Origin of the sequence: Enterococcus mundtii (assembly GCF_002947535.1) — a bacterium.
Taxonomy (GTDB): domain Bacteria; phylum Bacillota; class Bacilli; order Lactobacillales; family Enterococcaceae; genus Enterococcus_B; species Enterococcus_B mundtii_B.
Map to the genome: position 1 here is coordinate 1 of NZ_PUAP01000030.1, position 57,671 is coordinate 57,671.

At 38.6% G+C, this 57,671-nt stretch carries 55 protein-coding genes, 1 pseudogene and 1 riboswitch (1 of these 57 running past the window's edge); of the genes and pseudogenes, 43 read left to right on the forward strand and 13 right to left on the reverse strand.

Going from position 1 to position 57,671, the window contains the following annotated elements:
* Nucleotides 1–696: 696 nt before the first annotated feature.
* The 10 genes from amaP (at nucleotide 697) to CUS89_RS10015 (ending at nucleotide 9,773) form a co-directional block, all read left to right on the forward strand.
* A complete protein-coding gene (gene amaP, locus CUS89_RS09970) occupies nucleotides 697–1,263 on the forward strand; it encodes an alkaline shock response membrane anchor protein AmaP (RefSeq protein WP_019724484.1) in 567 nt (188 codons plus the stop codon).
* A 12-nt stretch (nucleotides 1,264–1,275) separates the two neighbouring features.
* Complete coding sequence (locus CUS89_RS09975; RefSeq protein WP_065096371.1) at nucleotides 1,276–1,464, forward strand: DUF2273 domain-containing protein; 189 nt, start codon at nucleotides 1,276–1,278, stop codon at nucleotides 1,462–1,464.
* 12 nt (nucleotides 1,465–1,476) lie between these two features.
* Complete coding sequence (locus tag CUS89_RS09980; protein ID WP_019724584.1) at nucleotides 1,477–2,031, forward strand: Asp23/Gls24 family envelope stress response protein; 555 nt, start codon at nucleotides 1,477–1,479, stop codon at nucleotides 2,029–2,031.
* A 34-nt stretch (nucleotides 2,032–2,065) separates the two neighbouring features.
* Complete coding sequence (locus tag CUS89_RS09985; protein WP_010735387.1) at nucleotides 2,066–2,308, forward strand: GlsB/YeaQ/YmgE family stress response membrane protein; 243 nt, start codon at nucleotides 2,066–2,068, stop codon at nucleotides 2,306–2,308.
* A gap of 551 nt (nucleotides 2,309–2,859) precedes the next feature.
* On the forward strand, nucleotides 2,860–3,930 hold the full coding sequence (locus CUS89_RS09990) for an ABC transporter ATP-binding protein (RefSeq protein WP_104872008.1): 1,071 nt from the start codon (nucleotides 2,860–2,862) through the stop codon (nucleotides 3,928–3,930).
* Nucleotides 3,930–4,817 (forward strand): carbohydrate ABC transporter permease, encoded by an 888-nt coding sequence (locus CUS89_RS09995; protein WP_104872009.1) that lies wholly within the window; start codon nucleotides 3,930–3,932, stop codon nucleotides 4,815–4,817. Before CUS89_RS09990 ends, CUS89_RS09995 begins: the two co-directional genes overlap by 1 nt.
* A complete protein-coding gene (locus tag CUS89_RS10000; protein ID WP_065096374.1) occupies nucleotides 4,814–5,632 on the forward strand; it encodes a carbohydrate ABC transporter permease in 819 nt (272 codons plus the stop codon). The genes CUS89_RS09995 and CUS89_RS10000 overlap by 4 nt, the downstream gene beginning before the upstream one ends.
* The gene (locus CUS89_RS10005) at nucleotides 5,616–6,896 is read left to right on the forward strand and encodes an MBL fold metallo-hydrolase (protein ID WP_104872010.1); all 1,281 of its coding nucleotides are present in this window, start codon (nucleotides 5,616–5,618) and stop codon (nucleotides 6,894–6,896) included. Before CUS89_RS10000 ends, CUS89_RS10005 begins: the two co-directional genes overlap by 17 nt.
* A 17-nt stretch (nucleotides 6,897–6,913) precedes the next feature.
* Entirely contained in the window at nucleotides 6,914–8,197 is a 1,284-nt protein-coding gene (locus CUS89_RS10010) for an ABC transporter substrate-binding protein (protein WP_104872011.1), read from the forward strand.
* Between the two features lie 22 nt (nucleotides 8,198–8,219).
* On the forward strand, nucleotides 8,220–9,773 hold the full coding sequence (locus CUS89_RS10015; RefSeq protein WP_104872012.1) for a bifunctional metallophosphatase/5'-nucleotidase: 1,554 nt from the start codon (nucleotides 8,220–8,222) through the stop codon (nucleotides 9,771–9,773).
* A 79-nt stretch (nucleotides 9,774–9,852) separates the two neighbouring features.
* Here CUS89_RS10015 and CUS89_RS10020 read toward each other — a convergent pair whose 3' ends face one another.
* A complete protein-coding gene (locus CUS89_RS10020) occupies nucleotides 9,853–10,620 on the reverse strand; it encodes an ankyrin repeat domain-containing protein (RefSeq protein ID WP_019724575.1) in 768 nt (255 codons plus the stop codon).
* Nucleotides 10,621–11,057: 437 nt separating this feature from the next.
* Here CUS89_RS10020 and CUS89_RS10025 point away from each other — a divergent pair, with 437 nt between their 5' ends.
* The 6 genes from CUS89_RS10025 (at nucleotide 11,058) to CUS89_RS10045 (ending at nucleotide 17,293) form a co-directional block, all read left to right on the forward strand.
* Nucleotides 11,058–12,401, forward strand: a complete 1,344-nt coding sequence (locus tag CUS89_RS10025; protein WP_104872013.1) for a lytic polysaccharide monooxygenase — start codon at nucleotides 11,058–11,060, stop codon at nucleotides 12,399–12,401.
* 149 nt (nucleotides 12,402–12,550) lie between these two features.
* Entirely contained in the window at nucleotides 12,551–13,165 is a 615-nt protein-coding gene (locus CUS89_RS10030; protein ID WP_104872014.1) for a flavin reductase family protein, read from the forward strand.
* A 164-nt stretch (nucleotides 13,166–13,329) separates the two neighbouring features.
* Nucleotides 13,330–13,496, forward strand: a riboswitch (M-box (ykoK) riboswitch).
* A gap of 106 nt (nucleotides 13,497–13,602) precedes the next feature.
* On the forward strand, nucleotides 13,603–13,752 hold the full coding sequence (locus CUS89_RS16105) for a hypothetical protein (RefSeq protein WP_019724453.1): 150 nt from the start codon (nucleotides 13,603–13,605) through the stop codon (nucleotides 13,750–13,752).
* Nucleotides 13,753–13,815: 63 nt separating this feature from the next.
* Nucleotides 13,816–14,697, forward strand: a complete 882-nt coding sequence (locus CUS89_RS10035) for an LCP family protein (protein ID WP_104872015.1) — start codon at nucleotides 13,816–13,818, stop codon at nucleotides 14,695–14,697.
* Nucleotides 14,698–14,872: 175 nt separating this feature from the next.
* The gene (gene pbp4 / locus CUS89_RS10040; RefSeq protein WP_104872016.1) at nucleotides 14,873–16,906 is read left to right on the forward strand and encodes a penicillin-binding protein PBP4(5); all 2,034 of its coding nucleotides are present in this window, start codon (nucleotides 14,873–14,875) and stop codon (nucleotides 16,904–16,906) included.
* Between the two features lie 102 nt (nucleotides 16,907–17,008).
* Nucleotides 17,009–17,293, forward strand: coding sequence for a hypothetical protein (locus CUS89_RS10045; RefSeq protein WP_066025039.1), 285 nt, complete (start codon nucleotides 17,009–17,011; stop codon nucleotides 17,291–17,293).
* A gap of 68 nt (nucleotides 17,294–17,361) precedes the next feature.
* On the opposite strand, the gene CUS89_RS10050 is transcribed toward CUS89_RS10045, so the two are convergent.
* The 4 genes from CUS89_RS10050 to CUS89_RS10065 all read right to left on the reverse strand — a co-directional run bounded on the left by CUS89_RS10050 (nucleotide 17,362) and on the right by CUS89_RS10065 (nucleotide 21,311).
* Nucleotides 17,362–18,513, reverse strand: a complete 1,152-nt coding sequence (locus CUS89_RS10050; protein ID WP_104872017.1) for a cation:proton antiporter — start codon at nucleotides 18,511–18,513, stop codon at nucleotides 17,362–17,364.
* Nucleotides 18,514–18,687: 174 nt separating this feature from the next.
* Complete coding sequence (locus CUS89_RS10055) at nucleotides 18,688–19,215, reverse strand: DUF308 domain-containing protein (protein ID WP_104872018.1); 528 nt, start codon at nucleotides 19,213–19,215, stop codon at nucleotides 18,688–18,690.
* Between the two features lie 69 nt (nucleotides 19,216–19,284).
* Nucleotides 19,285–19,635 carry a DUF2200 domain-containing protein gene (locus tag CUS89_RS10060; RefSeq protein WP_019724039.1) on the reverse strand — a complete coding sequence of 117 codons (351 nt, stop codon included), beginning with the start codon at nucleotides 19,633–19,635 and terminating at the stop codon, nucleotides 19,285–19,287.
* 143 nt (nucleotides 19,636–19,778) lie between these two features.
* A complete protein-coding gene (locus CUS89_RS10065; protein ID WP_104872019.1) occupies nucleotides 19,779–21,311 on the reverse strand; it encodes a helix-turn-helix domain-containing protein in 1,533 nt (510 codons plus the stop codon).
* A gap of 129 nt (nucleotides 21,312–21,440) precedes the next feature.
* On the opposite strand from CUS89_RS10065, the gene CUS89_RS16530 reads away from it, so the two are divergent.
* Nucleotides 21,441–22,865 (forward strand): LPXTG cell wall anchor domain-containing protein, encoded by a 1,425-nt coding sequence (locus tag CUS89_RS16530; RefSeq protein WP_104872020.1) that lies wholly within the window; start codon nucleotides 21,441–21,443, stop codon nucleotides 22,863–22,865.
* Nucleotides 22,866–22,934: 69 nt separating this feature from the next.
* Here CUS89_RS16530 and bsh read toward each other — a convergent pair whose 3' ends face one another.
* The 5 genes from bsh to CUS89_RS10095 all read right to left on the reverse strand — a co-directional run bounded on the left by bsh (nucleotide 22,935) and on the right by CUS89_RS10095 (nucleotide 26,542).
* Complete coding sequence (bsh, locus tag CUS89_RS10075) at nucleotides 22,935–23,909, reverse strand: choloylglycine hydrolase (protein ID WP_104872021.1); 975 nt, start codon at nucleotides 23,907–23,909, stop codon at nucleotides 22,935–22,937.
* Nucleotides 23,910–24,026: 117 nt separating this feature from the next.
* A complete protein-coding gene (locus tag CUS89_RS10080) occupies nucleotides 24,027–24,467 on the reverse strand; it encodes a MarR family winged helix-turn-helix transcriptional regulator (protein WP_065095846.1) in 441 nt (146 codons plus the stop codon).
* A gap of 55 nt (nucleotides 24,468–24,522) precedes the next feature.
* Nucleotides 24,523–24,933 (reverse strand): organic hydroperoxide resistance protein, encoded by a 411-nt coding sequence (locus CUS89_RS10085; RefSeq protein ID WP_019723925.1) that lies wholly within the window; start codon nucleotides 24,931–24,933, stop codon nucleotides 24,523–24,525.
* A gap of 163 nt (nucleotides 24,934–25,096) precedes the next feature.
* Nucleotides 25,097–25,945, reverse strand: coding sequence for a YitT family protein (locus CUS89_RS10090; protein WP_019723924.1), 849 nt, complete (start codon nucleotides 25,943–25,945; stop codon nucleotides 25,097–25,099).
* A 237-nt stretch (nucleotides 25,946–26,182) separates the two neighbouring features.
* On the reverse strand, nucleotides 26,183–26,542 hold the full coding sequence (locus tag CUS89_RS10095) for a PaaI family thioesterase (protein ID WP_104872022.1): 360 nt from the start codon (nucleotides 26,540–26,542) through the stop codon (nucleotides 26,183–26,185).
* Nucleotides 26,543–26,663: 121 nt separating this feature from the next.
* On the opposite strand from CUS89_RS10095, the gene menB reads away from it, so the two are divergent.
* From menB to CUS89_RS10185, 18 genes are all read left to right on the forward strand, one after another.
* Complete coding sequence (menB, locus tag CUS89_RS10100) at nucleotides 26,664–27,479, forward strand: 1,4-dihydroxy-2-naphthoyl-CoA synthase (protein ID WP_019723922.1); 816 nt, start codon at nucleotides 26,664–26,666, stop codon at nucleotides 27,477–27,479.
* Nucleotides 27,480–27,513: 34 nt separating this feature from the next.
* The gene (menE, locus tag CUS89_RS10105) at nucleotides 27,514–28,938 is read left to right on the forward strand and encodes an o-succinylbenzoate--CoA ligase (protein WP_258082412.1); all 1,425 of its coding nucleotides are present in this window, start codon (nucleotides 27,514–27,516) and stop codon (nucleotides 28,936–28,938) included.
* A 202-nt stretch (nucleotides 28,939–29,140) separates the two neighbouring features.
* Nucleotides 29,141–30,277, forward strand: a complete 1,137-nt coding sequence (locus tag CUS89_RS10110; RefSeq protein WP_104872116.1) for an isochorismate synthase — start codon at nucleotides 29,141–29,143, stop codon at nucleotides 30,275–30,277.
* The gene (menD, locus tag CUS89_RS10115; protein ID WP_104872024.1) at nucleotides 30,274–31,983 is read left to right on the forward strand and encodes a 2-succinyl-5-enolpyruvyl-6-hydroxy-3-cyclohexene-1-carboxylic-acid synthase; all 1,710 of its coding nucleotides are present in this window, start codon (nucleotides 30,274–30,276) and stop codon (nucleotides 31,981–31,983) included. Before CUS89_RS10110 ends, menD begins: the two co-directional genes overlap by 4 nt.
* Nucleotides 31,983–32,819: a 2-succinyl-6-hydroxy-2,4-cyclohexadiene-1-carboxylate synthase gene (gene menH, locus CUS89_RS10120; RefSeq protein ID WP_104872025.1), complete on the forward strand. Its 837-nt coding sequence runs from the start codon at nucleotides 31,983–31,985 to the stop codon at nucleotides 32,817–32,819. The genes menD and menH overlap by 1 nt, the downstream gene beginning before the upstream one ends.
* Nucleotides 32,810–33,922 carry an o-succinylbenzoate synthase gene (gene menC / locus CUS89_RS10125; RefSeq protein ID WP_181055352.1) on the forward strand — a complete coding sequence of 371 codons (1,113 nt, stop codon included), beginning with the start codon at nucleotides 32,810–32,812 and terminating at the stop codon, nucleotides 33,920–33,922. The genes menH and menC overlap by 10 nt, the downstream gene beginning before the upstream one ends.
* A gap of 158 nt (nucleotides 33,923–34,080) precedes the next feature.
* The gene (locus CUS89_RS10130) at nucleotides 34,081–35,847 is read left to right on the forward strand and encodes a glycoside hydrolase family 13 protein (protein WP_104872027.1); all 1,767 of its coding nucleotides are present in this window, start codon (nucleotides 34,081–34,083) and stop codon (nucleotides 35,845–35,847) included.
* A 98-nt stretch (nucleotides 35,848–35,945) separates the two neighbouring features.
* Nucleotides 35,946–37,205, forward strand: a complete 1,260-nt coding sequence (locus tag CUS89_RS10135) for an extracellular solute-binding protein (protein WP_104872028.1) — start codon at nucleotides 35,946–35,948, stop codon at nucleotides 37,203–37,205.
* A 146-nt stretch (nucleotides 37,206–37,351) separates the two neighbouring features.
* On the forward strand, nucleotides 37,352–38,650 hold the full coding sequence (locus CUS89_RS10140; protein ID WP_104872029.1) for a carbohydrate ABC transporter permease: 1,299 nt from the start codon (nucleotides 37,352–37,354) through the stop codon (nucleotides 38,648–38,650).
* Nucleotides 38,651–38,652: 2 nt separating this feature from the next.
* Entirely contained in the window at nucleotides 38,653–39,504 is an 852-nt protein-coding gene (locus CUS89_RS10145; protein WP_104872030.1) for a sugar ABC transporter permease, read from the forward strand.
* A gap of 12 nt (nucleotides 39,505–39,516) precedes the next feature.
* On the forward strand, nucleotides 39,517–40,338 hold the full coding sequence (locus CUS89_RS10150; protein WP_104872031.1) for a maltodextrose utilization protein MalA: 822 nt from the start codon (nucleotides 39,517–39,519) through the stop codon (nucleotides 40,336–40,338).
* Between the two features lie 176 nt (nucleotides 40,339–40,514).
* The gene (locus CUS89_RS10155; protein ID WP_104872032.1) at nucleotides 40,515–41,681 is read left to right on the forward strand and encodes an SAM-dependent methyltransferase; all 1,167 of its coding nucleotides are present in this window, start codon (nucleotides 40,515–40,517) and stop codon (nucleotides 41,679–41,681) included.
* Nucleotides 41,682–41,864: 183 nt separating this feature from the next.
* Nucleotides 41,865–42,515 (forward strand): PepSY domain-containing protein, encoded by a 651-nt coding sequence (locus tag CUS89_RS10160; protein ID WP_104872033.1) that lies wholly within the window; start codon nucleotides 41,865–41,867, stop codon nucleotides 42,513–42,515.
* Between the two features lie 83 nt (nucleotides 42,516–42,598).
* Nucleotides 42,599–43,540, forward strand: coding sequence for a dihydroorotate oxidase (locus CUS89_RS10165; RefSeq protein WP_104872034.1), 942 nt, complete (start codon nucleotides 42,599–42,601; stop codon nucleotides 43,538–43,540).
* 145 nt (nucleotides 43,541–43,685) lie between these two features.
* Nucleotides 43,686–45,143: an amidase gene (locus tag CUS89_RS10170; RefSeq protein ID WP_104872035.1), complete on the forward strand. Its 1,458-nt coding sequence runs from the start codon at nucleotides 43,686–43,688 to the stop codon at nucleotides 45,141–45,143.
* Between the two features lie 262 nt (nucleotides 45,144–45,405).
* Nucleotides 45,406–46,095 carry a hypothetical protein gene (locus tag CUS89_RS10175; protein WP_104872036.1) on the forward strand — a complete coding sequence of 230 codons (690 nt, stop codon included), beginning with the start codon at nucleotides 45,406–45,408 and terminating at the stop codon, nucleotides 46,093–46,095.
* Between the two features lie 7 nt (nucleotides 46,096–46,102).
* Complete coding sequence (locus CUS89_RS10180; RefSeq protein WP_104872037.1) at nucleotides 46,103–47,065, forward strand: sce7725 family protein; 963 nt, start codon at nucleotides 46,103–46,105, stop codon at nucleotides 47,063–47,065.
* Between the two features lie 13 nt (nucleotides 47,066–47,078).
* The gene (locus tag CUS89_RS10185; protein ID WP_104872038.1) at nucleotides 47,079–47,585 is read left to right on the forward strand and encodes a GNAT family N-acetyltransferase; all 507 of its coding nucleotides are present in this window, start codon (nucleotides 47,079–47,081) and stop codon (nucleotides 47,583–47,585) included.
* A gap of 30 nt (nucleotides 47,586–47,615) precedes the next feature.
* On the opposite strand, the gene CUS89_RS10190 is transcribed toward CUS89_RS10185, so the two are convergent.
* The 3 genes from CUS89_RS10190 to CUS89_RS10200 all read right to left on the reverse strand — a co-directional run bounded on the left by CUS89_RS10190 (nucleotide 47,616) and on the right by CUS89_RS10200 (nucleotide 51,443).
* On the reverse strand, nucleotides 47,616–48,176 hold the full coding sequence (locus CUS89_RS10190; protein WP_104872039.1) for a guanylate kinase: 561 nt from the start codon (nucleotides 48,174–48,176) through the stop codon (nucleotides 47,616–47,618).
* A 169-nt stretch (nucleotides 48,177–48,345) separates the two neighbouring features.
* Entirely contained in the window at nucleotides 48,346–49,527 is a 1,182-nt protein-coding gene (locus tag CUS89_RS10195; RefSeq protein ID WP_104776668.1) for a NupC/NupG family nucleoside CNT transporter, read from the reverse strand.
* 413 nt (nucleotides 49,528–49,940) lie between these two features.
* On the reverse strand, nucleotides 49,941–51,443 hold the full coding sequence (locus CUS89_RS10200) for a DUF1846 domain-containing protein (protein ID WP_104776667.1): 1,503 nt from the start codon (nucleotides 51,441–51,443) through the stop codon (nucleotides 49,941–49,943).
* A 158-nt stretch (nucleotides 51,444–51,601) separates the two neighbouring features.
* Between CUS89_RS10200 and CUS89_RS10205 the strand changes: the two genes are divergently transcribed.
* The 8 genes and pseudogenes from CUS89_RS10205 to CUS89_RS10240 form a co-directional block, all read left to right on the forward strand.
* Nucleotides 51,602–51,793 (forward strand): hypothetical protein, encoded by a 192-nt coding sequence (locus CUS89_RS10205; protein ID WP_010735437.1) that lies wholly within the window; start codon nucleotides 51,602–51,604, stop codon nucleotides 51,791–51,793.
* Between the two features lie 192 nt (nucleotides 51,794–51,985).
* Complete coding sequence (locus CUS89_RS10210) at nucleotides 51,986–52,864, forward strand: viral A-type inclusion protein (protein WP_104872040.1); 879 nt, start codon at nucleotides 51,986–51,988, stop codon at nucleotides 52,862–52,864.
* Nucleotides 52,864–53,940, forward strand: coding sequence for a hypothetical protein (locus CUS89_RS10215; RefSeq protein ID WP_104872041.1), 1,077 nt, complete (start codon nucleotides 52,864–52,866; stop codon nucleotides 53,938–53,940). Before CUS89_RS10210 ends, CUS89_RS10215 begins: the two co-directional genes overlap by 1 nt.
* A gap of 115 nt (nucleotides 53,941–54,055) precedes the next feature.
* Nucleotides 54,056–54,448: a DUF4430 domain-containing protein gene (locus CUS89_RS10220; protein ID WP_104872042.1), complete on the forward strand. Its 393-nt coding sequence runs from the start codon at nucleotides 54,056–54,058 to the stop codon at nucleotides 54,446–54,448.
* Between the two features lie 29 nt (nucleotides 54,449–54,477).
* Nucleotides 54,478–55,452: a cation diffusion facilitator family transporter gene (locus CUS89_RS10225; RefSeq protein WP_104872043.1), complete on the forward strand. Its 975-nt coding sequence runs from the start codon at nucleotides 54,478–54,480 to the stop codon at nucleotides 55,450–55,452.
* A gap of 267 nt (nucleotides 55,453–55,719) precedes the next feature.
* A pseudogene (locus CUS89_RS10230) lies at nucleotides 55,720–56,506 on the forward strand (AzlC family ABC transporter permease).
* Nucleotides 56,499–56,816, forward strand: coding sequence for an AzlD domain-containing protein (locus CUS89_RS10235; protein ID WP_104872044.1), 318 nt, complete (start codon nucleotides 56,499–56,501; stop codon nucleotides 56,814–56,816). Before CUS89_RS10230 ends, CUS89_RS10235 begins: the two are co-directional and overlap by 8 nt.
* A gap of 128 nt (nucleotides 56,817–56,944) precedes the next feature.
* Nucleotides 56,945–57,671, forward strand: partial view of a polysaccharide biosynthesis protein gene (locus tag CUS89_RS10240; RefSeq protein ID WP_104872045.1) — the 5' portion only. It continues 866 nt past the right edge of the window; 727 of the gene's 1,593 nt are visible here — the first part of the coding sequence; it begins with the start codon at nucleotides 56,945–56,947; its stop codon lies beyond the right edge, outside the window.

Genomic DNA, 57,671 nt, shown 5'->3' on the forward strand with positions numbered 1-57,671 from the left:
AAATAAAACAGCGATTTAGAAAAAATCTAAATCGCTGTTTTATTTTTTTGATGTACATTCCAATTTATTTCTTTCGATAATTTTGTAGTAGGAGAACGAATAAAAAGAAAAACAACGATTCCCACAACGTAGTTGTCCAACTAAATTCTTTTGACACCCCAAAAAATAGATTGCCAGCATTGGAAACAATCAAGTAAATAATCGTTATTATAAATGCGTATATGGATTTTTTTAACATGTGACACCTCTTTCTAAGAATAATAGCTTAACTAAATCAAATGACTATTATTCTAACATTTTCCTTCAACTTATTATAAAATACTTTAATGCTTTTTGAAAAGGGTATCATCCTTTATAATAAAAGATTAAAACATTTAGTTCGAAAATGGAAAACTATAGTTGCTAGTTATGTTTTGTCATTTATATTTTTTATTTTGTAATATAAATGAGCATTATCTTTGCAATTTTTAATCTTGTATACTATTCTTGTAGTATAGCCAGCAAGAAACAATGGAAGTTATATAATAATTGTTTCTGTTATTTAAGATTTCTGTGAGGGAAGAAGTACCAAAGTTATTTTGAGCCTACACTTTTTGGTAGCGCTTACCAAGAAAAGGTATTTTGCAGTTTCCTCAAGGGATGGACTTGTTGGTCAAGTGTTTAAAACAGAAAAATAAGATAATTAGGAGGTGGAAAATGAATAAGGGGGTAAAGATCATCGGTGTAATTGTAAGCATAGTATTACTTTCAGTACTTTTGGTCATCGCTCTAGTTAATGCACCATATGTCTTACCTGAACAATTGGAACGTTTTCGCTTTTTTACGATAACAAATTATTATATGCAACAATATATTTTCTGGGCTGCTGTCGTATTTGCAATTGTTGTCGTTCTCATCTTATTATTTGTTCTTTTCTATCCAAAATCGAAAGGAACTTTCGTATTAAAGCACAAAGATGGAAAATTGACGTTGGATAAAAAAGCAATTGAAGGACTTACTCGTTCATATTTACATGAAGAAGAGTTCATTCAATCACCAAAAGTCAAAGTACGATCAACAAAACAGAAAATCAATATTCATGTAAAAGGCGATCTAAAACGTACTTCTTCTCTGATTGGCAAAACAGAAATGTTGATGCAAGAAGTCAGAGATCAAGTAGCCAATGTCCTTGGTTCAGAACAAGAGATCAAAGTAGCTGTCAATTACAGTAGTTATCAAGAAGAAAAAGAACATGAAGACAACCAGCACTCACGAGTAGAATAGGAGGGCACACAAATGAAAGAATTCTTTTCACTATATAAGCTCCCTATTATCTTTGGGGGTCTTGGCTTACTATTAGCCGTTTTATGGTTAACAGTTGGATTTTTCAAAACTCTTTTAATATTGATCATGACCGCTATTGGTGTGGGTATTGGTTTTTATTTAAAAGAAACAAGATTATTAGATGAATATTTCAAATCATAGGAGGAATTTAATATGGAAAACAAAGATTTCAAAAACGTGAACACTACTACAGGTACAAATCCAGTTGCTGATACTGCAGCAAAAGGTGAATTGACTTATGAAGACAAAGTCATTCAAAAAATCATTGGTTACGCATTGAAAGACGTTGACGGTTTGTTGACTCTTGACGGTGGATTTTTCTCAAACATTGCTGAAAAATTAGTTAACACAGATAACGTAACTGCTGGAATCAATGCAGAAGTTGGTAAAAAACAAGTAGCTGTTGATTTAGATGTAGTTGTTGAATATGGAAAAGATATCGAAAACATTTACGATCAAATCAAAGAATTGATCAGCACAGAAGTAAATGAAATGACTCATCTTGATGTTATCGAAGTAAATGTAAATGTTGTTGACATCAAAACTCAAGCAGAATACGAAAAAGATCAAGAAACAGTTCAAGATAAAGTAACTGATGCAGCAAAATCAACTGGTCAGTTTGCTTCAAAACAAACTGACAAAGCAAAATCAGCTGTTGGTAAAGGTGCGCAAAAAGTAAAAGAAAACAATGAACCACGCGTACAATAAACTTAATTTTTTAGAATTTTAGGAGGAAATAATCATGGGATTTATTTGGTCATTAATCGTTGGTGGTATTATCGGAGCAATTGCAGGAGCAATCACAAATAAAGGATCTTCAATGGGCATCATTGCGAATGTAATCGCAGGTCTAGTTGGATCAGCTATTGGTCAAGCACTATTAGGTACTTGGGGTCCAGTGATTGGTGGAATGGCAATCGTACCATCACTTATCGGAGCAATCATTTTAGTATTGATCGTTTCATTCTTTGCACGTAAACTTTAAGCAAAGTGTGCTTTCTCAAATCATAGTATTTGAGAGAAAGAAACAGATGGACTGAACAATTTAACCGACCACAGAGAGTAGTAATACATACTCTTTGTGATCGGTTTATTTTTTTACATATTTCCCAAGAACGATCATTCTTTTTTCATTATGTTTTCTAGCTGTCACCTAAGTAGTATACTATATAAATAATATGTAAACTAAAGTTTTTTTGATATTAAAAAAATAACTAAATGTTTTATTTATAGCAACTTTGAATGTTTAACTGATAGACAAGTGTTATTTCTAGTCTTGGTGTTGAATTTTGCTATAGATAAAGCTTTTTTTCTTTGTTATCCTTTTATTGAAATATTACATAAAATGGTTTCGCTTGCTCTATTTTATAACACTTATTCAATGTTCTATGGAACAAAAACAAATAAACAAGTAGTTAAGAATATTTTCAAGATATTTACAAATAATATATGTAATCTAAATATTCGAACGTTAAGATGAAGATATGAAAGAAAACAACTGTCATAAAAAATATAAGGAAGAGTGGAGGGTCACTTATGATTGAGGTGATCGGATTACAGAAAACTTTTGATAATGGCTTTGAAGCATTGAAAAAAGTTGATTTTTCGATAAAAAAAGGAGAACTTGTTTGTCTTTTAGGCCCTAGTGGCTGTGGTAAATCGACGATGTTGAACCTCATCGCAGGGCTGTTACAGCCTACAGATGGAGATATTCGTTTTAATGGAGAATCGATCATCAAAACGGAACCAAAAGACCGAAATATCGGATTTGTTTTTCAAAATTACGCTTTGTACCCACACATGACTGTCTTAGAGAATATTATGTTTCCTTTGTTAGTTGGAGATAACAAAAAGAAAAAAGCCGAGGCAAAAGTCATTGCTGAGAAATATATGGAATTAACGAATATCCAAGAGTTGCAGAATAAGAAACCTGGAACTTTATCTGGTGGGCAACAGCAACGTGTAGCGATTACAAGAGCATTAGTGCAAGAACCAGAAGTCTTATTATTGGATGAACCTTTAAGTAATCTAGATGCTCGACTACGCTTGAAGATTCGCGAAGAAATTCGAAGGTTAGTGAAGGAAGTCGGGATCACGACGATTTTTGTCACCCATGATCAAGAAGAAGCTCTATCGATCAGTGACAAAATCATCTTATTGGAAGATGGTAAGATACAACAAGAAGATGATCCTCAAAATCTCTATTTAGAGCCAGAAAATTTATTCGTTGCAAAATTCATCGGTAATCCGATCATTAATTTTTTACCAATCGAAGTCATCAATGATAGGGTCAAACATGCGTCGTTTGACTTACCGCTCAGTCGTTTTCTTGATCAGCGTTTCAAAGAATTGATGACAGATGGAAAATACTACTTAGGTATACGTCCGGAAGATATCTTACCAAGTGATAGGGGTCCTTTGAAAGGGAATATTCAAAGTGTTGAGTTGATTGGTCGAGAACGAATTTTACACTTTGAACTTGCTGGGGAACGAATAAAGTCGATCGTGCGTGTAGAAAATGAAATCAGTGAAGGAACTGTGATCACTTTTGACTTGGCCTATCATAAAGTGTTCATATTCCGCCTTGATGGAGAGAGGATCTATTGATGGGAAAGAAAAATTATAACTCTGAAAATCAACTAAAAGCTTGGTATTTTTTACTTCCAGCCTTACTTGCAATTTTCGTATTCAATATCTATCCGCTTTTTCGTGCTTTTTTTATGAGTTTTCAAAAAGGGACATTGATCAATCCTCGCTTTGCAGGATTTGAGAATTACCAACGTTTGTTTAGTGATCCAGTATTTTTTCGCGCGTTGAAAAATACTGCGTTCTACAGTTTCACCGTCGTACCGATTGCTTTGATCCTTTCACTAGGGATTGCGTGGGTGATTTTTGAAAAAGTAAAGTATAAATCATTTTTTGAAGCGATTTTTTTTATGCCTTATGTTACGAGTACGATTGCGATCGGTATTGTTTTTCGCTATTTTTTCAACGGGTCATACGGGCTCATCAATTATTTACTCGAGTTCGTTGGGCTTCCACGAGTGAACTGGTTAGATAGTGTTTCAATGAGTATGCCCACTTTGATCATCTTTGGTATTTGGACAAGTCTAGCTTTCAATATCATCATATTATTAGCGGGATTACGTAATATCGAGAAAGAGCATTACAAGATCGCGAAGATGTTTGGTGCAAATGAATGGGAGATTTTTGTGAAGATCACACTACCACAATTGCTGCCTACACTTACGTTTCTCCTAACAGTCAATCTGATTGGCGCGTTTAAAATCTATACGCAAGTCTACGCACTATTGGGGGGTCAAGCAGGGATTGCTAAAAGTGCGATGACCGCAGTGTTTTACATTTATGATAAGTTCCATGTTGCAGGTAGACCAGGTCTAGCTATGGCAGCGACGCTTGTTTTATTCTTACTTATTCTGAGTATTACTTTCTTCCAACAATTGATTTTGAAGAAGGTGGGGAGACCAAGATGAAAAAAATGGTTACGTTGCTCTCACTTTTATTTTTGACAATACTAGGAATCATTACTGTGTTTCCATTTATCTATATGATACTCGGTGGATTGATGACGTATCGAGAAGCAACAAGTATTCCACCAACTGTCTTACCTGAATCTTTTCAATGGGTGAATTATTTCTCAGTATTCGAAAAAGCGCCATTTGTCCAGTATTTCATCAACACGGCATTTGTATCATTAGTGACTACATTGGCAACAGTCATCACTTCACTGTTTGCAGCGTTTGCTTTAGCAACATTGGAATTTCGCTACAAGAAAATCGTGATGCTAGGATTGATTTCATTGTTGATGATTCCTTACGAGTCGATCATTTTTACGAACTATAATACGATTGCACGTTTAGGCTTGTTGAACTCTTATACTGCTTTGATCTTGCCGTTTTTGACGAGTATTTTTTATATTTATTATTTGACTAATTACTTGAAAAGTATTTCGCGTTCTTTTTATCAAGCAGCTAAGATCGATGGAGCTTCTGATATGGAATATATCAAAAAGATCCTTATTCCTATGTCCAAGCCAGCACTGGTAACAGTGGGGATTTTGACCTTCATTTCGAGTTGGAACTCCTTTTTATGGCCGTTATTGGTCACTAATGACAAAAGATTTCGATTATTGAACAATGGCTTGTCAGCATTTACCAGCGAAAGTGGCAGTGACGTTCACTTACAATTAGCAGCGGCCACCTTGACTGTATTACCAATCGTGCTTATTTACTTTATTTTTAGAAAAGAAATCATCCGAGGAGTGGCAAAAAATGGGATCAAAGGCTAATCAAAAAACCAGCATTACCTTTCACAGTGGGCTCTTGACGATTGGTGGAACAGTCATTGAAGTTGCTTACGGCGACGATAGAATCTTTTTTGACTTTGGGACAGAATATCATCCTGAGATCAAATTGCCAAACGAAGAACTGTCGACTTTACTAGATGTGGGATTTATTCCAGCAATCGACATTTATGACCCGCGATTGACCACGAACAAGAAGGAATCTAATTTTGTAAATACCGCAGTATTCTTATCGCATGTTCACTTGGACCATACAAAAATGATCAATTATCTTGATCCAGAGATCTCCTTATATACATTGGAGCCGACCAAAAATTTATTGGAGAGCTTAAATCGTAACGGGACATTCTTGTTGCCTTCACCTTATATAGAAGGAAATACACGAACGATCAAAACGATTGCCCCTTGTCAGGATCTTCGCATCGGCGAATTGATGATTCGTTTGTTTCCTGTGGATCATGATGCATATGGTGCAGCAGCCTTTCTTATCGAGACGCCAACTGCCTTGATTGCTTATTCTGGTGACCTTCGGCTACATGGATTTGATCGCCATTTAACAGAGGAATTCTGTGAAGCGGCACAGAAAGTCGATGTATTGATGCTGGAAGGAGTGAGTATTAGTTTCCCAGAGAACGAGAAGAAAAATGAGACATCACCAGACAGCGAACGAGCGTTAACGGAGCAACTGGTCAAGTTGATCCAAGAAAACGAGAATCGTCAATTGACTTTCAATTTTTATCCAGCGAACATCAAACGCTGGGAAGCTTTGATCGATGCTTCCCCACGACGAGTAGTTGTCGAAGCAGAAATGGCTTTGCTTTTACAAGAAGTCGCTAAACGAGAGGTTCCTTATTACTACGCTGAGAAGAAAGAGCGGATCGGTACATTAGACCCCCAACTTGAGTATTCTTACGAAACTTTATTAGCAGATTCAACGGATTATTTCTGGCAATTTGTTGGTGAAGTTGATTCATTACAAAAAGGAGGTCTGTATATACACAGTGATGCCCAACCATTAGGCGAGTTTGATCCACAGTACGCGATTTTTAGAGGAGCTTTTGAAAAACAACAAGTGGAATTTAAGCAGTTATCATTATCAGGTCATGCAAAACCAGCGGATCTAGCAGAAATCATCGATCGGATAAAACCTGCTACGTTGGTCCCCATCCATACATTAAAACCTGAAAGTATGCACAATCCATATGGAAGCAGAGTATTAGTAAAAAGAGGCGAAACCATTCAACTATAATTGGAGGAATATGTAAAATGAAATGGACAACTATTAGTAAGTTTTTGGTAGCATCAGCAGCTGTAATGACTTTAGGCGCTTGTGGGAACAATGGCTCGAATGCCTCTTCATCTGGTGAAGAAATCGTCACTGATCTAACAGAAGAGACGACGATCACTTTTTGGCACGCAATGAATGGTGCGCAAGAAACAGCGTTACAAAAAATGACCGATGATTTTGTCAAAGCAAACCCAAATATCAAAGTCGAATTACAAAATCAAGCCCAATATTCTGATCTACAAGCAAAGATCAATGCTACTCTTCCATCAGCAGGAGATCTTCCAACAATCACTCAGGCCTATCCTGGTTGGTTATATAACGCAGCTCAAGATGAGATGCTCGTCGATCTACAACCTTTGATCGATAATGACACGATTGGTTGGCAAGACCAAGAAGAGATTCGTAGCTCTTTGATGGATGGCGCCAAGATCGATGATGTCCAGTATGGTATTCCTTTTAATAAATCGACTGAAATGCTCTTTTATAACAAAGATATGTTGGAAAAATATGATGTCGCTGTGCCTACGACATTAGATGAACTAAAAGAAGCATCAAAAACGATTTATGAAGCAACGAATGGCGAAGTAGTAGGAGCCGGATTCGATTCTTTGAACAACTATTATACGATCGGTATGCAAAACAAAGGGGTCGAATTTGATAAAGAGACAGATTTGACAAGCGACAAATCAAAAGAATTGATCAACTACTACGCGGAGGGTGTCAAAGATGGCTACTTCCGGATCGCGGGATCGGACAACTATTTATCTGGTCCGTTTGCCAATCAAAAGGTAGCCATGTTTATTGGATCGATTGCAGGGGAAGGCTATGTGAAGAAAGATACGGAAGGTGTATTTACCTATGATGTTGCTCCACGCCCTGAAAAAATCAATCTACAACAAGGAACGGATCTCTACATGTTCAGTAGTGCCACACCAGAAGAACGGACAGCTGCATTTTTATATATGAAATTCTTATCTGAGCCAGAAAACCAATTGTATTGGGCAACCATGACTGGTTACATGCCGACGATCGAATCAGTATTAGAAAGTAATGACTACAAAAATTCATCAGAAACAAAAGTACCTCAACAGTTAGAAGAGGCAACGAAAGAATTGTTCTCGATACCAGTTGTGGAGAATAGTGACAATGCGTTCAACGAAATGCGTACGATCATGGAAAATGTATTAGCTAATACCGACAAAGATACGGATCAATTGATCACAGATTCAGTACCCCAGTTAGAAGATGCTTGGAATCAATAAAACCAACTGAGAGGACGAAATAATGGAAGTAACAATCCTTGCAACAAGTGATATGCACGGTTACGTTCTGCCAACAAATTATGCCAGTGACTTAGAACAACCATTTGGTGTAGCAAAAGTAGCCGGAAAACTGAATGAATTAAGAAAGGCAGCAACTGGTCCGGTATTCATGATTGAGAACGGTGACTTTATCCAAGGTTCGCCATTAAGTTATTTTGTTGCAAAACAACCGGAATATTCTGTCTCGACTTTAACCAAACTCCTAAATGTTATGAACTATGATGTTGGTGTGTTAGGGAACCATGAATTCAACTATGGCTGGTCATACTTGAATGAGGCAATCCAATCCTATAATTTCCCGATAGTCGTAGCCAATATGTTGAGGAAGAATCAACAGGAATCGGTTTTACCTCCGTATCAGATCATTGAGAAACAAGGGATCAAAGTGGCTGTTTTGGGACTAGTGACTCAGTATATCCCAAACTGGGAAAACCCTGAAACAATCAAGGATCTTCATTTTGTTTCGGCTGTTGAAACCGCCAAAAAATACGTGCCATTATTACGTGAGTTAGCAGACTTAGTGGTGGTCGCATACCATGGTGGCTTTGAAAAAGATTTAGCAACAAACGAACCGACTGAAGCATTGACTGGTGAAAATGAAGGCAGTCGATTGTTACAAGAAGTACCTGGGATCGATGCGTTAGTCACAGGGCACCAACATCGTGAGCTTGCTGAAGTCGTTAATGGTGTACCTGTGATCCAGCCAGGGTATCGTGGGGCTTTTGTAGGAGCAATCAAACTAACTGTCAAAAAACAAGATAACGAGTTTATCGTCTTAGATCATTCATGTAAACTTTGTCCAACGAAAGAGGCTTCTCCAGATCCTATCGTTCTTGAACAAGTTGCCCCGGTTTCAAAAGCATTAGATGTGTGGCTGGACCAACCAGTGGGAGAAGTACTGGGCGATTTAAGGATTATTGATCCTATGGCAGCTAGGGTCAATGAACATCCGTATATTGAATTGATCAATCGAATACAGATGGATGCGACTGGGGCAGAGATTTCAGGAACAGCTTTATTCAATAATGAAGTGACTGGATTCCCACAATCTGTCAGTATGCGTCATATTCTTACGAATTATATTTACCCGAATACACTGGCTGTTGTACGTGTGACTGGACAAGAGCTGAAAGCAGCGCTCGAACAAACGGCTGGTTACTTAACGGCAACCGATGAAGGAATTACGTTTGACCAAAAGTATATCCAGCCCAAACCTCAATATTATAATTATGATATGTATGAAGGAATCAATTACACGATCGATTTAAACCAACCAATCGGGCACCGCGTGACACGCTTTGAAAAAGAAGGGGAACCGATTCCCTTAGATAAGCCACTAGAAGTGGTGATCAATCAATATCGAGCAGTAGGCGGTGGAAATTATAAGATGTTTTCAGCGGAGAAGATCGTTAAAGAATGTCCGATCGATATGACAGAATTGATTGCCGAATATTTCAAACGAAAAAAAGTAATTGAAGCAAAAGTGGATCATAATTTCATTGTGATTGGAAAATAAAACGAATAATAGCATGAAATATCTCCTTCGAATGAGTGTACATCGCTTTCGGAGGAGATTTTCAGCATTTATATGCATGTTAAGATTTAGTCAGTTGTGCCAATAACTCAGTATAGCCTAGTTCTCTTGCGTAATCTTCCGCGGTTTTTCCTTGATTGTCACGTAACGTTTTGTCTGCCCCATGATTCAACAGTTCTTGAACGATTTGTTGATAGATTTCAGATCCATCTCGTAAGGCAACTGCTTCGATCAATGCGGTATAACCATAATTATTTTGATGATCGATGTCCACACGTGCGTCGGTTAATAGAAGTTTCACATTATCTAAATGGCCTTTTTCAGCTGCTGGAATCAAAGCATTACCACCAAAACGATTGACGATTTCTTGATTTGGTTCACGATGTTCCAACATATAAGATAGAATCTCTGTTTTCCCTTGTGCTCCAGCATAAAGGTAAGGGCTGTCTTGGATCATATCTTGGATGTCGATTGACGCACCGTGGTCAATCAGAAGTTTGGCGATCTCGACAAAATCATGATGTGTGGCAATTAGTAAAGGTGTTTCGCCTTTGTCATTTTGTTCATCGATTGAATACTCTGTTTGTAAAATATCCTCAACTTTCTTTCGATCGTTGGCTTCAACTGCGGCTAATAAACTGCCAGATGGGTAACTCACAAGCGATTCCTCCGTTTCTTCGATTAAATGATCGGTTTGTTCAGTGGTTGTTTGTTCGACAGTAGAACTATTACTTTTCGTTTGTTCAGGAATAGGCATCTGCTGTGGCTCTTCACAACCCGTTATTAAAAACAATGAAACTGCAAAGGGCACGATCAGCCAAGCTCTCATAAATACGACCCCCTTTCTATCATCATATGATGAAGCAATCAATACCGCAAATGAATGAGCTTACACTAGTAAAAGAATAAGGAATCGGTTGTTATTACACTTGAAGTTATAGTTTTTTTATAAAAAAGAAATAACGGTAATTAATTAATTCTAATCCTGCAAATTTATAATAAAAAAATTAAGAATAAAAAATGATATTTTTTTAAAAAAAGTTCAATACTAGGGTGCATCCATAAAATATTGTTTACACAACATTTTGTACGGTACTTTAACAAATTTTTCGTGTTTTTTTATTACCTTGCTTGCGGTAATTGCTGGTTAGATTTAATCTTATCTGTCTGTTATTCTTAATTTAAGATAACAAAAGCAAATACATAATATACATTTTTTCGAAAAGTTGATGTTATCTATATTAATCGTTAATTACGGAGGGAAACATGAAAAAACAAATTTTAGGAACCATTTTATGCTCAAGTATTTTATTTGGAGCAAGTCTAGCTATTGGTGGGAATGAAGCATCTGCACATGGATACGTGCAATCACCGATCAGTCGTGGATATCAAGGACATTTAGACAGAAATTCAAACTGGACTGCTGCTTTTCAAAAATATGGAGCGGTTATCAACGAACCTCAATCTTTAGAAGCATTAAAAGGATACCCACAAGCTGGACCAGCCGATGGACAAATCGCATCAGCAGGTGGTTCACTTGGTGATTTCAACCTTGATCAACAAACTTCATCACTTTGGACAAAACAATCGATCGATCAAGGAGCAAACTTATTTACATGGCGCTATACTGTCGGACACGCGACGACAAAATGGCATTATTATATGACGAAAGCAGATTGGAATCCAAACGATAAATTAGAACGTTCTGATTTTGAATTGATCGGTACGATCAACCATAATGGAACACCAGCATCAACGACACCACACGCAATCAACGTACCGAATGATCGTTTAGGCTACCATGTGATTTTAGCAGTATGGGATGTAGCAGACACGGCTAATGCCTTCTACAATGTGATCGATGTAGACGTGAAAGGTGATTCAGCTATTCCTGTGAAACCTCAAGCGCCTCAAAATGTACGTACTGAAAATGTAACTGCTTCTTCTGTAGAATTAGCATGGAATGGCCAAGCCAATACTGTATCCTATAACGTTTACCGTGACGGTGAATTAGTTGGCAATACAAATGATCCAGAATTTAAAGATGCAGGACTAAATGAAGAAACAACATACAATTATGAGATCGAAGCAGTTAGCCAAGCTGGACTGACATCTGATAAAACATCAATTTCAGTTACAACTAGAGCTTCAATTGCTGAAGAAAAACCAACTGCTCCTAAAAACTTACATTCAATGGGTGAAACGACTTCAAGCGTGTCATTGATGTGGGGAGCTTCAACCCATACACAAGGTATCAAACAATATGATATCTATCGCAATGGTCAGTTAGTTGCTTCAACGCCATCTACTAGTTACACAGATGAAAACTTAGCTTCTGGCACAACATACTCATACGTGGTACGTGCAATCAGTACAACAGACGAAGTTTCAGATGCAAGTAACACTTTATCAGTGACAACGAAACAAGATGAAACAATCGAAGGAATCCGTGAATGGAAAGTAGGTTCAATGGCTTCACCAGAACGTTATTCTATTAATGAAGAAGTAAGACACAATGGAAGAATCTATATCACTATTGTTCCACATTTCAACTTTGGAGATGTTACTTGGGCACCTGACCAAGCACCAACATTATTCCGCTTGAAGTAATCAAATTCACACTCAGTGCATTTAACTGCACTGGGTGTTTTTTTGTGAACAAAAATTGCAGTAAGAACGTTTAGTTGACAATGAAGGAGATTGTCCGATACCATGACTATCATCAGGAATGATCATTCAACCAGAAAGTAGGAAAGCAAATGTTCAAACGAGTACCTTCAGAGTTAACAGAAAGAGAAAATTATAAACTATTGATTGGCTCAGTTATCCCTCGCCCTGTGGCAGTGGTTGCGACAAGGTCTTCAAAAGGAGTGACCAATGTAGCACCATTTAGTTACTTTAATATCGTCAGTTCCAATCCGCCGATACTTTCTTTAGCTATCCAAAGAAAAAACGGGGAATGGAAAGATACGGCAAAAAATCTTCTCGAAACAAAAGAAGCCGTGATCCATGTTCTAGACGAAAGAATACTTGTAGATGCGAATCAGACAGCTGCTAGCCTATCCAGTGAGGAAAGTGAATTGACCTTGACTTCTTTCACCGTTTCCGAATCAGATACAATCGATGTTCCAAGGATCAATGAAGCTAGTATTGCTTTTGAGACCACACTCTATCAACATGTACCAATCAAAAAAGGCGAAGAAACAACAGCTGATTTATTTTTATTAGAAATAGCTGCTTATCAGATGAGTGAAAGTGTCTACGATGAACAAACAGGCTACATCGATCCTAAAAGTTTACAGCCAATCAGTCGCTTAGCTGGAAACGACTATGGGAAGCTTGGGGAGATTATTTCAATGTTACGCCCGAAATAATTACACAGTGGACGAACTCGTTTTCTAAAGACAAAAGAAGTTTCCTTGCTTGTCATCAAGTCTTAAAATTTATTAAGTAAAGTTTAATTTAGTTATTTTATTCTTTTTTTTATTGATTATCGATTCGAAGAGGAATAAGATGGATTTTGTAAAAATCAAATAAGTACTAACCTTGTTAGGTGAGGCTCCTATACAAACATAGGCTATTGCCCAGAAACGTCGAAAGACGCCAATGGGTCAAACAGGAATTGTCGGATTAAGGCTTTTTCAAATAGCTAAGAATGCGTTCTTTACGTTGTATAGTGCTAAAACTCGGACGATGAGATGATGCCAGGTCAGAAATCTTGTTCGAAAAGGTTTCTGACCTTTTCTTATGCTTTCTATTCCTTTTTACCTCGCTTTACCTAACTTGTGTCTGGATGAGAAAGGGGGATGCGTTGGAAAAGCTATTTGATTTTATCACTAGAGGTATTCCTATCATTACAAAGAATGCCGAACGAAATAAACGAGATGGACGAACAAAAAAGGTCGACGAGTTGCAGCTCAATCGACCCAAAGACATGAAAGAGAATAAACTCTTTACTTGACTCATCATAATAGACAAAGGTCCTCGTTTCAAGTAGAAGAGTTTGAAAGGAAGGATCAACTGAATGAAACCATTTCAAAAAATCGTATTAAGTATCTTGTTAGTGCTTGCGATGGTCATTGGCTTTTTTTCTTTTGAATTTATCCAAGGATTCTCATCTGTTAAGCAATCTGCAACAGTTGAGAAAGTCAATGCACAAGATGTCCCAACGATCATCAACGTGGCATTGATTGGTTCTGATGCACGATCAAAAGAAGAAAATGGCCGTTCTGATTCTTTGATGGTTGCCCAATATGATCAAAAGACGAAACAAGCAAAATTGATCTCTATCATGAGAGATTCTTATGTCTCAATTCCTGATCATGGAATGAATAAGATCAATGCTGCTTATTCTTATGGTGGTATCGACTTATTGGACCAAACATTACAAGATAATTTCAAGTTAGAGACCCCTTACTATGCAAGCATTACTTTTCAAGATTTTATTGATTGTATCGATGAATTGTTTCCGGATGGTGTGACGATCGATGCAGAAAAAGATTTGGATTTAGATGGGGTAGATATCAAAAAAGGAGAACAAACGATGGATGGAAATACCTTGCTTCAATATGCGCGCTTTCGTGAAGATGAAGAAGGTGATTTTGGACGTATCCGCAGACAACAGCAAGTGGTGGAGGCGGTGGCTAGTCAACTGAAAGATGTCACATCGATCGTTAAATTACCCAAAGCAATTGGAAAACTTTTAGGAAGTATCCAAACAAACCTACCGGAAAGTGTTCTGTTAGATTGTGGTTTAGATTTTCTAAAAGAGGACAAGAAAATCGATACATTGTCAGTGCCAGTTGATAAAAGCTGGGACTTCAACGATGATACACCCGCTGGTAGCGTCTTGGAACTCGACTTAGATAAAAATCAGCAAGCGATACACGATTTTTTGGACAAATAACCATCTAATCCTATTGATAAACCAGTTCCTAAAACGAACTGGTTTATTTTGATTAAAAAAAAGTTAACATAAGAACAGTACTGATTAAGAATCATTTGGGCTGCTGTTCTATTTCCTCTTCTATGTGTTAGAATATCTTTGATTCGTACTTTTAATAAAGAGAGGTATTCAAAACATGAAGAGGAGTGGCAGACAAAAGAAAAAATCGACCGGCATCTATATCGGAGCGGGAATCGTCGTCTTGCTCGCAGCAGCTGGTGGTGGCTTCTTTTATTATCAACACGTTCAGGAACAACAAGCAGTAAAAGCTGGAGAACAAACGATTGAAGGATTTATTGACTCCCTGAATCAGGAAAATTATGAAGAAGCGGTAAAATCACTTCAAGTAGAGAAGGGTAGTGATTTTACTGAACAAGATATTTTAGAAAAATATCAAAACATTTATGGTGCAGCAGAGATCAGAGGGATCAAACTCTCAGACTTATCTGTGACAAAGAAAGAGAATGATACGTATGAGTTTACGTATAAAGCTAAAATGAATACGACGCTAGGTGAATTGAAAGACTTAGCATATGAAGGAACCTTGTCCAAAGAGGGGGACCAAACCAAAATCAATTGGCAACCTAATTTGATTTTTCCGCAAATGGAAGGACAAGATAAAGTCAGCTTGAGTACAGATGTAGCGACGCGTGGTGAAATCTTGGACCGGAATAAACAGCCATTAGCGACAACTGGGAAATTAAAACAATTAGGCGTCGTACCTGCCAAATTAGGTGAGGGTGAGGAGAAAACAGCGAATATCAAAGCAATCGCTGAAGCATTCGATTTGACGGAAGCGAGTATTGAACAGGCGATTTCTCAAGGTTGGGTCCAACCGGATTACTTTGTTCCTTTAAAGATCATTGAAGGGGAAACACCAGAACTTCCCAATGGAGCAACGATCCAAGAAGTTGACGGTCGTTATTATCCACTAGGGGAAGCCGCTGCCCAATTGATTGGCTACGTAGGAGATATCACCGCAGAAGACATTGAGAAAAATCCTGAGTTGAGTAGCACAGGAAAAATCGGTCGTTCAGGTTTAGAGATGGCTTATGACAAAGAATTAAGAGGCACGAACGGCGGGAAATTAAGTGTGACAGATGAAGAAGGAAATGAAAAAGCTGTCTTACTCCAACATGAAGTGAAAAATGGACAGGATATCCAGTTGACGATCGATGCCAATGCGCAAAAAACGGCCTTCGATAGCTTAGATGGAAAAACAGGTTCTACTGTGGTGACAGCCCCTAAAACTGGAGATTTGTTGGCACTTGTCAGTTCACCTAGCTATGACCCAAATAAAATGACGAACGGTATTTCCCAAGACGATTACAAAGCATATGAAGAAGACCCAAATCGTCCATTTATCAGTCGTTTTGCCACAGGTTATGCGCCAGGTTCAACATTCAAAATGATCACCGCAGCCATCGGTTTAGATAATGGTACATTGAATCCAGATGAAGTCTTGACGATCAATGGATTGAAGTGGCAGAAAGATAGCTCTTGGGGTTCTTACCAAGTGACGCGTGTGAGTGATGTACCACAAGTCAACTTGAAAAATGCTTTAGTTTATTCTGATAATATCTATATGGCGCAAGAAACATTGAAAATGGGGGAAGAAGCCTTTAGAAAAGGACTGAATCAATTTATTTTTGGTGAAGATCTTGATTTACCGATCCAAATGAATCCTGCGCAGATCTCAAATGAAGACTCATTCAATTCGGAGATTTTGTTGGCAGATACAGGATATGGACAAGGACAATTGTTGATCAATCCGATACAACAAGCAACGATGTATAGTGTTTTTGCAAATAATGGTACATTAGTCTATCCACGACTAGTCATGGATCAGGAAACAAAAGATAAGAAAAATGTTGTTAGTGAATCAAGTGTCCAAACGATTTTGCCAGATTTAGTCGATGTCGTGCAAGATCCGAACGGAACTGCACACTCGTTAGCTGCTCTTGGCATTCCGCTTGCAGCAAAAACTGGCACAGCTGAAATCAAAGAAAAGCAAGATGAAAAAGGACAAGAAAATAGTTTCCTTTATGCAATCAATCCTGAGACAAATGGCTACTTAGTGATCAGCATGTTGGAAAACAAAGAAGAAGGCGATTCTGCCACTAATCGAGCACCTGCTTTATTACAATATTTGAACCAAAATTACCAATAAATATAGAGTTTGAAATCGGATACAAAACTATTGGTTATTTTCCTTTTCTAGTGATACACTAGTCTATAGAAACGAGTGTAAATAACAAGAGGAGGAGATAAGATGACTGATGTTCCAAGAGCAGTAAAAGCGGAGATGGCAGCTAGCATGTTGAAGATCCAATTTGATAATGGGGAAACGAGATATTTAAAATCACATCTAGCAAAAGAACATGCAGAAGCTTTTTCGATGAAAAATGGCAAGAGAAAGAATAGTTTATTGGCTTCACAAACAACCTGGGTAGGCTCGACTATTGAAATTCAACCAGATGGCACTCTTGTTCTGAATGAAAATGATTATTACTCTCCAGAAGAGTTATGGAACGATAGCAAAGAGCATATTATTTGATCAAAAATAGAGCCTTTCTATTAGATTCGAGAAATCTAGTAGAAAGGCTCTATTTATCTGAGAACGAATCACCCGTGATACACTTTTCTAGTAAAGTATTTAAGAATCAATGGAGAGATCAAGGTACTTAATAAGATTACGATCACAAGTGGAGAATAATATTTTGCTTCAATCAATTGGCTTTGTTGTCCAATTTGCAAGATGATCAACGCCATTTCACCACGTGAGATCATGCCAGCTCCTACCATAAAGGCACTATTCGTTGAAAAACCGGCTACTTTCGCCCCTAGATAACCACCACCAAGTTTAGTCAAGACTGCAACAGTCGTTAGGATCAAGATAAAAATCAATTGTTCCCCAAAGTTGGAAAAATCGACTTCTAGTCCAACACTGACAAAAAACACAGGGATGAACACTGCGTAACCTAATGCTTCAACATTATGGTACACTTCTTCTTTGACGGTCGTTTGACTCACAGCGATCCCTGCAAAAAATGCGCCAATGACTGAACTTAGTCCGATCAAATCAGCAATGTAGGACATACCTAGACATAAAACCAACGAAACGATGATGATTGCAGAGTTGGCATAGATTTTTCCAGCTAGTGACATCAAAAATGGAGCAATCCATTTGACCAATAAAAAAATAAAAATAAAGTAGATCACTTGCTCCAATAATAGAAGCGGTAAAGGGAGGCTACTGCCAGATTCTCCTGTCAAAAAAGATAAGCTGAAACTTAACACTAATACGACAAGGATATCATCAACTACCGAAGCACCTAAGATAGTCGAACCTTCTTTTGTGTTGACTACATGAAGTTCTTTCAATACTTCAACGGAGATACTCACAGAAGTGGCGGCAAGAATGATCCCAAAGAAAATAGCTTCATTCCTTGATACTTGAAAAATTTCACCCGTCAGCCAGCCAAATAATACGGGGAGTATGATCCCTAATAAAGCAACGAACATTCCTGGCCGAAAGTATTTTTTCAACAAAGAAAGATCACTTTCTAGTCCAGCTAAAAACATCAATAAAATGACACCTATTTCTGAAAAATCATGGACGAGGATGTTCGGATGCACCCATCCAAGACCCGCACCACCAAGTAACACGCCAACGAGTAGTTGACCAATTACCGCAGGTACACCAAACCTCCGTGAGAGATGAGAGCCAATGGTTGTCGCTATCAAGATCAAACAGAGAATACCTATAAATTCCATTCTTTTCATCCTTCCTTTCTCAAAAAGAATTTAGTTTATTCGTGTCAAATGACCTCCTAAATAGGATAACATAAATAACGTTATTTATGTAGTATCGTCCATTGGAGGAATAGATGAAAGCGTACAATAAAAAAGGTCAGGCATTTAAGCCCAACCTCGAAGTTAAATAACTAATCAATTGACATACATATTTCTTACTTTGAAGTAGTTGATGATCTCAGAGATTCCCATAAAGATCAAGATACCGCCAAAGATTTGGAAAAGGATCATCAAGCTTTGGAATGGATTAAATAGCAAAATCAATCCACCAATCAGTAAAATCACGCTGTATAATGACCAGCCTTTTGATTTCGTATTCAAACTAATGAACAATTGAAATGCGCCATTTGCTAAGATCATTAATCCTAAAAGAATCGGCAAGATAGAAACGTTTGCTGATGCAAATAAGAACACGATCAGTCCGAAAACCAGAAAAGCAATCGCACTGAAAAGTCCAAACCCCCAAACGCCCGTTTTTTGCTTGTTTTTATAGGCTTCAAATAAATTGATCAGTCCCAGTAAAACAAAATAAGCAGTGATAAGATAGCCGACAAAATTAAATACGGCAGTCGGATTGATGACTATTGCGATACCGGCAATGATATAAATTGCTGCTCGTAAAAAAGCATGTCTTTGAAAATTGCTTCGAATAAGTTCATACATTATTATAACCTCCTTTTTTTTATTTTAACGGTTATTGATGTATAAACCAACTATTAACTAGTGATTCCATTATTTTCTAAGGATTTTTTCCATTTTCTTTCCTTTAGCTAATTCATCGATCAGTTTGTCTAAATAACGGATTTCTTGCATCAAAGGTTCTTCGATATTTTCTACTCTGACACCACAAATAACTCCGGTGATTAATTTACGGTCAGGATTCAATCTCGGTGCCTCAGCAAAGAAAGTTTTGAAATCCTTTTCCAATTGAATCTGTTCCTCTAATTCAGTTTGTCCATAGCCGGTCAACCAATGAATGATTTGGTCAACTTCCTCTTTTGTACGATTTTTTCGTTCTGCTTTCTTGATATAAAGAGGATAGACAGAAGAAAAAGTCATAGTGAAAATACGATGTTCAGTCATAGAAAAGCTCCTTTTTCGATTATTATATAATGAACTGTTCGAAAAGAATAGCTGTAGCTTCAAGTCACGTGAAAGATCAATAGACAGGGGGATATAGATATTAAGATCCCTACAAGAAACATAGACATCTGTATCTGTGAAAATCAATGGAAGTCAGCATAATCACGTTCTTGTTTGATCTCAAAAATATAGGTAGCTAACTGTGCAATCATCTTTTTCCAATCATCTGGACGAACGATGCCGTTTAACAAATAAATCTTTTTGATACTCTCAGGTAGCTGGTTTAGCGGGCAATCACTAATGACGATATCGCATTGTTCCATATAGTAACGTTGGATGACGATCGCCTCTTTTGAAAAAATTTGTTCGATTTTAACAATTAAATCTTTACTGATATAAAAGTCTTTCGTATGATTCACACCGATGATGATCGGTGGTTGCTTTTTGAAACGGTCGTAGAAATGTAGTAATTCTTCGACTACCCAAGAAACATTTTCTTTTTCTAGAAAATCTGGTAGGTAATGCCAATTTTCTTGTCGAAAGTTCTCATAAAATTCAGCTACGACTGTTCTTAAGTGTTCATAGTTTTTCTGATCCTTATAAAGCAAGAAAGTCGGTAAAGGCGTATTCGGCTGTTCGCTATCCAAAAAGGTATTGTGAAGTTTATTGATTGTAAAGGAAAGCGCGTATAAATTTTTTTGTTTTTCAGGTAGCTCTAAAGCGAAATGCTGACTGAATGCTTCAACTAAGTTCTTGGAATAAATCAAATAAGGGAAATCGATTGCTAACAGTCTTTGATAGTGCGTCAAACTTTGCTCTTCACTATCCAATTGAGAAATCGTTAGGCGTGCTAATAAATTGAGTATGATTCGTTGTTCCCGACAAATCGGTAGATCAGGATTCAAAATATCCACATCAGGTTCTATCAAAAGATCAATATACTTAAACTGGCTTAACTCTTTTTGAACATTTTCTAATGATGTCATGGGAAAATTATCTTGGCAAAGTTTCAAGAGAAGATACAACTTATCCAAGACACCACCATTCATCCCATCCAATAAATCTTTTTTAAAGAAGGCATGGAGTGTGTACTCGATTTTTTTTGGCTCTTCCTTGTGATAGGGAAGGGAGGTATTAGCAAAAATCGTCCAATAGACATCTAGGAAACAATATTGGATTTGAATCTCACTACCAGTGATTATTTTCTTTCCCTTACTTGAAAACTTAAAGGAGATTCCATATAAAGCCAAAAATTGGTTGATTGCCTTCATTTTAGAATAGAGATATGAAGGACTGTAATTTGTCATTTGGCTGATCGTGACCATAGAGTTGACTTTCTGACGAAGTAAGGCAGCAATGATTTGGAAATTAGTTGATTCAAAACAATATTTACCAAATAATTCGTAATAACACGTCGCAAGGTCAGCATCGTTCAAAGAAATTTTGACGAATTTCTTGTTTTTCACTACTTCAACACTACTCAAGCCTAAAGAATGAAAATCCTGTTCGATTTCATGAAGATATAAAAGAAAGTTTGAATCAGACATCTTAAAGTAATCCGCTAGATAGTGCGTGGTGATAAAGAACTGATGCTCAGCTAAAAAAAGAAAAATCTCAAGTTTTGTTACATTTTTCTTCTTTAATAAAAACGTTTTGATTGCTTCTTGTGTTTGCATTGAAATTCCTCCGGTTGAAAATTTTACTGAAAATTTCTTTATTTTACACAAAAAAACAGTAAATCTTCCGTATCAATCTATATTATCTTATGTTTAACATGATAATGATATTAAATAGGAGGAATTCTCATGAAATATTTAAGTCTTCTCTTTGCTTCTGTTTTACTGAGTAGTGTTTCTGTATCAGTCGAAGCTGCACAGACAGATGAACAACCTAGCAATGATGTGGCACAACTAGCTGCACATTCAGGCTGGGCAAATGTGAATCAAATCAAATTTTTAGAAGAACATGCTTCAGCAAACTCAGGTATCATGAAACTTAGTCTAGGAGAGACGATCACGGTGAAAGCACTGGTGACTTATTCAGGGGATATCCAACCGATTTTACAGTCTGTTGTTCAATTTGAAAACGTTGATCCAGCCTTGAAGATCGAACATGATCCAGCTTCACTTGTATTCAATAATAAACTAGCAACTTTTACGTTTAATATTACATTGACACAACCAATCAATAGACCTGCTTTATTCTCTGTAAAAGTGGCAGATGGTCAACCTGGAGATAGACATCATTTGACACCATATAGTCAATGTCAAACAGTTGAACAAAAAGCGGGCGGAACAGGTGGCGTGACTGAGCCAGATCCAAATCCAAATCCTAAACCGGATAACCCAGACGAAAATCCAGACGTAACACCGGATAATCCAGATGAAAACCCAGATGTCACACCAGATAATCCAGATGAAAATCCAGACGTGACACCGGATAATCCAGATGAAAATCCAGATGTGACACCAGATAATCCAGATGAGAATCCAGATGTCACACCGGATAATCCAGACGAAAACCCAGATGTAACACCAGATAATCCAGACGAAAACCCAGACGTGACACCAGATAATCCAGACGAAAACCCAGACGTGACACCGGATAATCCGGATGAAAACCCAGATGTGACACCGGATAATCCAGATGAAAATCCAGATGTAACACCGGATAATCCAGACGAAAACCCAGACGTGACACCGGATAATCCAGACGAAAATCCAGATGTGACACCGGATAATCCAGATGAAAACCCAGATGTAACACCGAATAATCCGGATGAGAATCCAGATGTAAAACCGGATAAACCAGAGGGCAACAATGGAAACTATGAAGGAGATAACGGGGAAGATGGAAATGATGGAAATGGTGGACATGGTGATGGAGAAGTGATTGAACCACAAATCCACCCCGAAGGCAAAAAGCCAACGATCACAATACCTGAACAAGTAAAACCATTGTCTCAAATTCGAAAACAATCAATTCCACATATTGATACGACAGATGTACTGGTAAATAAAAAATCGTCTGAAAGTGCGAAAGAAATTCTGCCAGTGACAAAAATAGCTCACTCATTAAATCAAGTAGCTAATGATAAGAATTCTGCAACATCAACAGAGGAAACAACGAAGCAATTACCTAAAACGGGAGAGCACAATCGCTTCTTTACATGGATGTTTGGTCTGCTGATCACAGGAATGAGCATGGTTACTTTTAGAAAAATGAATTAATGATTGTAATAGGTAAAAAACGCCTTGAAACGGAATGTTTCAAGGCGTTTTTGCGTAGAAAATGATTAATCAGTTAACATAGTGGATTTGTTCTTCTTCAATCAACGGATAGGTGAGTAATTCTGTACTATCTAAATCTTCTTTCGTCATATCGACTGCATTGATTTGGCTATTTGTGTAGGTCGTGTAGTAATAGATTCCTTTATCTACATTGCAACAAGAAGAATAGATCGTATACTCAAATTTCCCATTACCAACATCACAGAGGCCTTTTTGTTGTTCGACCGATTTTAGGATATGGAAGAATTGACTAACGCTTTCCTGTTCCGTCGTTGCTTTGACGGAATTTAATTTTGTAAATGCAACTTTAACAAAACGAGAAGCAGATGATAAATCTCCAGGTAAGCCTAATCCACCCATCCCACGAGAATAGACCGATAAATCAAGTTCATCGGAAAAATGGTTTTTAGGGGTAGTCGGTGAGACTGATCGATAGTTATTCAAGTTAAATAATTGATAGTCAAAGGTTGGATTATTTGTTAATACACCGATTGGATTATCATAAATTTTTAAGCCTTCGGCAACTGATTCGATAACAATTGATGTTTCTTGATCCGCTAATATCCAATGAAGAGGAGATAACGGTAGTTCTTCACTGAAATTGATGTTGACTAAATTGATGTCTGCTAATAACGTACGAGCTTCTTCTACATTTTTACATTGACTCAATATCCATGGAATAAATTCAAATGGTGTAATATTGGTCTTTTCAGGATCTTCGTCAAAAAAATGGGCATTCCCAGGGAAATTCAAACCAGCCATACTCAAACCTTTTTCATTTGTTGCATCATAATAGAGGGGGTAGTTATCTACAACTGCTGCCATACCGATGATCGCATAATGAGACTCTTGCTTTGGGACTTTTCGATAAACAAAAGGATAATTTCTTGGAGTGATCGTCACCTGTTCATTATAAGAAACCTCTAAATCCAAATTCCGACCAAAATAATGATCGTTAGTTGTGTAAGTAATAGATGTACACATTATAATAACCTCCTTTTTTTAATTCTATATTAAGCCGATAAAAGGAAAATTACTAATAAAATGATTGCCGCTTCTTATAAGTTGTAAAATCAAGCGAAAAAAAACCCGGTAATTGAATTACCGAGCATCTTGTTCTTTATTAAAATTTTTAAGCATTTTTTTAGTCAAATGAAGCAACATAGATAATTCTTCTTCATCTAAAGGTAAAAATTCAAGGATTTTTTCAGGGATGTCTTTTGCTTGATCTTGCAACAAAAGTCCTTGTTCAGTTAGAGATAGAATAGTTACCCGTTCATCTGAATCAGCTCTTTTACGAGTGATGTACTGCTTAGTAGTTAATTTCTTTATTACAGGAGTCAAAGTTCCTGAATCCAAACACAAGATCTGGCCTAACTCCTTCATGGTGATTTGTTTTCTCTCCCATAAAACAAGTAAAACAAGATACTGCGTATAAGTAAGATCCAGTGGCTTCAACAAGGGTGTATAGTAACGAGTAATTTCTTTAGAGGTGGCATATAAAGGAAAGCATAATTGATTTTTTAGTAATAACTCCTCCAAATAGACCACCTCCTAATGTGCTACTTCATAGCATACTTGTTTTTTCTAAAAAAATCTAGTTCTCTACGGCTGTCAAAGTAACTTCAATATTGCCAGCTGTTGCTTTTGAATAAGGACAAACTTTATGTGCAGCTTCTAGTAATTCTTGTGTTTCTTCAATTGATAAACCTTCAACTGAACCTTCGATCTCAACACCTAAAACAAAACTCATTTCACTTTCTGCATATAGAGATACTTGAGCGCTGATCGTTGATGCACCGTCAATATTTTTTTGTGTTTTGATCAAGTCTAGTGCGCTATTGAAACATGCACTAAAACCAGCGGCAAACAATTGTTCCGGATTTGTTGCATCGTCTACACGTTTACCTGGAGCTGCAATGTTAAGCTCGAATGAGTGATCTGGACTGTGTACTTCCCCAGAACGTCCGCCAGTATTGATCATTTTTGTTGAATACATTTTTTTCATTAAAAAATCACTCCTCTTTTTATATTTGATACAATTAAATTGTACACAATTTAATTAGGTAGAGCAATTAACTTGCTTGTAAAAAAGTCTACTCCTGATTTATGAATAAAAACCAAGAGTAGACTTTTTTAAAGGAATAGGTCCGTTCATTTTAATTGTGACATCATTCGATCGGATGGTACGTAAATCCACTACCCATGACTTCTGCTACACTATTGACGATGACAAAAGCATTCGGATCGATTTCTTCAATTATCGGTTTGACTTTAGAAAATTCTTGGTCAGTGACAACCATCAATAAAACTTCTTTTGATAGATTACTATAACCGCCTCTAGCTTCTAGGATCGTGAACCCACGTCCAATCTCTTGACTTAAACGTGTATGGATTTCTAAAAGATGATTCTCGCTTAGAACCATGATCGATTTTTGACGATTGGTTCCTGTTTCAATGTAATTCATTACGATGGATGTAATTACGATCGACAGAATCGCATAGAGAAATTCATCAAATCCAAAAACAAATAAGGTTAAGGAAACAACGACAGCGTCGGTCATCAAAAGTCCAATGGAAGGACTCAAATTGAAGTATTTTTTGAAGATCAGGGGAGGGATCGTGGTACCGCCACTAGATGAATTATTCTTGTATAAGATAGCTACACCTAAAGCAAAGATCGCACTACCGAAAATGACTGACAAGAGACGATCAGGCGTGATCATATACTCTGGAACGATCTCAATGATCGCTGGGAAGACTAAACTACCAAATAATACTTTAAAGAAAGGTTTCTTGCCTAAAAAGACCAAAGCTAAGACTAACATGATGATGTTCAAAACCAGTATGACTGTTGCTCGGTTCAACCCTAAAGCTGACTCAAGTAAAATACCAAGTCCACTTACGCCACCAGCTGCAATGTGATGCGGACCTAAAAACATGTTGATACTGATAGCTAAAATAGTTAAAGCAAACACTATTTTAATGTATGTCCAAATTATATTTCTACCGTGTTTCATTTATCCACTTCCTACTATACATTTATTTCCAACTATTTTCATTATACATTAATTTTGTATAAAAGTTAACAAAGTTGAAAAAGAAAGTTAGATAAACCTAACTTTATGATGAATCGTTAAAAGATAAAATGGGTCGAAATGGTGGACACCAATTAATAAAAACAATTATGAAATGGAACAAAACGTGTATTTTTTGCTTCATACTGACTCGATATTTATAGAAACTATTTATAAAAGCTAATTGACCAGCAATGTGCATTGACCTGTAGCGATTTTCAAATCATTATCTAAATAAATCGTTGCCTGCCAAAAGTGAATAGTTTTCCCGACTTTTTCAGGATGTGCGACCACTTTCAATGTACCTGCAGAGGCTTTATTCAAGTGTTGGACTTGCAGATCGATCCCTACAGCAAAGTGGGGGGCTTGTAAATATTCGTTAGCCCCAATGCTACAAGCCGTTTCGATCAATACAGCATTGATTCCCCCATGCAAATAGCCATAAGGTTGGTGATGCTTTTCTTCAATTGCTAAAGTCAATTGGACTTCTTTAGGTGTAACTGACAGTATTTCGACTCCAAGATGTTGTAATAGATCCATAATTCTGCTCCTATCTAGTTTTTTTTAGTATAACAGAAATTCTAAATTTATTTTAAGATACTCAAACGTTTTCTTTTTTCTTGTGTATAATAAATTTAATGAATTTTAGGAGGAGATAGAGATGAGAGAATGGAAAACAATCAAGGAATATGACGAGATCCTATTTGAACAATACGGGAAGATTGCTAAGATAACGATCAATCGCCCAGAGGTCCATAATGCTTTTACACCAAAAACAGTTTTTGAGATGATCGAAGCTTTTACGATCAGTCGTGATCGTCAAGATATCGGTGTCATTATTTTAACAGGAGCTGGTGACAAAGCATTCTGTTCAGGTGGTGATCAGAAAGTTCGAGGAAATGGTGGGTATGTTGGTGAAGACCAAATTCCGCGTCTGAATGTACTAGATTTGCAACGGTTGATCCGAGTCATTCCTAAACCAGTGATCGCGATGGTCAAAGGTTGGTCGATTGGTGGTGGGAATGTCTTACAGCTTGTGTGTGATATCACAATTGCAGCAGAGAATGCGAAATTCGGTCAAACCGGGCCTAACGTTGGCAGTTTCGATGGTGGCTATGGGTCAGGTTATTTGGCTCGGGTCGTTGGACATAAAAAAGCGAAAGAAGTTTGGTTCATGACAAAGCAATATAGTGCCGAAGAAGCGTTAGCAATGAATTGGATCAATACGGTCGTACCGATCGAACAAGTAGAAGACGTGACGGTTGAATGGGCAGAAGAGATGTTGAAGAAAAGCCCCTTAGCTCTACGAATGATCAAAGCGGCAATGAACGCAGATACGGATGGCTTAGCAGGTATCCAACAATTGGCAGGAGATGCGACGCTTCTATATTACACGATGGATGAAGCACAAGAAGGGCGCGACGCATTTAAAGAAAAAAGAGAACCTGATTTTGACCAATTTCCTAAGTTCCCTTAAACCTCAACCTAATAGCTGGTTGCAAAAACAAACAATGCTTCATCCAGATGCACCAGCCTGTCAGTGGAACGACCAATGTTTGTCTTTTCGCGAGTTGGCATCACACGTTCAGAGTTTTGCAGAGTATTATCACCGACTATTACCCAAAACGAGTGAACGAATTGCCTTGTACTGTGAAAATGATTTAGATGCCTATTTAACGATCTTAGCATTATGGGAGTTAGGAAAAGAGATCCAGTTTATCAACACACGCTTGACGATGAAAGAGATCAGTGAACAGATGGCAGATGCAGGGACATCTATTCTTATTTCTGCCAAAAAATTGGCGGTCAACGATCAAATCACTTGGTATTCATTTCCCGATCCTGCGGAATTACGCGCGGTACAGCCGCAGGATTGGTTTGATGAGGGGTATCAAGAAGAGGCAATCGCATCAATCATGTATACTTCTGGAACGACAGGCAAACCGAAAGGCGTACCGCAAACATTCGCCAATCACTATGCGAGTAGCCAAGCGACTGCGCTAAGTTTAGAAGTGGACCGTTCAGATTGCTGGATCTGCTGTGTGCCGCTCTATCACATCAGTGGTTTGTCCATCTTGTTACGCTCACTTGCTTTAGGTATCCAAGTGGTTCTGTTGCAGGGATTCTCTCCTCAACAAGTCCATCAACTCTTAACAAATGGGAGAGGTAACTATATTTCATTAGTCAGCAAAATGTTGAAGGACCTTGAACCACTGATCCCAGAAAAGGGTTATGCCTCCTCATTCAAAAAAGTATTATTAGGGGGAGGGCCGGGGGAAGGACAAGTGATGCAAGCATGTATGGAAAAACAGATTCCTGTGATGCTTTCTTATGGCATGACAGAAACCTGTTCACAGATCGTCGCACTTTCTCCGGAGTCATTCGAAGCAAAAATCGGTTCTTCTGGTAAAGCTTTGTCTGGGGTATCGATCCGCATCCAAAAAGATACGAAATCAGATCAAATGGGAGAGATATTAGTCCAAGGACCATCGATCATCGACCATTACTTGAATCAAGTCAGTCCAGATTCATGGACAGAGGATGGCTGGTTTCGTACTGGCGATTGGGGGTATCTTGATGATGAAGATTATCTTTTTATTGTCAGTCGCATGAGTGAGCGCATTATTTCAGGGGGAGAGAACATTTTCCCTGTTGAAATTGAGCGAGTACTATTAACTTGCAATAAAATTGCGGAGGTCGCTGTCGTAGGTACCTCGGATGAAACGTGGGGACAAACACCTGTAGCTTATTTGAAATTAAATGAACCCCTGACTGATAGAGAAATCACTGAGCTATTAGCGCCATTAGCACGTTACAAGCATCCAAGTAAAATCTACTGTGTCTCTGAAATACCAAAGACCGCGACCGGGAAACCAATCAAACGTCTTTTTATGACAGAAGAAAGAGTGAATTATATTGAATATCAAATTAGATAGCTCAATCGAAGACTAAATTTTGAAACATTATCACTATTTTACTTATAGCTATGAGCTTGCCGGAAAAACGTTAAAAAAACTCTTTTCTTTAGTCCCATCAAATGGTGATCGCTTTTACTGGTGTACTCCCGATGAGAAATTTGAACTCTTAGGAGTAGGAGAAAATTTATTTGATGAGAAATATGAGTCTAAACCCTCTAGTATCAACGAATTTTCCCTAGAGTTTTCTAAAAGTTTTTTAAATGTATCGGACAGGAATGATGCTCCTTTGCTCTTTGGTGGATTTCCATTTGATCGAACCAATCAGAAAGAGAAGATTTGGGGTAAGCTTGAATCTGGCTTCTTCATTCTACCAAGTATTCTTTTCAAGCGAATAGATTCTAGGATTCAAGTTATTTTGACAATTAGAAAAAAAGATGCAACAACTCAAAGTCTTTTAAAAAATTTTGAATGTTTGGATAGCATTGTTCATGCACTATTACAAGGCGAAGAACAAGAACAATCAGCAAATGTTCTTGTATCGTCAGAAGAGTTGGCAGTTCCAGCTTTCCTACACAATGTAGACGATGCGAGGAAAGAAATCACACTCGAAGCCACTTCGCTTAAAAAGGTCGTCTTATCAAGACAATTGGCAATACATGGATCTTTCCGGTCGACAACTCAAATTCTTCAACGGTTAGCTGAACAACAACCAGAAACTTATTTATTTCTTTTAGCATCCGTTCAACATGCTTTCATAGGTGCTACCCCAGAACGATTGATCCAAGGAACGAAAAGTCAATTTATGACCGCCGGCATTGCCGGTTCGGCGCCTAGAGGGTCTACTATGCAGGAAGACCAAGAAATCGGGAAAGAACTTTTAAAAGACTCTAAAAATACGCAAGAACACGGAATTGTTGCGCAACGATTAGAGGATCAATTAGCGGATATTGTTGCAGGTGATGTCGCTGTTTCTTCCCGCCGGTTATTAAAAAACCGCGACATCCAACATTTGGCGATGACTTTCTCCGGAAAACGTCAGCAGGGAGTCTCATTGATCGATGCGGTTGAATTGATCCATCCTTCACCTGCTTTAGGTGGTGAACCGAAAGAACTGGCGTTGCAATGGATCAAAGAACATGAACCTTTTGGTAGAGGATTGTACGGTGCACCAATCGGGTGGTTGGACCCATTCGAGGATGTCGGTGAGTTTGCTGTAGGCATCCGCTCGGGCATCTTGACTGAAACCGAAGGAATATTATATGCAGGTTGTGGCATTGTTGCGGATTCTGATCCTGAGACAGAACGCCAAGAAACATTACTAAAATTCCAACCAATGCTTAGAGGAGTGAGAGGATGACTAGACAACAAGAGATGACTGCTTATTTATTGGCATTCATCAAGGGAATGAAAGAAGGCGGACTTAAAAATGTCGTGATCAGTCCCGGTTCACGATCGACACCACTTGCCTTATTGCTTCATAGAGACCCTGAAATCACAATAACAGTGAATGTAGACGAACGGTCTGCGGCTTTTTTTGCATTAGGTATGGCGAAAGCATTGAAGCAACCAGTTGGGGTTCTTTGTACGTCTGGTACTGCCGCAGCGAACTTTTTTCCAGCGGTTTGTGAAGCAAAAGCAACAAATATTCCTTTACTATTGCTCACAGCAGACCGTCCACCAGAGGCCCGCGGTGTTGGTTCGCCACAAACGATGGACCAGCAAAAGTTATTTGGGTCACATGTCAAAAAGTTTGTCGAATTAGCGCTTCCTGAAGGTACTCCGGAGATGCTTCGTTATAGCTATTGGCACGGCGCCAATTGTGCTTATGAATCGATGCGTGTACCGGCTGGTCCTATTCAGATCAATCTGCCATTTAGAGAGCCATTATTGCCTGATTTAGCTTTTTCTCTTGATGTCTCTTTTCATCCGAAAAAACGGGCTGCTCAATCTGTGTCGAAGCAAATGCCAGAGCTTGTTCCTTGGCTATCAAAAAAAGGATTGATGATCGTCGGGAAAGAATTGACACCTGATGAGGCAAAAGCGTTGCTTACTTTAGCAACATCTCTACAATGGCCGATAATTGGTGATCCCTTGGCGAATCTAGGTGCTTGTCAACAAATGAGTGACGCCTATCTCCCGCATGCAGATTTGATTTTTTCTGGACCGGTTCCTGAAACACCTGAAGTCATTTGGCAATTTGGTAATCTTCCTGTAGCTAAAAATGTAATGCTTTATTTAAAAAAACATCACGAAGCTATTTCTGACTATGTCTTGATCGATGAGGAAGAATGGCGTGATCCATTACATTTAGGAACAAGTTTTATTCAAATCAGCGTGCTTGATTTCTGTAAACTAGTACCGGAAACTTTGGATGCAATACCTACGCCAACCTCTGACGAATGGTTGGCGCAATGGAAAAAAGCTTATCAAAAAGCGAGAGAAGTCATCACTAAAGAATTGTCTATTGATGAATGGAGCGAAAGCAATGCTAGTTGCCAGTTATTGCAAGCGATAAAATCAGGGGAAGCTTTATTTTTGGCAAATAGTAACGCGATCCGCTTTGTTGATCGTTTTGCTTCGCCGACTAGAGAATCATTTCCGATCTATGGGAATCGAGGGATCAACGGGATCGACGGGTTGATTTCTACAGCTGCTGGAATAGCTTTGGCAAGGAATAAGCGGATATTTGTCTTGATCGGCGATCTTGCGCTGTTTCATGACATGAACGCGTTGGCGCTAATTCGACGTTATCATTTACCTGTTACTTTAGTCGTATTAAACAACAATGGTGGGGGAATCTTTTCTTTTCTTCCCCAAAACCAACTTTCAGAGACTGATTTTGAACCATTGTTTGGTACACCACTTGATTTAGAATTAGAGAAAGTAGCAGATTTATATAATGGTCATTATATACAACCAACTTCAAGTAAAGAGTTTGAGCAAGCGATTGAAAAAAGCCGGAATCAAGGGGATTGGACATTGATTGAAATCAAGGGACAACAAAAAGAACCTGTCCAATTATGGGAACAAGTAAAGCGTCGTTATCAGGAGGAAATAGACTGATGCCAGTTAAGACTGTTCGTGGTGCCACTTACCATTATCGTTGGTTACAGCAACCTGACCTCACGCAACCAACGGTCATTTGTTTACATGGCTTCACCGGTAGTACACAAACGTTTATGTTTGAGAACTCTAAGTTGAATTATTTAGCCATCGATTTGATCGGTCATGGAAAAACAGCGGTTTACCTGCATCCTTACCGTTACCAACTCACGTCACTAGTCGCTGATTTGGCGAGTTTAGTTTCGTTATTAGAAATTCCCTCTTTCTATGTATTGGGCTACTCGATGGGTGCCCGAGTGGCAATTGCTTGGGCGCTCGAACAACCCCAAGGGATCAAAGGTCTGATTTTAGAAGGCGGGACTGCTGGGATTACAGATGAGCAACAACGAAACCATCGTAAAAAAGCTGATCGAAAACTTGCTTTACGTTTATTGAGAGAGCCTCTGAGTGATTTTGTTGATGATTGGGAGAAGTTGCCATTATTCGCTTCACAACAGGCGCTATCCTTGGAACAAAAAAGTAGAGTGAGAAACGAGCGACTTGCTCAAAATAAGCTAGGTTTAGCGTTGAGTCTTTACTATATGGGAACTGGCGCACAAAAAAATTATTGGCCAGATCTAGCGAACATCGAATGTCCACTATTGTATCTTGTTGGTCAAAAGGATGAGAAGTTCCATAGGATTGGAAAACAATTGACAGACGTTAAAGAGATTTTTCGTTTCCAGATCCTTGCTGATTGCGGGCACTGTTGTCACATCGAGCAACCTAGGCTATTTGAAACAACTGTAACTACCTGGATCAATGAAATGGAAAGGGAGTGGACGCCATCAAAATAGTCAACATCCAACAGTACTGTTTGCGACTACCCTTAGTGACACCTTTTAGAACGAGTTATGGTCGTTTGGAAACAAAAGCTTTTGATTTGTTGATCGTGGAAGACGAGTTAGGCAATCAGGGGATAGGCGAGTTGGTCGCTTTTGAACGTGCGGATTACATTGAAGAAACGATCGAAATGAGTCGGTCAGTATTACAAAAAGAACTGATTCCTTGTTTATTCGAGCTTGACTTCTCACATCCAGAAGAAATTTGGGCAGCTTTTAAGCATACGCAAGGGAATTTTATGGCAAAATCAGCAGTCGAAACAGCTGTTTGGGATCTTTATGCTCGTCGAATAGGACGCCCATTACAAAAGTTGTTTTCTGCTGATCGATCAGCGATTCCTGTAGGAGTCAGTATTGGTGTCCACGACAATCCGATAGATTTACTTGCCACTGCAAAAGCTTACATTGATCAAGGGTACCAACGAATCAAGTTGAAAATCACTCCTGGCAATGACATAGTGCCACTGCAAGCGTTGCGTGAGCAATATCCAGAGATCCAATTGATGGCAGATGCAAATTCTGCTTATACGATCAGCGATCTGCCGTTATTCAAGCAAATGGATGCCTTGAAGCTTGCGATGATCGAACAACCTTTTCACCCTCGTGACTATGTTGATCATGCAACACTTCAAAAGAAAATCAAAACAGCTGTTTGTCTTGATGAGAATATCCGAACATTGGAAGACGTAAAAACAGCTCACGCATTGGGAAGTTGTCGAGCCATCAATTTAAAGATCCCTAGAGTGGGAGGGATCACTGAAGCATTAAGGATCGTCGATTTTTGTCAGGAAAATGACTTGCTCGTTTGGTTAGGTGGCATGTTTGAATCCGGAGTCGGTCGAGCGATGAATCTGCATTTTGCAAGTCAAGATTGTTTTACTTTTCCAGGAGATTTGTCTGCTTTTGATCGCTATTTCCATGATGATATCGTCGAACCAAAAGCAAGAATCACAGATGGACTTTTGATGATTCCTGGTCAATCAGGGATTGGTGTCACATGGCAAGAAAATCAGTTATTGAAGTATGCGTACGATAAAAAAACGTATAGAATTAAATAGTATTTAAGAAGATGAATCACGCATGTTTTGTAAACAGTGTGTCATTCATCTTTTTTTGCTAAAAATCTTGTTACCGATAACAGTAATGTAAGCGTTGTCTTTTGGTTATTTATCTTTTATAGTTGTTTTTGTTAACTGAAAGACAAGGGAGGACTGAAATGAATACTGCAGCAATTTATCATCGACCCGAAAGTGAATTTGCTTATTTATACAGTGAAACAACGATGCGGATTCGCTTACGTACAAGTAAAGATGATGTCAAACAAGTTTCTGTGATCAGCGGAGATCCGTATACGATTTTCTCAGAAAATTGGTATTTAAAAGAACAACTAATGAAAAAAGGGTTAAGTACACTTCTTCATGATTACTGGGAAATCGAATTGACGAGTGATACAAGACGATTGCAATATGGCTTTCACATCGTGGGAATTGATGGGATGGATTGTTTTTACGGAGACCAAGGAATATTCCCATATCAAGAAGAAACATTGGCGAATGCAAACTACTATTTCCGTATGCCATATTTTCAACAAATCGATCGCTTCAAAGTACCTGAATGGGCAAAACAAACGATTTGGTATCAAATATTCCCTGAACGCTTTGCGAATGGTGATCCAACAAATGATCCTAAAGGTACGTTACCTTGGGGAAGTAAAGACCCAGATCGGGAAGATTTCTTTGGAGGAGACCTTCAAGGGGTGATCGATCATCTCGATTACCTAGCCGACCTAGGAATCACAGGAATCTATTTCTGTCCTGTTTTTGAAGCTACCTCGAATCACAAGTATGACACGATCGATTACTATGCGGTCGATCCTCAGTTTGGTGATAAAGAACTGTTGAAAGAGTTGATCACAAAAGCGCATGATAAAGGGATTCGGATCATGCTGGATGCCGTGTTCAATCATATGGGTAGTCATGCGCCACAATGGCAAGATGTGATCGAACATGGGAAGAAATCCCGCTACAAAGACTGGTTCCACATCCATTCTTTTCCAGTGGATGCCTATCAAATGACAGATGTTCCAGAAACAGCTGAAAATCTGGCATATGACACATTTGCCTTTACGCCATTTATGCCTAAGCTCAATACAGCAAATCAAGAAGTACAAGAGTATTTATTAGATATTGCCACGTATTGGGTCAAAGAATTTGATATCGATGGTTGGCGATTAGATGTGGCGAATGAAGTGGATCATCATTTTTGGAAGAAATTCAGAGAAGCGGTCACTACGATTAAACCTGATATCTATATCTTAGGGGAAATCTGGCATTCTTCTCAAGCTTGGTTACAAGGCGATGAATTCCATGCGGTGATGAACTACGCCTTTATGGATTCGATCAAAGACTATTTCGTCCATAAAAAAATCACTCCAACACAAATGGTCAGTGGCATGAATCACCAGCAAATGCTTTATCGCGATCAAGTCAATGAAGGAACGTTCAATCTATTGGATTCTCATGATACAGCAAGAATCTTGACTTTGTGTAAAGAGGACAAAGAGCTGATGAAATCAGTGTTAGCTTTCATGTTCTTACAAAAAGGGGCGCCTTGTATCTACTACGGAACAGAAATCGGTATGACAGGTCATGATGATCCTGATTGTCGAAAATGTATGGTCTGGGAAAAGGATCAGCAAGATCTTGAATTGAAGGGGTTCGTCAAAGAATTGATCTGTGTGCGTAAACAAGTGCAACAAGTGTTGATTGAAGGGGATCTGACTTGGCGATCGGTCGACGATAAAAACGAACTAATCCATTTGACTCGTCATCTCGATCAGCAAACCATTCATGCTTATTTCAATCAAGGAACAGAACCGTATTTGGTTGATTTAGAAAACGATGTTTTGTTCAGTCAAAATTGTGACATCTTAAAAGACGGCAAAGCAGAAGTCCAAACGAATGGATTTTTGATCCTTTGTTAAGTTGTTATCGGTAACATAGAGAAAGCGTTTGCAAATCGAGCTTTTGTAAACATATAATCAAATTGTAAGAGGAATAGAATAGAATCGGAGGAAAAAAAATGAGTAAACAGTTGCTAAAAAAATTCGGGTTAGGTGCATTATCTTTAGGGTTTATCGGGGGGCTTGCTGCCTGTGGTAATGGTGGTTCATCAACTGCAGCAAATGAAGAAGATGGTAAAACATTAACGATTTCTGTCGACTCGGGCTACAAAGATTATGTGAATGAGATCAAAACAAAATTTGAAGAAGACAACGACGTAGAAATCAAATTAGTCGAAAAAGACATGTTCGAACAATTGGAATCGCTTGCGCTGGACGGACCCGCAGGTAAAGCACCAGATGTCATGATGGCAGCTTATGACCGAATCGGGGCGTTAGGTCAACAAGGTCATTTAGCAGAAGTAAAATTGGGCAACGAAGCAGATTACGATGATACGGATAAGGCTCAAGTGACTTATGAGGATAAAATCTATGGGGCACCAGCAGTTATCGAGACATTAGTCTTATATTACAACAAAGACCTAGTTGACACTGCACCGACAACTTTCAAAGATTTGGAAGCGTTAGCAAAAGATGAACGTTTCAATTTTGAATCCGAAGAAGGAACAAACACAGGATTTTTAGCAAAATGGACTGATTTTTATTATTCATATGGCTTGATTTCAGGTTACGGTGGATATGTCTTTGGTGAAGATGGAACAGACCCATCTGAAATCGGGTTGAACAATGCAGGAGCAGTAGAAGGAATCAGCTATGCCACAGATTGGTTCCAAAATGTTTGGCCTAAAGGAATGCAAGATATCAAGAGTGCCGGCGACTTTGTCAACCAACAATTCATGTCAAACAAATCAGCAGCGATCATCGATGGTCCTTGGCAAGCACAAACTTATCAAGAAAACGACATCAATTACGGCGTATCAAAAATCCCAACATTGAATAATGGTGAACCTTATCAACCATTTGGTGGAGGTAAAGGTTGGGTCGTAAGTAACTACTCTAAGAATAAAGAAGTTGCTCAAAAATGGTTAGATTACGTAACGAATACAGAAAACCAAGAAAAATTCTTTGAAATGGTCAACGAAGTACCAGCGAATCAAGCGGCTCGTGAAACAGCAAAAGGCACGAATGATGAGTTGACGACTGCGGTTATTGAACAATATGAAACAGCACAAGCAATGCCAAATATTCCAGAGATGGCAGAAGTTTGGACAGGCGCAGAAAACTTGATGTTTGACGCTGGTTCAGGTAGAAAAACACCAAAAGAATCTGCTGATGACGCGGTGAAGACGATCAGCGAAGCAATTGAACAAAAATATTAATTAGATCATCAAAAAGGTTGGAGCTGTGAAGGAAATTGCTTCTCAGCTCCATGTTTTACCTTTGATGGACGTGAGAAGATTTTTTATCAAAAAGGCGCTTCAACATACAGCACCTGTTTTTAGTATCAAGAGGGGGGAACAACACCATGCAACAAGAAGATACAGCGGTCAATGTCAAAGGCACGATGTTACGTTCGATCATTCCAGGACTAGGTCAATTTGCAAATGGTCAAGTATTTAAAGGGGTCATATTTTTAGCACTATTTATCGGATTTATCATCCAAATGGTTTTAGGTGGTTTTCATTCCTTGATTGGCTTGGTTACTTTAGGTAGTGTACCAATGGAAGATCACTCATTATTTATGTTGATTCAAGGAACCTTGCAATTGATTTTGACTGCTTTGTTTTTATTTTTTTATTTCATCAATCTATTAGATGCGAAACGTGTCGCAGTCATGAGAAAAGAAGGGAAAAAGATCAATCGAACAATGAAGGAAGTCATACATAATGTGGGTGATGAAGGCTTTCCTTATCTTTTGACGCTACCAGCGTATCTATTGATGATTTTCACGATCATCTTTCCGGTTCTAGTGACATTATTTACAGCATTTACAAACTATGATTTCAAACACATTCCACCAGCAAGTTTGATCGACTGGGTGGGGGCAGAAAACTTCTTCAGTATTTTCTTTTTAAGTTCTTATCGAAATACGTTTGTTGCCGTTTTCTCTTGGACCGTCATCTGGACGCTTTGTGCAACAACCTTGCAAATTACGTTAGGTGTATTCACAGCAGTGATCGCGCATCAGAAATTTATCAAGTTCAAACGTGTTTTTGGAATTATTTTCCTTTTACCATGGGCAGTCCCAGCATTTATCACGATCATGAGTTTTTCAAATATCTTTAACGATAGTGTGGGAGCAATCAACACACAAGTCATTCCATTCTTGAACAATATCCCCTTTGTAGATATTGCCTCTGTCCCTTGGAAAACTGATCCGAACTGGACAAAAGTCGCGATCATCTTGATCCAAGGTTGGTTAGGTTTTCCTTACATCTATGTGATGGTCACAGGAATCTTACAATCGATTTCTGAAGACCTTTACGAAGCAGCGAAAATCGATGGTGCGAATGCTTGGCAGCGTTTCTCAAGTATCACGCTTCCAGCCATCTTTCTTGTAGCAGCGCCAACGTTCATCACACAGTATACGGGGAACTTCAATAACTTCTCCATGATCTACCTCTTCAACAATGGAGGACCAGGAAGTGTCGGTGGTGGTGCAGGCTCAACGGATATCTTGATTTCGTGGATCTATAAATTGACCACCGGGACCTCGCCACAGTATTCGATGGCTTCTGCGATCACGCTGATCATTTCGATGATCGTTATTGCCGTTTCTCTGCTGGTATTCAAGAAAACTAATGCGTTCAAAATGGAGGACTAGTCATGAAAAAATTTAGTACAAGTGCTAAGTTCCAACGGAGACTCTCGCATTTCTTTACTTATGTGTTTTTGATCCTATTGTCGATCATTATCATCTATCCGTTATTGATCACTGCCAGCACTGCCTTCAAACCGGGGAATATTGCTGCTTTTAGCTTAGATTTCACCGGTGATTGGACATTGAATAATTTTTCTCGCTTATTCAGTGAGACGTTGTATGGAACTTGGTATAAAAATACGTTGATCATTTCTGTTTTAACGATGGTCATTCAAGTAACTGTTGTGACACTTGCGGGTTATACGTATAGTCGCTATCGTTTCATCGGAAGAAAATCAAGTTTGATGTTCTTCCTAGTGATCCAAATGGTACCAACAATGGCAGCATTGACCGCCTTTTATGTGATGGCCTTTTTATTAGGTGCATTGGATCGTTACTGGTTCTTGACAATGATCTATATCGGTGGCGGAATCCCGATGAACACCTGGCTGATGAAAGGATACTTCGATACAGTCCCAATCGATTTAGATGAATCAGCTAAATTGGATGGTGCCGGACACTTTAGGATTTTCTTGCAAATTGTCTTGCCATTAGTCAAACCAATGATCGCAGTCCAAGCGCTTTGGGCATTTATGGGGCCATTTGGTGACTTCATGTTGGCACGTTTCCTACTTCGTACGCCTGAAAATCAAACAGTCGCAGTAGGGTTACAAACTTTCATTTCTGATGTAACCAACCAACGTGTTTCTCTGTTTGCGGCAGGGGCGATCTTGATTGCTGTACCAATATGTTTATTGTTCTTCTTTTTACAAAAAAACTTTGTGACCGGACTGACATCAGGCGGGACCAAAGGTTAGGAGTCGTTTGCTATGGATAAATTCCCACTCAATTACTTTTCAAGCTTAAGAAGTCCAAAACAGTTGTTTTTAGGTAGAAAACAACTCACTTGGCCAAAATTTATCGTGATCTTTCTGTTTCTGATTTCTTTTATGGTCATGCCGATCACTTTATTTTATACGAATCAAGTCTCGGCGATCCCGATGGAACAATTCTTATCGGTGAATACGTTGATCGATCAGGAAGGGGTGGCACGCTTACGTGAACTACAACTTACGAACGGTCGATTAACTGCTGACTCTGAGATCATCAGTGTAACAAACGATGTCATCATCGGAACAGCACTGACGAAAGAAGAAATGGCAGAAAGAGGAGCCGCAATCAATTTTGAAGAGACCAGTTGGACGATCCGTCAAGAAGAGGATGGACAAACACGAGAATACAATATGTCGTATCCCTCCTCATTTGATTTCATGAGAATTACCAGTCCTAAGGAGTTTGAACAGTTTTTAGAGAATGAATTTTATGCGAGTAATCGACCGATGATCATTTTATCTTACAGTTTGACGTTAGGTATTTTATTGTTTATCATGACTGGTTTGATTTTGTTCGGCGCTGCATTCTTTTTATGGCTGACAAGAAAAAGCAAATTTTCTTCAATTAAAAACTTTAAAGAGAGCGCAAATTTGATGTTGAATGTTTTAGGTGTGAGTTCGATAATTGCTGGTTTTGTCGGTTTCATCCATTTTGATTTTGTCTTGATGATGGGAATCCAGTCGACAATAGCCGTTTTATTGTTACTATGGATTTTCGCTAAAACTGGCTTCAAAGATTCAAAAGCGATCCAAGTCTGATCCAATCGAAGAATGAAGAATGTAAGAGGGAAAGCAGAAATGTTTCTGTCCTTGCATTCTTCATTTTTGTGTTTCTGAAATTTTCAAAAAGCTTTTATTTATTACATGCAATCTGTTGATTCTTTGACGAAATAGGTATAACGTAATAGTGTAATTTTTGTTTTAGGAGGATCATTATGTTAGAAAAAACAATTTATCATCAACTATTTTCGCACTCTTTTTCACTTCCAGTAGAAGTCACATATTGGGATGGAACGACGAAGCAGTATGGGGATACCGATAACCCTCCACAAATCAAAATCACGTTCAATGAAGAGATCCCGATCAAAGAGTTGACGAGAAATGCTTCTCTTTCTTTAGGGGAAGCTTATATGGATCATCGCATTGAAATCGAAGGGAATATCCAATCATTGATCAACGATGCCTACAGTCATACCGATAGTTTCTTGCGTAGCAAAGATTATCTAAAGTGGTTACCAAAAAAAGAGAAACACACTAAGCAACAAAATAAAGCAGATATCCATGCCCATTATGATCTAGGAAATGATTTTTATCGCTTATGGCTTGATTCAACATTGACGTATTCCTGTGCGTATTTCAAAACTCCAGAAGATAGTCTGGAGCAAGCACAGATCAATAAAGTCCATCATATTTTAGACAAGCTATTTATCAAAGAAGGAGAATCCCTCTTGGATATCGGTTGTGGCTGGGGAACTTTATTATTTACTGCTGCAAAAGAATATCATGTCAAAGCGACTGGTATTACCTTAAGTGAAGAACAATACAACTTCATCACCAATAAAATCAAAGAAGAGCATCTAGAAGAACAATGCCGTGTGTTTCTAATGGATTACCGTGAGTTGAAAGGGGAGACTTTCGATCATATCACTAGTGTTGGGATGTTCGAACACGTGGGGTCAGAAAATCTACCTGAATATTTCAAAGTAGTCAAAGATTTGTTGAAACCTAAAGGAACTGCTTTGATCCATGGAATCAGCCGACAACAAGGTGGTGCAACGAATGCGTGGATCAATAAATATATTTTTCCTGGCGGTTATGTACCAGGTGTAACGGAACTGATTAAGGATATCACGGAAAACGATCTACAAGTGATCGACTTAGAAAGTTTACGTCGAGATTATCAATGGACATTACAACATTGGACGCAACGTTTCCATGCGGTTCAAGAACAAGTGACTCAGGAGATGGGGGATCGCTTCTATCGTATGTGGGATCTTTATTTACAAGCCTGTGCCGCATCCTTTGAATCGAGCAATATCGATGTGATCCAGTACTTGTTAGTCCACCCAGGAAACAATTCGATTCCAATGCACCGGAAATAAATAACTGATCTTTCTGTTTTTTTATTTACATGAAAAGAACCTATTTTTACTTTCAAGTGTAAAAATAGGTTCTTTTTTTACTTGAAAAATCAGACCGCAGACCGATTTTACAGGGTATTGGCTGACAGTCTTCGTTCTTTTCGTTATACTGATACTAGATACCTAATAAAAAGGAGAATTGTTATGAAATCAAAAGTTATTTTTACAGGCTTATTTTCTTTACTACTTTTGGCGGGGTGCCAGCCAAACCAAACAACTACCCCTTCAAGTACGACCAACCAGTCGTCAGAAACGACAGTAACTTCTACGAATAAGACAGAAGAATCTAGCACAACTGCTGGTTCTGCTGCTTCTACTGATTCATCTTCTTCACAAACCGCAAACCCTGATATTAAAGTTTCTGCGGATCGCGCGATTGAATTATTCCAAAACAAATACCCAGATGCAGCCATCACTAGCTTAGAACTGGATAGTGATTGGGGAAGCTATTTCTACAAAATTGAAGGTGTCGATGATCAAAACGAATATTCAGTGAAAATCAATGCAATGGACGAAAAACTTGAGGCAGAAAATCCAGAGCAATTAGATCGTGACGAACAAAACGGTCAGAAAAAATCAGAAGATGGTTTAGATGTCAGCAATCTGATCTCGATCGAAGAAGCTGGGAAAATCGCCGTTGAAAAAGTTGGCGCTGGAACAGCAACAGATTGGGACCTTGATAAAGAATTAGGAACTACTTACTGGGATGTCAAAGTGAAAAATGGCAACCAAACGACAAATGTAAAAATCAATAGTCAAACCGGAGAAGTATTGTCTTCAGAGGTCGATGATTGATCGAACATGCGATAAATTTTTATTGATTTTGTTCGCTTTAATGATACACTAGAAAAAACGCTTTATTAAAAGGAGAGAATAACTTGAGCTTAACGACTACTTTCTTAAATCATTCTTTTGAAAATCCCTTGATGAACGCTTCTGGTGTCCATTGCATGACTACAGCTGAATTAGATGAACTTGCACATTCGAATGCGGGCGCCTTTATTACAAAAAGTTGTACCATCAATGAGCGAGCAGGAAATCCTGAACCACGTTATTATGATGTGCCACTTGGTAGTATCAATTCGATGGGATTACCAAACTTAGGGTTTTCCTATTATCTGGATTATGCATTGGCCTACGAGAAAGAGCATGGACAGGAACAACCATTGTTTTTCTCGATTGCCGGCATGAGTGCAGAGGAAAATCTAGAAATGTTGAAGTTGATCGAAGAAAGTGATTATCAAGGAATCACTGAGCTGAATCTTTCATGCCCGAACGTTCCAGGAAAACCACAATTAGCTTACGATTTCGAGGCAACAGCCACTTTACTGAAAGAAGTCTTTCAAGTGTTCTCAAAACCTTTAGGGATCAAACTTCCCCCTTATTTTGATTTTGCACACTTTGACCAAATGGCAGAAATCTTGAATCAGTATCCGATCGCCTATGTAAACTCAATTAATAGTGTAGGGAATGGTCTTTATATCGATACTGATAGTGAAACAGTCGTCATCAAACCAAAAGACGGTTTTGGCGGACTTGGAGGCGAGTATATCAAACCTACTGCGTTAGCGAATGTACGGGCATTTTATACCCGCTTGAAACCAGAGATCAAAATCATCGGTACTGGTGGTATCCGCAATGGACAAGATGCATTTGAGCATTTGTTATGTGGGGCAAGTATGTTACAGATCGGCACGGAGCTTCACAAAGAGGGAGTAGCTATTTTTGATCGCATCACCAAAGAGTTAGAAATGATCATGGCGGAAAAAGGCTACCATTCAATCGACGAATTTAGAGGGAAATTACGCTCGATGTCGTAAGCTCTCTTTCATGCTTATAACTAGAGAAAAACACTTGAAGCATTCAGCTGCTTCAAGTGTTTTTCTATTAGAATGAGAGACTAAGCGTAAACATTGTTGCTTTTTCGGTCATGTGAGAAAATAATCGTAACTGAGGAGGGAGAACATGAAAGATGCAACGTATCTTGCGAATGGTTTAAAAGCAAAGCAATTCAGCTCGGAAGAACTTTTTACAGAAACAAAACGAAAAATTGAAAAGCTCAATCCAGAAATCAATGCATTTGTCACCCTTGAATCAATTGATTTCCAAGTAAATGTAAAGCAGCCACCACTGGAGACAGATTCACTACTAAGAGGAATACCATTTCCTTTAAAAATGCTAGGACAAGAAAAAAAAGACTGGTTAGCAACTTCTGGTTCACGGATTTTTGAACAACACCGAGCGTCTAAAAATTCGAATTATGTCCAAGCAGTTGAAAAGGCTGGTTTAGTCCCATTTGGACAAACGAATGCGCCTGAGTTTGGCTTTAAGAATATTACCGATCCACAATTATATGGACCTGCACGAAACCCATGGAACTTGGCATATTCTCCAGGAGGATCAAGTGGCGGAGCTGCGGCGGCAGTTGCGGCAGGGATCGTTCCTATGGCAGGTGCCAGTGACGGCGGCGGTTCGATCCGTATCCCAGCCTCATTTTCTGGCTTGATTGGCTTGAAACCATCAAGAGGAACCATGCCAGTCGGTCCAAATGCTTGGCGAGGCTGGCAAGGAGCGTCCATCGACTTCGGATTAACGGTATCCATGAGGGATACAAAAGCGTTGTTCCAAGCATTACAAGGAATCAATAGTGGGGCACCTTATCAAGTGACACCAGCATTTTGGCAAAAACACCCAGTGAAAGAACGTTTGAAAATCGCTGTCTGTGTTGATTCGCCAATCGGCTCGAAGGTGAGCGAAGAAGCTCAAATCGCAATTAAAAAAGCGCAGCAGTTTCTGGAACAATCTGGGCATGAAATTGTTGAGATTCCTTATCCTTTAGATGGACGTACATTGATCAACTCGTATTATCAAATGAATGGTGCTGAAACGGCAGCAATGATCGAGTCGATCGAAAAAGGGTTGCAGCGGGGGATAGAAAGCAACGAGCTGGAACCAATCTCATGGACATTATGGCAATATGGTAAAAAACTTTCTGCAGCAGACTATGTGCATTCATTGCACGTATGGGATCATGCGGCTGTCACGATGGAAAGCTTATTTGAGTCCTTTGATTTGTTTCTTTCGCCAACCACAGCTGATACTGCACCTAAAATCACAGCTGACTTGCAAAGTGACTCGATCCGCCAGCAGATGGCTGATGTCCCTCATTTATCGGCAGAGGAAGGGTTGGCAGTCGTGTCAGCGATGTTTGAAGAGAGCTTGGCGATCACACCATATACACAACTAGCGAACTTAACTGGGCAACCTGCAATCAGTCTCCCTACACATGTCAGTGAACAAGGATTGCCGCTTGGTATCCAATTTATGGCTGCCAGAGGAAGAGAAGACTTACTGTTTCAGATTGGTGAATTATTTGAAAATCATGGTTTATTTTATCTTCCAAAAGGAATCGAAAAAGAGTAAGAGATTAAGGGAAAAATAATTCGTGCAATTTTTAAAACGGAGTAGCACTTAGGCGTAATACTCAACCGAGAATTTTATCGATCAATAAAGAACCAGTGCAACAGAAAAGACGAAAAATGTGATGTTTTAGCTGCATTTTTCGTCTTTTCTATGTTGCTTTTTACTGTTAGATAAGAAGCATACAAAAAAATAAAATGACAGTTGGATTATGGTGGATTTTCAGGTAGAATAAAAAGCGAAAGTATGTTCGGAGGTGAAGTGTATGAAAACTCCTTTAACGATCGAGCTTGAATCATCGTTGTATCATTATTGTATCGAACAAGGAGGAATCGTTGTCGAGGAAGTAACAATGCCTGAAGATCATGGAATCGTTGACACATTAAGTTGTCTAATGAAATTTGATGGAACAAGAGAATGGCGTTGTTATGAATTGAAAGTCACAAAAGCTGATTTTCGCTCAACTGCTAAATTGTCCTTTGTTGGCCACTATAATTATTTTGTTTTACCAAAAAATTTATATGAAGAAGTCAAAAGTGAGATCCCACCAGAAATTGGTGTATTAGTTTATCGTTCCTATGCAATAGAAGAGGAAATGCCTGTGTCTGGAACTTTTATTATTGCAAAAAAAGCAATGCGCCGTGAATTAGGCGTGGCAGAAGAGGCATTGACCAATCGTTTTATGGCATCTTTGTTTAGAGAAGTCAGAAAAGCCAAACAAATGGAACGAGGAGTGAAATATTTCCCTTCGGACCAACTATATAAAGAATTGAAAAAACGCTCAGAAACGCAAGATCCCTTCTCAAAAGAACGTTATTATGAACGCTTTATCGAAGAAATCGAAAGTCAAGCAATCCATGATCTGCAAGAAGAAAATCGTGCCTTGCGACAAGAACAGGACTGGTTGCGCCAGCAACGTCATATTCGACGTCTGCCAACTGAACCATTGGAGTGAATAATATATGTATTATCCTTATTTACGTGGCAAACAATTCGATCTACTTGCATTAAAAGAAAGTTTGAATCGTGGACTTTTATCCACTAAGATCCAGCCCATCATTGAGCCAGTACGTGATTCGGCGACACTAAAAAATGTTGTCGAGTTGTTTCAAAAAAAGAATCATCCGCTGATTATCATAAAGAATCCGCAAGTGGGTCAGTTCAAACTGTTCGATCAACCGATCCACACGTGGGCAATCAGTGAAGATAGCTCGTTAGCAGAGGCAGAGATCATTACGCCGAGCAATTATGAAAGAATGATTGAATCACCACCGCCATTCATTATTTTTGATGGACAACATCAACCTAGAGAAAATGCGATTTGGCAAGCATTGATCGAAACAAATGCGACATTTTTCATTCCTGATTCTAGTCGCTTACGCATGCAATTACCTGAGAATAAAATCATTGTCCGTGATCAATTTCAAACACGACGTCATGTAGAGAACTATGCTGAGAAAAATGATGATTTCTTTAGCGATGACTATCTTTTTTATCAAATGGATGGCTATCATGGGTTTTCCGATTTTACGATTGAAGGTAGTCGCTACTTTGATAAAGGATTTCCCAGTCGAGCGTTAGCCTTGCATCTTACATACATCGATGCCTATGGGAATATGCGAATCAAACACTTTGTTTCAGATACCAATGATTCCGCAAAAGATCAAGCATTGAAATTTATGGAAGCAGCCAATAAAATGTATGTATGGTTGATGAAGAATCATCAACAAGTTTTTATCACGGAAGGATTACTTGAACTTATCAGCTTGTATCACCAACAAAAATTCCCAGGTCTGGGGGTTTTGAAGAAATGGACGTTGTTACATCATCTTGAATTAGTCAGTCAGCTTTTAGAGCATCCGACAGACTGGTTGCGTAGTGGTTCAAGAATAGACAAGCTATACGAATTGATTACAGATCAATAAAAGGAGCAGAGATATGTACCTTAGAAAAACAACAGTAGCTGATTTGCCGAGAGTGTTGCAAATCATCGATCAAGCCGCAGCATATCTTGCTGAGCAAGGATTACCTCAATGGCAAGGGGAGCAAAAGCCATCAAAAGAACGAATCATCGAAGACATTGAAAGACAAGAAAGCTTTGTCATGATTGACGAAGAAGTCATTGTTGGCACTGCGGCGCTAGTTGCCGGCATCGATCCGGTCTATACAGCAATTGATGGAAATTGGCAGGGGGAAGAGTCGTATCTCTCCATCCATCGAGTCGCTCTTGATCAAAACGTCAGAGGGAAAAGACTTGGCAAACAATTAATCGAACATTTATTGACGGTTTCCGCATGTCAAGGAATCAAGGATGTTCGGATCGATACGTTTCCAACGAATCAACCGATGGAAAAGACGATTTACTCGGCAGGATTCCATTATTGTGGCATGATTGAATTTCCATTCCCACACGGAGAAAGAAAAGCGTATCAAAAAGTATTGTGAAACGAGTAAAATCAAAAGCAAGCCAACTGTTCAGCGATGATCCGCTGCCTGGATGGCTTGCTTTAATTTTTTTGTCTCGATTTCTAACGTCTGATTGTTTTCGAATGAGATCAAGGTAGGAATAAGTGTTAATTTTTCAAGTTCTTTTTGATCTTTTTCAAAGAGAGCGAGCCTTTGCTTGATTTTATCCGGTGAGTCGCCGCGAAGTATAAATCGTTCATTCAACTTTTCTTTTGCTACTGAGATGAAGATAGGCACGATACAACGACCAAATATTTCATACAAGTGCCAAAAACCTGGAGCTGTAAGAACGGTGAAGCAGTCACCCTGTGCCAGCTTCGTTGCGATCTCTTGTTTGCTTGAGCCATAATAGTGATCGGCATACCGATCCCATTCGGCAAATTCCTGATGGGAGATCATCTGTTCGAAGGTTTCTTTAGAAACAAAATGATAATCAACGTGATTTTTTTCATTTCTTCGTGGGGGGCGGGTCGTATACGTAATGATCTTTTGCTGTGGAGAAAAAATGGCATGAGCGAGTGTCGTCTTTCCGGAACCAGAAGGACCAATAAATACATAACATTTATTCATAGGAAATATTCCTTTCTATAGGTACAGGATCAAAGATATGTATATAACTAATATATACCGAAAAGTGGAAATCTGTCATTTGAAATAAAAAAACTTAACTAATTCAAACAGGTCATCTGTTCAAACCAGCTAAGTTCAGTATACTTAAGACCCTAGATAAAAGATAGCTTTATACCAGTATTCCAGTAACAATTGCGCTTAAAAAGCTGACTAATGAAGCGGTGAACAAAATTTTCAATCCATGTTTTGCTACAAGATTACCTTTTTCTTCATTCAACCCTTTCATTGCCCCTGAAATGATCCCGATCGAAGAGAAGTTTGCAAATGATACTAAGAAGACTGATAAGATAGCTGTGGTACGTTCTGTAAATTCAAAGGTACCAGTCGACAATTCGGTCATTGCTACAAACTCATTTGTCACTAGTTTGGTTGCCATGATACTACCGGCATCGACCGCTTCTTTCCAAGGAATCCCGCTGATAAATGCAAATGGTGCAAAAATATAACCTAAGATCTGTTGGAACGTAATTCCAAAGATCCCGTTGAACAAGGCATTGATCATAGCAATCAAGGCAACAAAACCGATCAACATTGCAGCCACCGTGATCGCGACATGGAAACCATCTAAAATGTATTCGCCTAACATTTGAAAAAATGTTTGTTCTTTGTCTTCTTCAATCACTAATTCATCTTCTTTTTCGTCTAACTCATAAGGATTGACGATCGAAGCAAGAATATATCCGCCGAAAAGATTCAACACTAAAGCAGTGATCACGTATTTTGAATCGATCAACGCCATATAGGAACCAACGATGGACATCGAGACAGTTGACATAGCGGAAACACTCATCGAGAACAGGCGCTTTTCTGTCAAAAAAGGCAGTTCCTTTTTGATGGAGATAAAGACTTCTGATTGGCCTAAAATCGCTGAAGCCACACCATTATAAGATTCCAATTTCCCCATGCCATTGATTTTACTCAATCCTAGACCGACTGCTTTCATAAATAAAGGAAGAATCTTGATGTAACGCAAAATCCCAATAATGGCAGAAATAAAGACGATCGGCATCAACACATTCAGGAAGAATGGGGCACTTCCAACGTTTGCTACACCACCAAAAACGAAATTGACACCTTCACCGGCAAATGCCAATAAGTGATCAAATAGCTTGGCTAACATCCCAACAACTGCTGTACCAAAAGTCGTACGTAATAAAACAAACCCAAACGCAAATTGCAACACGAGCATGATGATCAATGGTTTGCGTTTGATGGCTTTTCGATCGCTACTGATCAAAACCGCCAACCCAAAAATTAAAAGTAAACCTATTATTCCAATAAACTGACTCAAAAAAATCACTCCTTACCAAATTCCGTTTAATTCTACATGTTATTTTTAAAGAATACGAATCTTTTGAGAGAAATTTCATGAGATTTTTAGACTAAAGCGTATACATGGAAGAGAGGGGAAAGACAGGTGTCTTTTAATGGGCAGGAGTGAATCAAGAAATCCTAAATTATTGATTTTATCTAACGGTGTTGGCATATATGTATGCATATATTTGTTAGTAAACTATGACCAGAAGCTGTTAGACAAATAACTTCTTTACTTTATTGTTTTCCTTTGAAAGCAGTAAACGTCAGAAAGCGAAGCAGCTCCTAAAAAAAGGGGTACCCACAAAAATTTGAGCAATTTTCATGGATACCACCTTATTTATTGAGGCAACTTTTATTTTTCTCTTTTAGCTATCATCGAAGAATTATTTATTGATAATACAAGTTTTCTGAAGGGTAAACCGGCGCACTTGTGATGTCGATACCTAATTGTTTCAGGTTTTGTTCGTCATTCTTATTGATCATCACAGTTGAATGTGCTTGCGCACCTTCAAGCTCTGCTAATTTTTCATAAGCAACTTGAGCGATTGGATTTGTGACTGCACTGATTGATAAAGCAATCAACACTTCATTGAGATTCAATGTATCGATTGACGAGTGCAACGCCTTGCTCTTAAGTCCTTGGATCGTTTCCAACACGAGCGGAGATAACAATGGGATCTCATCGGAAATGTGGGCGAGATATTTGATCGCGTTCAATACCACAGCAGCCGAAGCATCCATCAATTGACTTGTCCGCCCTGTAAGGATCACTTGATCAGGCAGTTCGATCGCAATCACTGCTAGCGGTTCCGTACTAGATGCTTGACTAGTTTTTGCATACTCATGGGCAGGGGTCACGACTTTACGGTCTTCAGGACGTAATCCGACTTCTTCCATGATCAATTTGATACGATTGACGGCATCTTCATCTGTCAATCCTTTTTTAAAGTCACACGCTGTTTGGAAATAGCGTCTGATGATTTCTTGTTTTGAGGCTTCCTGTACGACTTCATCATCCGTGATACCAAAACCTACGCGGTTGACGCCCATATCAGTAGGTGACTGGTAGACCGATTCTTTGCCAGTGATTTTTTCGATGATCCGTTTGATGACAGGGAAAGTCTCCACATCACGATTGTAGTTAACAGCCACTTTGTTATACGCGTCAAAATGAAATGAATCGATCATATTGACATCTTTTAAATCGACTGTTGCTGCTTCATAGGCAATATTCAAGGGATGTTTCAATGGAACATTCCATACTGGGAAAGTCTCAAATTTAGAATAACCTGCTGCATTGCCTTTTTGGCTTTCGTGATAGAGCTGATTCAAGCAAGTAGCTAATTTACCGCTACCTGGACCTGGTGCTGTCACGACAACGATCGGTTTGGTTGTTTCGATGTATTCGTTCTTACCGAAACCATCTTCTGAAACGATCTTTTCGACATTGATCGGGTAATCCTCGATTTCAGCGTGTTTATAGACTTTGATATTACGACGCTCTAATTTGTTGATAAATACTTTAGTTGCTGGCTGACCGTTATAACGGGTGATCACTACACTATTGATCGATAATCCATATCCTCGTAATTCATCGATCAAACGTAAGATATCCATATCATAGGTAATCCCATAATCACCACGAATCTTATTCCGCTCGATATCACCGGCATACACACAAATCAAAATCTCCGCTTGATCACGTAACTTTTGCAATAATTTGATTTTAGCATCTTCTTCAAATCCAGGTAAGACACGTTTGGCATGCTTATCATCAACTAATTTCCCACCAAATTCCAAATATAACTTATCATAATGATGGACGCGTTCAAGGATATACGCAGATTGCTCTTCGATATACTTTTCTGAGTCAAAACCAATTTTTTTCACTTGTTTCCCTCCTTAGCTACTCTCGCATTTTTTCATTTTTTGGAGGTTTCGTCAACTATCAATTAAGTATATAAAGAAATTTCAAAGAAAAACAAAAGAAACATGCTTGTCTCAAAAGGCATTCATTGGTATGATAGGTTTGATAAGGAAGGTGTCCTATGAAAAAAAGACAAAAAAAGAAAAACGCGTACAAACAGTATATACGCTCAATTTTTACAGGATATGAGCATATGTTAGAAGATAGTGAACTGAATGAATTGAAGTTCTCTTATTTAAATGAAGAAACATTGCTTACACGAGATGAGAACCAACGCATCCATTTTACAACAAGAGATTTACCCAAAAAATAATGCTAAGAGCGGGGAATCGATGACCCGCTCTTTTATATTTTCTAACTCATCAGTTAATGCTAGTAAAAGTAATTTTTGTTCTAAGTTAGCGCATACTTAGTAACACTTTTATCTTAGAAAATGATACTATTGGATTACATAGAATAATTGATAGAAAATTGATGCGTTCAAAAGCACGAGGAGGCCAGTAAGATGATAGACCCACAGACGAACGAACATTATGATGAAAACGAACAAGAGGAAACATCTTCGTTTTACGATATCAAAGAAAAAGCGAGCATGAATCTTTCACAATTATTAGAAGATCTGCAAGCTTTTGAACAAGCTGTCCGCGAAGAGAATATTCCCGCAATCTATCAGTTATACAATGGGCGCTTGAACGATGAGCTTAAAAAGAGTTCAAATGAAAATCATGAGATCGATCAGCTGTTGATGCGAAAGATCCATGATCGTTTCTTGCAAGAGTTTCCTTTTATGAAACACACAGAGACCCTCTCTCCAACGATGAGTTATTACCAGATCGGCACCTATTTTCATGAGCGAGCAACGATCGGGATCGATGCCAGCTTACCTGAAATTTTTGTATTGCCGCAAATCGATGAAGAGTGGGAGAATTATGCCACGCAACAAACACATGATTTTGATAAACAAATCAATGAGTTAGAAGCAAAAGTGATCACTGCAAAAGCAGAGATCGAACGTTTAGATGATGCCATCAAAGAAATCGATCGGCAAATCACTGAGTTAGATGATACGAAAGGATTTTTGAATCGTAAAAAAATAGACGAAGAAATCCAAGCGTTAGAACAAAAGAAACAAACTCTTGAAAATGAAAAATTAGGTTGGTTGCCGTATATCGAAGAACCTGAAAAAATCCAAAAACAAAAGCAAACGTTATTGCATGAAGAAAAAGCAGATCAGCTACGCGCTGCGATCGTGGAAAAAGAACAACGTCAAATCAAAAAGTATTTTGGCGATATGGAAGGTTTCAGGCAGTCGATCCATCGTTTCTTGATGTCGTACCTTGGTAGTGAAAACCCTGAAATAGTAGAAGAGGGAGGGGACGAGTGATGACAAAACAAGAAGAGTTAGACCAACAAGAAGTGACATCTGAAGATCATGGAATGACCGAGTCAGTCGAAGAAGCACAAAGTAATGATATAGAAAAAGCGAATGAAGCAGAAGAAATTCGCGAAGAAGCCAAAATCCATGAAAAAGAAAAAGTCGTCCCAAACTCGACGAATCAAACAGCGACCGATCGTTCAACGGTTGAGCAAGCGGTCAATGAAAATCAAGCATATCTTTCTGGTAAACAAAATGATCATGAAGACATCGTTGATCTCATTGCAGCCGCAGAAGAAGAGTTGGCTGATTTACGTTTACGCAAATATTTGATCGAAGCGGATTTCAATGAGTTATTGGTCGCATATCATCGCTACGTGTTAGAAGATACACCGATTTCTGCAATTGCTAAGACGAGTTTGATCGAATACTTTGCCTACGAGATATTAAAACCATTGAATGATATCGGCTTGGAGTTATCCAAACAAGCATATGATGTATGGGAAACAAGATATTTTTCAATCAATTATAGTTTGACACCACAAAAAGAATTGATGTTCTCATTTGTGTTACCAACGATCGACCAACGATATCAAGTAGAATCCATCAATCTGATGCGGGTATCCCCAGAACAAATGACGATCGAGATCGATGATGACCGAGTGTTAGCATTGATTCGTCATTGGTCTGTTGAACGCGTGTTTTCGGCTAGTCAGATCACGATTTTCAATCATAAGTTGAATCAATTGTTTGCTTATGCACGTAAATTAGGCTTTACAGTCGATCAAACCTTATTAGACAACACGAAGCCACTAAGATTAGATATTGCAAGTAAGTTTCCAGCCACACAAGAAGTGTTAGATGATATTTTTATTGTCACAATGAAAAATCCGCAGTATGATATGGAAAAATTGGATGATACGACTTATAAAGTGTTGCTTGATAAAGGGCAGTCGCTCCAAATCTCTCTAAAAGACGAAACACAGACAGATCTGGCGATTTCTTCTGGTGACTATCATCGTTCAGTGATCGATTTCTTTATCAATTATGAATTTTTAGTGCCTTTGATGGTCCGCAAAAATTGATAAAAAAGAACGATCATTCCGTATTCGCTTCAGAAAGATCAGTTCAGATGATCGATGAAAAAAGAGCCAAGGAATCGGTTTCTCCTTGGCTTTTTTTATACTTAGGAGGGGTAAAATGAAAAGGATAGGAACCAGTTTACTCATTGTCTGTTCAATGTTGCTTTTCTTTACCGGTTGTACAAATCAAGAGCCAAAAAAAGCTGATCCAAAACCTTCAGCCATGGTGACGAAAGCAACAGCAACTATCACCTTGCAAGAAGCTGGGGTTGATACCTTAGTAAAAAAAGTGACTTTCCATACAGGAGAAAACCTACTGGATGTGCTTGAACAAAACTTTAGTGTGGAAGAAGACAAAGGATTTATCACCTCGATCAATGGTCAGAGCCAAAATACCGAAGAAAAAAAATATTGGATGTTCAGTGTGGATGGTAAAAATACAAAAATGGGTGCAAAAGAAACAATTTTACAAAATAATCAAACCGTGATCTTTAATTTAGATACTCTTTGATGTTGTTAGGAATGAAGGGAAGATATACAATGGAGAATTTGAAGAAGAGCGGAATGTTTTCTGTATTGGCTGCGTTAGGTGCCAACCTCTTAGTTGCGTTTAGTAAATTTGTCGGTTATGCCATCAGTGGTAGTGCTGCGATGTTGAATGAAAGTATCCATAGTATCGTTGACTGTAGCAATCAAGTATTACTACTAGTCGGTGATAAACGTGCGAATCGTGGTCAAAGTGAATTACACCAATTTGGCGAAGGACGAGCAAAATATTTTTTCAGTACGATTGTTGCCATGATGTTGTTTTTTGGTGGGGGCGCGCTAGGTGTGATGGAAGCTTTTGAAAAACTTACCCATCCCGCCCACGAAGTTGGTAATCCTTGGATCGTCATCCTGATCCTCTTATTTGGTTTAGCTGTAGAAGGGAGTTCATTGCGAATAGCAATGAAAGAAATCCGCGAATTGAACACGGAGAAACTTTCAACCATGCGCTTTTTACGTGAAAGTCGCCACAGTGAGATCCTGGTGATCTTCACCGAAGATCTCTGTGCTGTAATTGGTCTCATTCTTGCCTTAGTCGGCACCGGATTGACCATGGTGACAGGAATTGCAGCTTTCGATGCCATCAGCGGTCTATTGATCGGCTTTTTATTGATGGGTGCTGCTATCTTTCTGGCAAAAGAATTTTATAGTTTGATCATTGGCGAGAGCGTGACTACAACAGATTTGAAAAAGATCAAATTTGCTTTTGAGCGAAATGAAGTCAATCGCGTCATTGATATCAAAACTGTACATTTAAGTCCGACAGAGATTTTAGTTGCCGCCAAAATCGATCTATTTGAGAGTAAAGAATATCAAGTACACATGATCATCAATGATATTGAACGGACGATCCGTGAACAATTAAAGGATAAAAAAATCTATATTTACATTGAAACAGATAAATATGATCCAAATTATTCGCAAATAAAGAAAACACAAGAAACTACGATAAAGAGCGTCGAGGAATGATTTGAAAACCAATGTTATTTTTCGCTTGTAAAAGGGTCGAATAGCAAAAAAATAGCTCATTTATTTATAGTATGAAATCATCGAAAAAAGGAGGAGGATTATGAATTTCCTCTCTCTTTCTCGATGATTTTTATTTTTTTTCATTAGAGGTTCTTTGAAAATGAGAAAAATATCATGTTGTTTAACGATAAAACGGCTACATTTTTATTTATTTATGTTACAATTAGTCCGCTATTTATTTGTTGTTAATTGAAGGAGATATCGTTAATGAATAAACAGAAACGGGCGCCTTGGCAGGATTCGCTACATGCTGCGTTGCCACTTTGCCTTAGTTATATCCCAGTTGGATTAGCTTGCGGGGTCTTACTGCAACAAGTTGGTTTTGATCCACTCTTAGCTGGTCTATTATCCATCTTAGTATTTTCTGGCGGCGCACAATTCTTAGTTGCCTCTATGCTAGCCACACAAGCGCCATTTTCAACCACACTTTTAATGGTTTTTTTCTTAGAACTACGATATATCTTGCTAGGATCGAGTCTTTCAGGCTTTATGAAGAAAGAAAAGCGATTCTTTTTAGCTGTGTTCTCTCAATCATTGAATGACGAAAATTATGCAGTCAATTATTTGAAATACTCAACTGACCCTACTTGGGACAAGCGACAAGCGAAAAGCGTTGTATGTCAATTGGTTTTCAATGGGGGCTTGGGCGATCAGTAACATGGTCGGAAATATTTTTGGATCAGTGATCCGAGTGGATACAGATTTGGTCCATTTCGCTTTGACCGCTATGTTTATTTTTATGTTCATCATGCAAATGAAGAATGCTTTACTCATCTTCACAGGGATCTTTTCTGGTGTACTCAGCGTCTTGTTCATGGTACTATTCCAAAACACTTTCGGTTTGATCGTTGCAACGTTGATTGCTTCTTCAGCAGGTTTTGCCTTAGAGAGAGCCTTCAAGAAGGAAAAAGAAAAGAGAACCAGCAAAGAGGAACAGCCTTTGAATGAACCGTTGTTCCATTTCCCAGAACAGGAGGTCCAACATCATGACTGAGTGGTACTTGTTGTTACTGGTATTCAGCTTATTTGTCGTTGCCTACATTCCACGAGTTTTTCCTATGCTTTATTTTACGCATCGAAAAGTGCCTAAATGGTTTAGTGAGTGGATGAAGTATGTACCAGTCGCTTTGTTTGCAGCGTTAGCCTTCAAAGATGTTTTTATCACACATGAACATTTAGATATCGCTTGGAATATCAAAATCGTTGCGATGCTACTTGTTGCAGGTGTAGCCTATAAAACCCGCTCAATGGCATTGTCTGTCATTACAGGACTTGCATCTGTGTTTTTATTATCAATGTTATAGAATTTCTTAAGCTTCTCCCAAAAATAGAGAAGCTTATTTTTTTGTTTTCATCAACGAGTTGTCCTCCAAGTTTTTTTTGTTATAATAGGGAAGATGTTTATTCTAATAGAGATAGTTGAGGTTGACATATGAATAAGAAATTGATGCAAGGGACATTTTGGCTTACCTTTGCCAATCTACTCTGCAAAGTTTTAGGTGTCGTTTATTTGATTCCTTGGTTAAGTATGATGGGGAACAATCAAGATGGCATGTTAGCAACTACCCTTTATAATGTGGGCTATTTACCTTATGGTCTTTTCCTGATGTTAGGGACAGTTGGGTTTCCAAATGCCATTGCAAAAAAAGTGGCGGTGGCGACGAAAAATGGGGATGAACAGGCGTGTCGCGTCATTTTTCGGAGTACGATCAATATCATGTTCGTTATTGGGATCCTATCTGCGGTATTGATGTATTTGTTTGCTCCCGCTTTAGCAGGGATCAGTCCGATCTCCAATGTCGATAACGGTATTTTGGCGATTCGTAGTCTCTGTCCTTCCTTAGTAGCGATCCCAGTATTAAGTGCGATGCGCGGTTATTTCCAAGGAAAAAATCATCTTCGTCCTTACGGTACTTCCTTGATCATCGAACAAGTGATCCGTGTGATCGTCATTTTAGCCGGTACGTACTATTTACGTGTGTTGACAGACGGCACGATCGTACAAGCGGTATTGATCAGTACGGTTGCTTCATTCTTCGGTGGACTAGCGGCTATTGGTCATATGTTTGTCGTGGGGCGTAAAAACGACTACTTCCGTTTAAAAGATTTCTGGATCTCAAGTCGCTATTTCCAAAAAGACAATCGTTCCGCGTCTGTTT

Excerpts from the sequence above, each read along its gene's own strand:
- CUS89_RS10015 (WP_104872012.1), top strand. The coding sequence starts at position 8,220 with ATGGAAGTAACAATCCTTGCAACAAGTGATATGCACGGTTACGTTCTG.
- menD (WP_104872024.1), top strand. The coding sequence starts at position 30,274 with ATGACTAGACAACAAGAGATGACTGCTTATTTATTGGCATTCATCAAG.
- CUS89_RS10185 (WP_104872038.1), top strand. The coding sequence starts at position 47,079 with ATGTACCTTAGAAAAACAACAGTAGCTGATTTGCCGAGAGTGTTGCAA.
- CUS89_RS10035 (WP_104872015.1), top strand. The coding sequence starts at position 13,816 with ATGAAACCATTTCAAAAAATCGTATTAAGTATCTTGTTAGTGCTTGCG.
- pbp4 (WP_104872016.1), top strand. The coding sequence starts at position 14,873 with ATGAAGAGGAGTGGCAGACAAAAGAAAAAATCGACCGGCATCTATATC.
- CUS89_RS10235 (WP_104872044.1), top strand. The coding sequence starts at position 56,499 with ATGACTGAGTGGTACTTGTTGTTACTGGTATTCAGCTTATTTGTCGTT.
- CUS89_RS10215 (WP_104872041.1), top strand. The coding sequence starts at position 52,864 with ATGACAAAACAAGAAGAGTTAGACCAACAAGAAGTGACATCTGAAGAT.
- CUS89_RS09975 (WP_065096371.1), top strand. The coding sequence starts at position 1,276 with ATGAAAGAATTCTTTTCACTATATAAGCTCCCTATTATCTTTGGGGGT.
- CUS89_RS10045 (WP_066025039.1), top strand. The coding sequence starts at position 17,009 with ATGACTGATGTTCCAAGAGCAGTAAAAGCGGAGATGGCAGCTAGCATG.
- CUS89_RS10155 (WP_104872032.1), top strand. The coding sequence starts at position 40,515 with ATGTTAGAAAAAACAATTTATCATCAACTATTTTCGCACTCTTTTTCA.
- CUS89_RS09995 (WP_104872009.1), top strand. The coding sequence starts at position 3,930 with ATGGGAAAGAAAAATTATAACTCTGAAAATCAACTAAAAGCTTGGTAT.
- CUS89_RS10175 (WP_104872036.1), top strand. The coding sequence starts at position 45,406 with ATGAAAACTCCTTTAACGATCGAGCTTGAATCATCGTTGTATCATTAT.
- CUS89_RS10205 (WP_010735437.1), top strand. The coding sequence starts at position 51,602 with ATGAAAAAAAGACAAAAAAAGAAAAACGCGTACAAACAGTATATACGC.
- CUS89_RS10220 (WP_104872042.1), top strand. The coding sequence starts at position 54,056 with ATGAAAAGGATAGGAACCAGTTTACTCATTGTCTGTTCAATGTTGCTT.
- CUS89_RS10085 (WP_019723925.1), bottom strand. The coding sequence starts at position 24,933 with ATGAAAAAAATGTATTCAACAAAAATGATCAATACTGGCGGACGTTCT.
- CUS89_RS10130 (WP_104872027.1), top strand. The coding sequence starts at position 34,081 with ATGAATACTGCAGCAATTTATCATCGACCCGAAAGTGAATTTGCTTAT.
- CUS89_RS10065 (WP_104872019.1), bottom strand. The coding sequence starts at position 21,311 with ATGCAAACACAAGAAGCAATCAAAACGTTTTTATTAAAGAAGAAAAAT.
- bsh (WP_104872021.1), bottom strand. The coding sequence starts at position 23,909 with ATGTGTACATCTATTACTTACACAACTAACGATCATTATTTTGGTCGG.
- CUS89_RS10180 (WP_104872037.1), top strand. The coding sequence starts at position 46,103 with ATGTATTATCCTTATTTACGTGGCAAACAATTCGATCTACTTGCATTA.
- CUS89_RS10010 (WP_104872011.1), top strand. The coding sequence starts at position 6,914 with ATGAAATGGACAACTATTAGTAAGTTTTTGGTAGCATCAGCAGCTGTA.
- CUS89_RS10135 (WP_104872028.1), top strand. The coding sequence starts at position 35,946 with ATGAGTAAACAGTTGCTAAAAAAATTCGGGTTAGGTGCATTATCTTTA.
- CUS89_RS09985 (WP_010735387.1), top strand. The coding sequence starts at position 2,066 with ATGGGATTTATTTGGTCATTAATCGTTGGTGGTATTATCGGAGCAATT.
- CUS89_RS10170 (WP_104872035.1), top strand. The coding sequence starts at position 43,686 with ATGAAAGATGCAACGTATCTTGCGAATGGTTTAAAAGCAAAGCAATTC.
- CUS89_RS10005 (WP_104872010.1), top strand. The coding sequence starts at position 5,616 with ATGGGATCAAAGGCTAATCAAAAAACCAGCATTACCTTTCACAGTGGG.
- CUS89_RS10000 (WP_065096374.1), top strand. The coding sequence starts at position 4,814 with ATGAAAAAAATGGTTACGTTGCTCTCACTTTTATTTTTGACAATACTA.
- CUS89_RS10210 (WP_104872040.1), top strand. The coding sequence starts at position 51,986 with ATGATAGACCCACAGACGAACGAACATTATGATGAAAACGAACAAGAG.
- CUS89_RS10025 (WP_104872013.1), top strand. The coding sequence starts at position 11,058 with ATGAAAAAACAAATTTTAGGAACCATTTTATGCTCAAGTATTTTATTT.
- CUS89_RS09980 (WP_019724584.1), top strand. The coding sequence starts at position 1,477 with ATGGAAAACAAAGATTTCAAAAACGTGAACACTACTACAGGTACAAAT.
- CUS89_RS10140 (WP_104872029.1), top strand. The coding sequence starts at position 37,352 with ATGCAACAAGAAGATACAGCGGTCAATGTCAAAGGCACGATGTTACGT.
- CUS89_RS09990 (WP_104872008.1), top strand. The coding sequence starts at position 2,860 with ATGATTGAGGTGATCGGATTACAGAAAACTTTTGATAATGGCTTTGAA.
- CUS89_RS10090 (WP_019723924.1), bottom strand. The coding sequence starts at position 25,945 with ATGAAACACGGTAGAAATATAATTTGGACATACATTAAAATAGTGTTT.
- CUS89_RS10190 (WP_104872039.1), bottom strand. The coding sequence starts at position 48,176 with ATGAATAAATGTTATGTATTTATTGGTCCTTCTGGTTCCGGAAAGACG.
- CUS89_RS10050 (WP_104872017.1), bottom strand. The coding sequence starts at position 18,513 with ATGGAATTTATAGGTATTCTCTGTTTGATCTTGATAGCGACAACCATT.
- CUS89_RS10055 (WP_104872018.1), bottom strand. The coding sequence starts at position 19,215 with ATGTATGAACTTATTCGAAGCAATTTTCAAAGACATGCTTTTTTACGA.
- CUS89_RS16530 (WP_104872020.1), top strand. The coding sequence starts at position 21,441 with ATGAAATATTTAAGTCTTCTCTTTGCTTCTGTTTTACTGAGTAGTGTT.
- menE (WP_258082412.1), top strand. The coding sequence starts at position 27,514 with ATGCTTCATCCAGATGCACCAGCCTGTCAGTGGAACGACCAATGTTTG.
- CUS89_RS10095 (WP_104872022.1), bottom strand. The coding sequence starts at position 26,542 with ATGGATCTATTACAACATCTTGGAGTCGAAATACTGTCAGTTACACCT.
- CUS89_RS10150 (WP_104872031.1), top strand. The coding sequence starts at position 39,517 with ATGGATAAATTCCCACTCAATTACTTTTCAAGCTTAAGAAGTCCAAAA.
- CUS89_RS10145 (WP_104872030.1), top strand. The coding sequence starts at position 38,653 with ATGAAAAAATTTAGTACAAGTGCTAAGTTCCAACGGAGACTCTCGCAT.
- CUS89_RS10030 (WP_104872014.1), top strand. The coding sequence starts at position 12,551 with ATGTTCAAACGAGTACCTTCAGAGTTAACAGAAAGAGAAAATTATAAA.
- CUS89_RS10160 (WP_104872033.1), top strand. The coding sequence starts at position 41,865 with ATGAAATCAAAAGTTATTTTTACAGGCTTATTTTCTTTACTACTTTTG.
- menH (WP_104872025.1), top strand. The coding sequence starts at position 31,983 with ATGCCAGTTAAGACTGTTCGTGGTGCCACTTACCATTATCGTTGGTTA.
- amaP (WP_019724484.1), top strand. The coding sequence starts at position 697 with ATGAATAAGGGGGTAAAGATCATCGGTGTAATTGTAAGCATAGTATTA.
- menB (WP_019723922.1), top strand. The coding sequence starts at position 26,664 with ATGAGAGAATGGAAAACAATCAAGGAATATGACGAGATCCTATTTGAA.
- CUS89_RS10020 (WP_019724575.1), bottom strand. The coding sequence starts at position 10,620 with ATGAGAGCTTGGCTGATCGTGCCCTTTGCAGTTTCATTGTTTTTAATA.
- CUS89_RS10060 (WP_019724039.1), bottom strand. The coding sequence starts at position 19,635 with ATGACTGAACATCGTATTTTCACTATGACTTTTTCTTCTGTCTATCCT.
- CUS89_RS10225 (WP_104872043.1), top strand. The coding sequence starts at position 54,478 with ATGGAGAATTTGAAGAAGAGCGGAATGTTTTCTGTATTGGCTGCGTTA.